Source organism: Bradyrhizobium sp. HKCCYLRH3073 (assembly GCF_051167995.1).
In the GTDB taxonomy this organism is placed as follows: Bacteria; Pseudomonadota; Alphaproteobacteria; order Rhizobiales; family Xanthobacteraceae; genus Bradyrhizobium.
The window spans coordinates 1-47,202 of sequence record NZ_JBNPUD010000024.1; the positions used below are offsets into that span (position 1 = coordinate 1).

The 47,202-nt window shown below is 66.1% G+C and carries 46 protein-coding genes; 9 read left to right on the top strand and 37 right to left on the bottom strand.

Going from position 1 to position 47,202, the window contains the following annotated elements; all coding sequences use genetic code 11:
• Positions 1-325 precede the first annotated feature (325 nt).
• The 9 genes from ACQR1X_RS31265 to ACQR1X_RS31305 all read right to left on the bottom strand — a co-directional run bounded on the left by ACQR1X_RS31265 (position 326) and on the right by ACQR1X_RS31305 (position 9,315).
• Complete coding sequence (locus tag ACQR1X_RS31265; protein WP_434900262.1) at positions 326-670, bottom strand: Lin0512 family protein; 345 nt, start codon at positions 668-670, stop codon at positions 326-328.
• Positions 671-929: 259 nt separating this feature from the next.
• Complete coding sequence (locus ACQR1X_RS31270; RefSeq protein WP_315800369.1) at positions 930-1,649, bottom strand: ABC transporter ATP-binding protein; 720 nt, start codon at positions 1,647-1,649, stop codon at positions 930-932.
• A complete protein-coding gene (locus ACQR1X_RS31275) occupies positions 1,642-2,397 on the bottom strand; it encodes an ABC transporter ATP-binding protein (protein WP_434848240.1) in 756 nt (251 codons plus the stop codon). Before ACQR1X_RS31275 ends, ACQR1X_RS31270 begins: the two co-directional genes overlap by 8 nt.
• Positions 2,394-3,395, bottom strand: a complete 1,002-nt coding sequence (locus ACQR1X_RS31280) for a branched-chain amino acid ABC transporter permease (protein WP_434900263.1) — start codon at positions 3,393-3,395, stop codon at positions 2,394-2,396. The genes ACQR1X_RS31275 and ACQR1X_RS31280 overlap by 4 nt, the downstream gene beginning before the upstream one ends.
• Complete coding sequence (locus ACQR1X_RS31285; RefSeq protein ID WP_434900264.1) at positions 3,395-4,267, bottom strand: branched-chain amino acid ABC transporter permease; 873 nt, start codon at positions 4,265-4,267, stop codon at positions 3,395-3,397. Before ACQR1X_RS31285 ends, ACQR1X_RS31280 begins: the two co-directional genes overlap by 1 nt.
• A gap of 10 nt (positions 4,268-4,277) precedes the next feature.
• Positions 4,278-5,528 carry an ABC transporter substrate-binding protein gene (locus tag ACQR1X_RS31290; RefSeq protein WP_434900265.1) on the bottom strand — a complete coding sequence of 417 codons (1,251 nt, stop codon included), beginning with the start codon at positions 5,526-5,528 and terminating at the stop codon, positions 4,278-4,280.
• A gap of 24 nt (positions 5,529-5,552) precedes the next feature.
• Entirely contained in the window at positions 5,553-7,928 is a 2,376-nt protein-coding gene (locus ACQR1X_RS31295; RefSeq protein ID WP_434900266.1) for a xanthine dehydrogenase family protein molybdopterin-binding subunit, read from the bottom strand.
• On the bottom strand, positions 7,925-8,458 hold the full coding sequence (locus tag ACQR1X_RS31300) for a (2Fe-2S)-binding protein (RefSeq protein ID WP_434880832.1): 534 nt from the start codon (positions 8,456-8,458) through the stop codon (positions 7,925-7,927). The genes ACQR1X_RS31295 and ACQR1X_RS31300 overlap by 4 nt, the downstream gene beginning before the upstream one ends.
• Entirely contained in the window at positions 8,455-9,315 is an 861-nt protein-coding gene (locus tag ACQR1X_RS31305) for an FAD binding domain-containing protein (RefSeq protein ID WP_316236721.1), read from the bottom strand. The genes ACQR1X_RS31300 and ACQR1X_RS31305 overlap by 4 nt, the downstream gene beginning before the upstream one ends.
• 265 nt (positions 9,316-9,580) lie before the next feature.
• On the opposite strand from ACQR1X_RS31305, the gene ACQR1X_RS31310 reads away from it, so the two are divergent.
• Positions 9,581-10,219: a TetR/AcrR family transcriptional regulator gene (locus ACQR1X_RS31310; protein ID WP_315800376.1), complete on the top strand. Its 639-nt coding sequence runs from the start codon at positions 9,581-9,583 to the stop codon at positions 10,217-10,219.
• A 22-nt stretch (positions 10,220-10,241) separates the two neighbouring features.
• Here the strand turns inward: ACQR1X_RS31310 and ACQR1X_RS31315 are convergent, their stop codons facing one another.
• The 5 genes from ACQR1X_RS31315 to ACQR1X_RS31335 form a co-directional block, all read right to left on the bottom strand.
• Positions 10,242-10,448, bottom strand: a complete 207-nt coding sequence (locus ACQR1X_RS31315; protein ID WP_315712536.1) for a hypothetical protein — start codon at positions 10,446-10,448, stop codon at positions 10,242-10,244.
• Positions 10,449-10,644: 196 nt separating this feature from the next.
• Positions 10,645-12,090, bottom strand: coding sequence for a cytochrome c oxidase accessory protein CcoG (ccoG, locus tag ACQR1X_RS31320; RefSeq protein ID WP_316215595.1), 1,446 nt, complete (start codon positions 12,088-12,090; stop codon positions 10,645-10,647).
• 37 nt (positions 12,091-12,127) lie between these two features.
• A complete protein-coding gene (locus tag ACQR1X_RS31325; protein ID WP_315739305.1) occupies positions 12,128-12,331 on the bottom strand; it encodes a YgaP family membrane protein in 204 nt (67 codons plus the stop codon).
• 61 nt (positions 12,332-12,392) lie between these two features.
• Positions 12,393-12,833, bottom strand: coding sequence for a thioredoxin TrxC (trxC, locus tag ACQR1X_RS31330; RefSeq protein WP_316236679.1), 441 nt, complete (start codon positions 12,831-12,833; stop codon positions 12,393-12,395).
• Positions 12,830-14,116, bottom strand: coding sequence for an NAD(P)/FAD-dependent oxidoreductase (locus ACQR1X_RS31335; protein ID WP_315800380.1), 1,287 nt, complete (start codon positions 14,114-14,116; stop codon positions 12,830-12,832). The genes trxC and ACQR1X_RS31335 overlap by 4 nt, the downstream gene beginning before the upstream one ends.
• 120 nt (positions 14,117-14,236) lie before the next feature.
• On the opposite strand from ACQR1X_RS31335, the gene ACQR1X_RS31340 reads away from it, so the two are divergent.
• The 4 genes from ACQR1X_RS31340 (at position 14,237) to ACQR1X_RS31355 (ending at position 19,234) form a co-directional block, all read left to right on the top strand.
• Positions 14,237-14,536, top strand: coding sequence for an ArsR/SmtB family transcription factor (locus ACQR1X_RS31340; RefSeq protein ID WP_315800450.1), 300 nt, complete (start codon positions 14,237-14,239; stop codon positions 14,534-14,536).
• A gap of 125 nt (positions 14,537-14,661) precedes the next feature.
• On the top strand, positions 14,662-15,651 hold the full coding sequence (locus ACQR1X_RS31345) for an efflux RND transporter periplasmic adaptor subunit (RefSeq protein ID WP_316183486.1): 990 nt from the start codon (positions 14,662-14,664) through the stop codon (positions 15,649-15,651).
• Positions 15,648-18,869 carry an efflux RND transporter permease subunit gene (locus ACQR1X_RS31350; RefSeq protein WP_316183485.1) on the top strand — a complete coding sequence of 1,074 codons (3,222 nt, stop codon included), beginning with the start codon at positions 15,648-15,650 and terminating at the stop codon, positions 18,867-18,869. Before ACQR1X_RS31345 ends, ACQR1X_RS31350 begins: the two co-directional genes overlap by 4 nt.
• Positions 18,870-18,877: 8 nt before the next feature.
• On the top strand, positions 18,878-19,234 hold the full coding sequence (locus ACQR1X_RS31355; protein ID WP_315712545.1) for a carboxymuconolactone decarboxylase family protein: 357 nt from the start codon (positions 18,878-18,880) through the stop codon (positions 19,232-19,234).
• A gap of 8 nt (positions 19,235-19,242) precedes the next feature.
• On the opposite strand, the gene ACQR1X_RS31360 is transcribed toward ACQR1X_RS31355, so the two are convergent.
• The 6 genes from ACQR1X_RS31360 to ACQR1X_RS31385 are packed head-to-tail and all read right to left on the bottom strand — an operon-like array spanning position 19,243 to position 26,701.
• Complete coding sequence (locus tag ACQR1X_RS31360; protein ID WP_316183484.1) at positions 19,243-20,457, bottom strand: M20 family metallopeptidase; 1,215 nt, start codon at positions 20,455-20,457, stop codon at positions 19,243-19,245.
• 17 nt (positions 20,458-20,474) lie between these two features.
• A complete protein-coding gene (nikE, locus tag ACQR1X_RS31365) occupies positions 20,475-22,049 on the bottom strand; it encodes a nickel ABC transporter ATP-binding protein NikE (protein ID WP_434900267.1) in 1,575 nt (524 codons plus the stop codon).
• Entirely contained in the window at positions 22,046-22,876 is an 831-nt protein-coding gene (locus ACQR1X_RS31370; protein WP_434880826.1) for an ABC transporter permease, read from the bottom strand. The genes nikE and ACQR1X_RS31370 overlap by 4 nt, the downstream gene beginning before the upstream one ends.
• A complete protein-coding gene (locus ACQR1X_RS31375; RefSeq protein ID WP_315800387.1) occupies positions 22,869-23,816 on the bottom strand; it encodes an ABC transporter permease in 948 nt (315 codons plus the stop codon). The genes ACQR1X_RS31370 and ACQR1X_RS31375 overlap by 8 nt, the downstream gene beginning before the upstream one ends.
• A 15-nt stretch (positions 23,817-23,831) precedes the next feature.
• Entirely contained in the window at positions 23,832-25,382 is a 1,551-nt protein-coding gene (locus ACQR1X_RS31380) for an ABC transporter substrate-binding protein (protein WP_316183480.1), read from the bottom strand.
• Positions 25,382-26,701, bottom strand: a complete 1,320-nt coding sequence (locus tag ACQR1X_RS31385) for a M20 family metallopeptidase (protein WP_434900268.1) — start codon at positions 26,699-26,701, stop codon at positions 25,382-25,384. The genes ACQR1X_RS31380 and ACQR1X_RS31385 overlap by 1 nt, the downstream gene beginning before the upstream one ends.
• Before the next feature lie 66 nt (positions 26,702-26,767).
• Here ACQR1X_RS31385 and ACQR1X_RS31390 point away from each other — a divergent pair, with 66 nt between their 5' ends.
• The gene (locus ACQR1X_RS31390; protein ID WP_434900269.1) at positions 26,768-27,544 is read left to right on the top strand and encodes a GntR family transcriptional regulator; all 777 of its coding nucleotides are present in this window, start codon (positions 26,768-26,770) and stop codon (positions 27,542-27,544) included.
• A gap of 12 nt (positions 27,545-27,556) precedes the next feature.
• Here ACQR1X_RS31390 and dhaK read toward each other — a convergent pair whose 3' ends face one another.
• From dhaK to ACQR1X_RS31475, 17 genes are all read right to left on the bottom strand, one after another.
• Positions 27,557-28,546 (bottom strand): dihydroxyacetone kinase subunit DhaK, encoded by a 990-nt coding sequence (dhaK, locus tag ACQR1X_RS31395; RefSeq protein ID WP_434900270.1) that lies wholly within the window; start codon positions 28,544-28,546, stop codon positions 27,557-27,559.
• Positions 28,543-28,995, bottom strand: a complete 453-nt coding sequence (locus tag ACQR1X_RS31400; protein WP_315800392.1) for a hypothetical protein — start codon at positions 28,993-28,995, stop codon at positions 28,543-28,545. The genes dhaK and ACQR1X_RS31400 overlap by 4 nt, the downstream gene beginning before the upstream one ends.
• Positions 28,992-30,596, bottom strand: coding sequence for a phosphoenolpyruvate--protein phosphotransferase (ptsP, locus tag ACQR1X_RS31405; RefSeq protein ID WP_434900271.1), 1,605 nt, complete (start codon positions 30,594-30,596; stop codon positions 28,992-28,994). The genes ACQR1X_RS31400 and ptsP overlap by 4 nt, the downstream gene beginning before the upstream one ends.
• A 2-nt stretch (positions 30,597-30,598) precedes the next feature.
• Complete coding sequence (locus ACQR1X_RS31410) at positions 30,599-30,901, bottom strand: HPr family phosphocarrier protein (protein WP_315712559.1); 303 nt, start codon at positions 30,899-30,901, stop codon at positions 30,599-30,601.
• Between the two features lie 12 nt (positions 30,902-30,913).
• Positions 30,914-31,312, bottom strand: coding sequence for a dihydroxyacetone kinase phosphoryl donor subunit DhaM (dhaM, locus tag ACQR1X_RS31415; protein WP_316183475.1), 399 nt, complete (start codon positions 31,310-31,312; stop codon positions 30,914-30,916).
• On the bottom strand, positions 31,309-31,920 hold the full coding sequence (gene dhaL, locus ACQR1X_RS31420) for a dihydroxyacetone kinase subunit DhaL (RefSeq protein WP_316183474.1): 612 nt from the start codon (positions 31,918-31,920) through the stop codon (positions 31,309-31,311). The genes dhaM and dhaL overlap by 4 nt, the downstream gene beginning before the upstream one ends.
• A 3-nt stretch (positions 31,921-31,923) precedes the next feature.
• Positions 31,924-32,934 carry an ABC transporter ATP-binding protein gene (locus ACQR1X_RS31425; protein WP_434900272.1) on the bottom strand — a complete coding sequence of 337 codons (1,011 nt, stop codon included), beginning with the start codon at positions 32,932-32,934 and terminating at the stop codon, positions 31,924-31,926.
• Positions 32,927-34,039 (bottom strand): ABC transporter ATP-binding protein, encoded by a 1,113-nt coding sequence (locus ACQR1X_RS31430; RefSeq protein ID WP_316215584.1) that lies wholly within the window; start codon positions 34,037-34,039, stop codon positions 32,927-32,929. The genes ACQR1X_RS31425 and ACQR1X_RS31430 overlap by 8 nt, the downstream gene beginning before the upstream one ends.
• 4 nt (positions 34,040-34,043) lie before the next feature.
• Positions 34,044-34,262, bottom strand: a complete 219-nt coding sequence (locus tag ACQR1X_RS31435; RefSeq protein ID WP_316215583.1) for a hypothetical protein — start codon at positions 34,260-34,262, stop codon at positions 34,044-34,046.
• Entirely contained in the window at positions 34,259-35,212 is a 954-nt protein-coding gene (locus tag ACQR1X_RS31440) for a carbohydrate ABC transporter permease (RefSeq protein WP_434880819.1), read from the bottom strand. The genes ACQR1X_RS31435 and ACQR1X_RS31440 overlap by 4 nt, the downstream gene beginning before the upstream one ends.
• Positions 35,209-36,171 carry a carbohydrate ABC transporter permease gene (locus ACQR1X_RS31445; RefSeq protein ID WP_434900273.1) on the bottom strand — a complete coding sequence of 321 codons (963 nt, stop codon included), beginning with the start codon at positions 36,169-36,171 and terminating at the stop codon, positions 35,209-35,211. Before ACQR1X_RS31445 ends, ACQR1X_RS31440 begins: the two co-directional genes overlap by 4 nt.
• Positions 36,172-36,295: 124 nt before the next feature.
• Entirely contained in the window at positions 36,296-37,627 is a 1,332-nt protein-coding gene (locus tag ACQR1X_RS31450) for an ABC transporter substrate-binding protein (protein WP_434891234.1), read from the bottom strand.
• Between the two features lie 331 nt (positions 37,628-37,958).
• Positions 37,959-38,612 (bottom strand): 4'-phosphopantetheinyl transferase family protein, encoded by a 654-nt coding sequence (locus ACQR1X_RS31455; protein ID WP_434900274.1) that lies wholly within the window; start codon positions 38,610-38,612, stop codon positions 37,959-37,961.
• A 694-nt stretch (positions 38,613-39,306) separates the two neighbouring features.
• Positions 39,307-39,477: a hypothetical protein gene (locus ACQR1X_RS31460; RefSeq protein WP_315800403.1), complete on the bottom strand. Its 171-nt coding sequence runs from the start codon at positions 39,475-39,477 to the stop codon at positions 39,307-39,309.
• A 45-nt stretch (positions 39,478-39,522) separates the two neighbouring features.
• Positions 39,523-40,629, bottom strand: a complete 1,107-nt coding sequence (locus ACQR1X_RS31465; protein WP_315800404.1) for a prohibitin family protein — start codon at positions 40,627-40,629, stop codon at positions 39,523-39,525.
• Positions 40,626-42,251, bottom strand: coding sequence for a cyclic peptide export ABC transporter (locus ACQR1X_RS31470; RefSeq protein WP_315800405.1), 1,626 nt, complete (start codon positions 42,249-42,251; stop codon positions 40,626-40,628). The genes ACQR1X_RS31465 and ACQR1X_RS31470 overlap by 4 nt, the downstream gene beginning before the upstream one ends.
• 244 nt (positions 42,252-42,495) lie before the next feature.
• Positions 42,496-43,272 (bottom strand): thioesterase II family protein, encoded by a 777-nt coding sequence (locus ACQR1X_RS31475; RefSeq protein ID WP_434900275.1) that lies wholly within the window; start codon positions 43,270-43,272, stop codon positions 42,496-42,498.
• Positions 43,273-43,552: 280 nt separating this feature from the next.
• Between ACQR1X_RS31475 and ACQR1X_RS31480 the strand changes: the two genes are divergently transcribed.
• The 3 genes from ACQR1X_RS31480 to ACQR1X_RS31490 all read left to right on the top strand — a co-directional run.
• Positions 43,553-44,104, top strand: coding sequence for a YcjF family protein (locus tag ACQR1X_RS31480; protein WP_315800407.1), 552 nt, complete (start codon positions 43,553-43,555; stop codon positions 44,102-44,104).
• Between the two features lie 93 nt (positions 44,105-44,197).
• On the top strand, positions 44,198-44,425 hold the full coding sequence (locus ACQR1X_RS31485; RefSeq protein WP_315800408.1) for an MbtH family protein: 228 nt from the start codon (positions 44,198-44,200) through the stop codon (positions 44,423-44,425).
• A gap of 6 nt (positions 44,426-44,431) precedes the next feature.
• Positions 44,432-47,202: non-ribosomal peptide synthetase (locus ACQR1X_RS31490; protein ID WP_434900276.1), on the top strand; the 2,771-nt coding region annotated here is incomplete at its 3' end.

Sequence of the window (47,202 nt, forward strand, 5' to 3'; positions counted from 1 at the left end):
CCAGCGACGGGCGGTTGGTCAGAACCGCCCGTTCGCACATTCTGGCAGGTTTCGAACACACAAGAGCACGTATAAGCCGTCAAACCGTTGCGCAGGGAAGGCCGGAATGTCCGGCTGAGCCTGTGGTTCCTGCCCCGTGCACTTCTTCACGCACGGGGGCCGCGGGTATCAGCGGATACCCGGTCTTCCCTGCGCCCTCTCCTCTCGAGAGGGACATCGTTCTGATATCACCCGGGCGCGCAACGCGCCGCGGGATCGCGATCGCATATCCGGCTGTTTGACATTCACATCAGAACAATCCGTTCAGCGAGATGGGCGCGAGCTCTCACTTGCCATCGTCGAGATGGACCAGCACCGCCGCATTGGCGATGATGATGGCGTCGCTGCCGGCCTCGGCCGGAGTCTCCAGCCCGCCCTTCACGGCGGTGACGGTGACCGTGCCATAGGGCAGCTCCTTGGCGACGGCCGCGGTGTCCACCGCCTCGGGGTTCGGCACGCCGATGGTGACGTCGACGAACATGTCCTGCGGCGTCTTGCCGACCATGCGGAAGAAGCCCAGGCTGGAATGACGGATCGCATCGGACACCGCCCGCCTGGCCGCCTTGGTGGCGTCGCGGCCGTGGACGTCGACGCCCATTCCCATCTCGGTGATACAGCGGATGCGCGCCATGACGTGTTCCCTCGTCTCGCTTTGCCGGCTTGGCACGACCATAGCCAACGACGCAGCCGGCGCAAGCCGGTGCAGATCGACGACGATCTCCGCATCAAAACGGTCATCCATTGCGGGCGTATATCGTACATGATGACGCTCAGAACTGACGCTGAGAAAGCCCGTGAGATGGTCTCGGGCCGCGGGAATCGGGCTTGCGCGCCTGCCGCAACTGCCGCCGCCGAGATGACCCGTCATGATGCCGGCGAACCGCGCAACGTCACACCGCGCAGTAGCGATCCTGGATGTCCTTGTCGGCCAGCAGCGCCGCGGCGCTGCTCTCATGCACGACCTCGCCCTGGTCAATGATGACGGCGCGATCGGCGAGCCGCAGCGCCCATTCGACATTCTGCTCCACCAGCAGCAAGGTCTTGCCCTGGTCGCGCAGCCGGCGAAACAGCACGCCCATCTCCTCGACGAGCACCGGCATGATGCCTTCGGAGGGCTCGTCGAGCAGCACCATGCGCGGCCGCGCGATCAAGGCGCGCGCGATCGCCAGCATCTGCTGCTCGCCGCCCGACAGCGTGACGCCCTCCTGGTCCAGCCGCTCGTTCAATCGCGGAAAGGTCTCGGCGATCTCGGCGAATGCCACGCGCTCGTCGATGTCGGCCTTGGCGGCGACCAGCCCAAGCCGCAGATTCTCGCGCACGGACAGGCCCGGCACGATGCGACGCTCCTCCGGCACATAGGCGAGGCCGAGATGGAAGCGCTTGTGCGCGGCCAGCGGCAGCAGGCCCTGGCCGGCGAAGCGCACGCTGCCCGAGGCCTTCGGCATCAGTCCCATGACGGTACGCAAGGTCGTGGTCTTGCCGGCGCCGTTGCGGCCGACCAGCGCCACCACCTCACCCTCGTTCACGCGCAGCGAGATGCCGTGCAGCACGTGGCTGGCGCCGTACCAGGCCTGGACATTGTCGAGCTCGAGCAACGCGGTCTCAGCCATAGCCCTCACTCTGTCCCAGATAGACCCGGCGCACGTCCGGATTGGATCGGATGTCCTCAGGACGACCATCGGCGAGCAGCCGGCCGTGATGCAGCACCAGCACCCGCTGGCTCAAGCCGAGCACCATCTTCATCTTGTGCTCGACCAGCAGCACCGTGCGCTTCTCCGCGAGCCGCTCCAGCAGCGCCACCATCTCCTTGGTCTCTTCCGGCCCCATGCCCGCGGTCGGCTCGTCGAGCAGCAGAAGCTCCGGCTCGGAGACCAGCGCAATCGCGATCTCCAGCGCGCGCTGCTGGCCATGGGCGAGATACTTGGCGAGCTCGCAGCGCCGGCCGATCAGGCCGACCGCCATCAAGGCTGCATCGGCGCGTTCGCCGAGCTCGGCAAGATCGGCGCGCTTGCGCCAGATGTCGTAGCTCACGCGCATGGCCTGCGCGGCGACCCGGACATTCTCGTGGACCGACAAATCGGGAAAGATGTTGGTGATCTGGTACGAGCGCGAGATGCCCTGATGCACGAAGCGATGCTGCGGCAGGCCGTTCAGCTCGCGGCCCTTGAACCGCAACGTGCCGCTGCTCGGCGACAGCGTGCCGGAGAGAATGTTGAAGAAGGTGCTCTTGCCGGCCCCGTTCGGGCCGATGATCGAGGTCAGCTCGCCGGCCGCGAACGCGACCGAGATGCCTTCCAGCGCGACGAAGGCGCCGAAACGACGGCCGATCCCGTCGGCGCGCAGCAGCTCGGTGCTCATCGGCGTTGCCTCGCGATCGGCAGCACATCGAGGAACGTGCCCCAGATGCCCTTGGGCAGGAACAGCACGAACACGACGAAGATGGCGCCGACGACGATCTGCCAATGCGGCGTCCACAGCGAGACGACGTCCTCCAGGATCAGGAAGGTGGCGGCGCCGACGAACGGCCCGAAGAAGCTGCGTGCGCCACCGAGCAGCACCATCATCACGATCATGCCGGAGGTCTGGTAGTGCAGGATGTCGAGCGGAACGATGGACAGATGCAGCGCCGACATGCAGCCGCCGACGGCGGAGATCGCGCCCGACAGCATGAACACGATCAGCTTGCAGCGCTCGACGTCGTAGCCGCAGGCCCGCGCACGCTGCTCGTTCTCCCTGATCGCTTCGATCACGGCGCCGAACGGCGAGTTGAGGATCCGCGACTGCACCCAGATCGCGATCGCCGCGAGCACCATCAGCACGTAATATTTGTTCACGGGGTCGAGGAAATTGATCTGCGCGCCGAACAGACCGATGTGCTCGATCGTGAAGCCGCGCAGCCCGTTCTCGCCGCCGGTGAAGGAGGAGGCCTGCAGCGCGACGTAGTAGACGAGTTGCGCCAGCGCGAGCGTGACCATGGAGAAATAGATGCCGCGGGTGCGCGTCGAGATCGTGCCGATCAACGCGGCGAGCAAGGTGCTCGCGGCGATCGCCAGCGGCACCGCGACGAACCAGGGCAGGCCCCAGCGGCCGATGGCGATGCCGGTCAGATACGCGCCGGTGCCGAAGAAGGCGGCGTGGCCGAACGACAGCAGCCCGGTGTAGCCGAACAGCAGATTGTAGCCCATCACCACGACGCCGTAGATCAGGACGTTCACGGCGAGCGCCTTCGACGGCAGCAGCCAGGGCAGCAGCGCCAGCGCAATGAGCGAAACCAGCACGCGGTGATCCGCGAGAACCGCGACGAGACGCTGCGCCTGAGGAAGCGGCGGTGCTTCGCCGGTCGACTGCACCGTCATCACGCTCTCCCCTTGAGGCCGAACAGACCCTGCGGCCGCACCAGCAGCACGGCCGCCATCAGCGCGAACATCACGATCGTCGCCATCTCGGGCGCGAACAGCGCGACCATGCTGATGCAGATCCCCACCATCAGCCCGGCGACGACAGCACCGACGATCGAGCCAAGGCCGCCGATCACGGTGACGACGAAGGCTTCCGCCAGCACCAGCGTTCCCATCTCCGGATTGACGCTGCGCATGGGTCCCGCCAGCACGCCGCCGAGCGCGGCGAGACCGACGCCAAGGCCGAAGATCGCGAGCCACACCTTGCCGATGTCGACCCCGAGCACCCGCATGATCAGCGGATCACGCGCGCCGGCCCGGACGATCAGACCGACCCGGGTCTTCTCCAGCATCAGCCAGAGCACCAGCAGCACGACGGCCACCAGCGCGATCACGAACAGACGATATTTGGGAAAGAAGCCGACACCGAGATCGACGACGCCGACCAACTGCGACGGGGTCGGGAACGGAATGCCATCGCTGCCGAATACGATGCGCACGCCCTCGACCAGGATGTAGCTGAGACCGAAAGTGAGCAGCAGGGGATCATCGATCGAGCGGCCATACAGGCGACGGACCAGGACGTATTCGATCAGCATGCCGAATGCGCCGACCAGAATTGGCGCGAGCAGCAAGCCCCACCAGAAGCTGCCGGTCAGCGACGCCACATACAGGCCGGCATAGGCCCCGATCATGAACAACGCGCCGTGGGCGAAATTGACGACACCCAGCATGCCGAACACGATGGTGAGACCGAGCGCAGTGATAACCAGCACCGCCCCAAGGGCGATGCCGGAAAACAGCTGCATGATGATCAGCGAGAGGTTCATGCGATCGGGATCAGGTGGGATGACCCAGTTCGCTGCAGCTTCGCAGCATCTCGTCCGCCCCGGGATCGCTGGCTACGATCGCGAACAGGTCGTTCTCGTTGGCCATCGCCGACTTCTTCTTGGACTCCAGCACCAGCACCGACTGCACCGACTGGTGGTCGCATTTGCGGTAGTGCTGCGGGCCCTTGGTCAGGTCGTATCGCAGTCCTTCCAGTGCCGCGACGACCTTGTCGGTGTCGGTGCCGCCGGCGGCCTGCATCGCCTGCAGCAGCGAGCCGACGCCCGAGTAGCCATAGGCGCCGTAATCGGTCGGGATCGCGCCGCCATTGGCGGCCCGGAACGCCTTGTTGAACTCGGCCGCGGTCTTGTTCTGGGTCTCGAGACCCCAATAATAGTTGGCGCCTCCGACGACGCCCTCGAACACGTCGGGCCCGACGGCGAGGCGCTGGTTGTGCAGGATCACCGGCACCACGATCTTCATCTGCTGCTTGATGCCGAAGTCGACCGCCTGCTTGATCGCGTTGGCCTGGTCGCGGCCGAAATTGCTGATGCACAGCACGTTCGGGCGCAGCGACATCAGCCGCGGCATGAAGGTCGAATAGTCGGCCGCACCGAACGGATGCAGGATCTCGCCGACGCTCTCGGCGCCAACAGCGGCCTGCGCCCGCTTGAAGCCGCGCAGCATCTCATGGCCGTAGGCATAGTCGGCCACGAGATGCGCGACCTTCATGCCCTTCTTGATGGTCTGGCGGGCCACGGCCGCCGTGGTCATGTGCGGGTTCAGCGCCTCATGGAAGGTGTACTTGCTGAAATCCTTGGCCTCGTTGATGGTGTCGGACTGGCTGATCGACACGTAGATCACGCCGCGGGCGCGCGTCACCTCGTTGACGGCGAGCTGGACGGCGCTGGAGAGCGCGCCGACGACGGCGTGCACCTTGTCCTTCTCGATCAGCTCCAGCGTCCGCGTCGCGGCCTCGCCGGCGTTGAGCTTGTCATCGCGCACCAGGAGCTCGACCTTGCGGCCGGCGATGCCCCCCTTGTCGTTGACCAGCTTCACGGCGAGCTCGGCGCACTTGACCTGGTCACGGGCCTCGGCGGCGAACGGGCCGGTCAGCGGCGTCGGAAAGCCGATGCGGATGGTGTCATCGGCGGCGCGTCCCAGGCGCGGCATCGCGAGCGTGGCGACACCGGCCGACATTCCCATCAACGCCGTCCGGCGGGACATTCCCGGGCGTCGCAGCCTCGTCTGGTAGCTTGGCATGATCTCCTCCCTCATTCGTTTTTCTTAGAATCGGTTGAGCGCCTTGAGCACGCGCGCAGGCGTGATCGGGATGGTGTCGATGGAAGCGCCGAAGGGCATCAGCGCATCATTGACCGCATTCAGCACGCAGGCCGAGGCAGCCGCGGTGCCGGCCTCGCCGCAGCCCTTTGCGCCGAGAATGGTGTCCGCCGTCGGCGTCTCGACGTGATCGATGGCAATGTCTGGCATCTCCATCGCCATCGGCACCAGATAGTCGGCCAGCGATCCGTTGAGCAACTGGCCGGTCTCACCGTAACGGCACTCCTCGAACAGCGCGGCGCCAAGACCCTGCACGACACCGCCGCGCAACTGCTCGTCGACCAGCATCGGGTTGATGATGCGGCCGCAATCCTCGACGACATAGTGCTTCAGCAGCCTGATGAAGCCGGTCTCGACATCGATTTCGAGGTAGCTGCCCTGGATGCCATTGGTGAAGGCGAAGGGGTAGCCCTGCGGAGCGAAATGATGGCTGACGGTCAGTTGCGCCTGAGTGCCGGGCGGCAAGGTGTCGGAGCGGAAATAGGCGATGCGCGCGAGCTCGGCGACCGCCAGACGCGGCTGCGCCGTTGCGACATTGACGATCTGGCCGTCGACGACGTCGAGCGCGGCGGGCTGCTCCTGCAGCACCAGCGCGGCAATCTCCAGAATGTTCGCCTTGAGCTTCCGCGCGGCCTGCAGCGCCGTCTCGCCACCGATGCCCGCACCGCGGCAGGCCCAGGTCGCGCCGCCATGCGGCGTTGTTTCGGTATCGCCGGTGATGATCTTGACGTGCTCCTGGGCAAGGCCGAGCTGCTCGGCGACGATCTGGCTGATGATCGCCTCGGTGCCCTGCCCCTGCTCCGTCACGGAGATCGCGCAGCGCACCTCGCCCGACGGCGTCAGGCTGACGGTCGCGCCATCCTGCGACGAGATGCGCGCGCCGCCGACGCCGTAGAAGGCCGGACTGGGGTTCGTAATCTCGACGAAGGTCGCGATGCCGATGCCGCGATGGATACCGCGCCGGCGCAGCTCGGCCTGCTCGGCCCGTAGCGCGTCATAGTCCATGATCTCGCGCAGCCGCCGCAGGCAGACTTCGTGCGACAGCGCCTCGAACTTGTAGCCGGTCGGCGAAGCCGTTGGATAGGCATTGTCGGCAATCACGTTCCTGGCGCGCATCGCGAATGGATCGAGCCCGACGCGGGCAGCGGCGAGATCCACCATGCGCTCGGTGACCGCGCAGGCGATGGGATGTCCGACCGCGCGATACTGGCTGGTCTGCACCTTGTTCTGGAATACGACCTCGAGCGCGGCGCGATAGGACTTGAAATCATAGGGCGCACCGATCAGGCGGATGACCTGGTTGCCTTCGACGACGCTGGTGCGCGGATAGGTCGAGAACGCGCCGATCGCCGTGGCATCGTGGACATCCATGGCGAGGATCTTGCCGTCGGTACCAACGGCCATGCGCGCGTGGACATGGTGATCGCGGGCATGAATATCCGAGACGAAGGACTCGATGCGATCGGCGACGTATTTGACCGGGCGCCCGAGCAGGATCGACAATCCGACGACCGCCATGTCCTCGTGATAGACATGCAGCTTCATGCCGAACGAGCCGCCGATATCCGGCGCGATCACGCGCACGCTGGCTTCCGGGATGCCGTAATGGCGGGAGTACAGATCCTGGAACTGATAAGGCGTCTGCGTCGCATGGTGCACCGTCAGCGCACCGCCCTCGGGATCATAATCCGCGACGATGGCGCGCGGCTCGAGCGTCACCGGCGTATGACGGCCGAAGCTGAATTCCTGCTCGATCACGTGCGCGGCTGCCGCGAAGGCCTCGTCGACGCCGCCGCTGTCGAGCTGCGTGCGGAAGCAGACGTTGGACGCGGAAGCCGGATTGACCCGCGGTGTCCCCGGCTGGCGCGCGGCGTCGAGATCGACCACCGCCGGCAGCTCCTCGTAACCGACCGAGATCAGCTCCAGCGCATCCTCCGCGATCGCCCTGCTCTCGGCAACCACGGCAATCACGGCCTGGCCGGCCCAGACGACGCGATCGAGCGGCAACGGCAGCTGCGGCTCGGACGTCATGCCCTTGAAATGATCGAGTGTTCCGGTCCATGGCGTACAGATCTTCGCCAGATCAGCGCCGGTCGCGACCAGATGAACGCCCGCAAGCGCCCGCGCCGCATCGACCTCGATGCCGGTGATGCGTGCATGAGCATAAGGGCTGCGCAGGAAGGCAGCGTACAGCATGCGCGGCAGGCGAATGTCGGTGACATAGTGCCCGCGTCCGGCGAGCAGCCGCTTCGCATTCGGACGCGGCACGGAGCGGCCGATATAGGAATTCGGACGGTCGAGCGAGGTCAGCGGCGCGGTCATGGCGACGAGCCCTCCGCGCCCTGCGATGCCGTTGCCGCCCGTGCCTCGGCGACCGCGGCAATGGCGTCAACGATCGCTTCATATCCGGTGCAGCGGCAGAAATTGCCCGAAAGCGCGTCGCGGATGCTCTCGCGACTCGGCTGTGCCGAATGGGTCAACAGCTCATGAGCGGTGATCAGCATGCCCGGCGTGCAGAACCCGCATTGCAGCGCATTGCGCCGATGAAACTCGGCTTGCAGGTCGGCGATCACGCCGCTCTCCGAGAGCCCCTCGATGGTCTCGATGCGCGCACCATCGGCCTGCACGGCAAACATCAGGCAACCATGCACGGCAGCGCCGTCGAGCTGAACCAGACAGGCGCCGCAGGCGCCCATCTCGCAACCGGCATGCGTGCCGGTCAATTCGAGCTGCTGGCGAAGACAATCCACCAGCGTGTCGCGGGGCGCGACGTCACACGCGACCTTGCGCCCGTTGACGATGAGGCGAATGCGGACCTGCTCCTCGGTCTCGACGTCGACCGGCGCGCTCATGCGGCTTCTCCGATCCGTCCCAGCAGACGGCCGAGCAGAACGCGCGCCAGATGCAGGCGCATCGCCGCCGGAACATCGTCGCTGTCAGCAGGCGCGAGATCGTCGTCGAGCGCGGCCTGCGCGGCCGCAATCCGTGCCGCATCGATCCGGCTGCCCGTGAGGACTGCCTCCGCTCGTCTCGCACGGGTCGGGATATTGCCGACCGAGAAGAACGCGATGCGGAGGCGCTCGATCAGATCGCCCTGGCAGGTCGCGAGCAAACCGCAACCGACCAGTGCATAGTCGCCGCGCCGGCGGGCCAGCTCATCGAACGCGATGCGCTGACCGGCTTTGAAGAGAGGAACATGAACCGCAACGAGGAGCTCGCCGGGCGCGATCGCAGTCTCAAAAAGGTCGGTGAAGAAGTCGTCGGCCTTGACGCGGCGCAGGCCGGACGCGCCGGCAATCTCGATCTCGGCGTCGAGCGCCAGCACCATCGCCGGAAATTCGGAGGCCGGGTCGGCCAGCGCGACGCTGCCGCCAAAGGTCCCGCGATTGCGGATGGCAGGATGCGCGACGAACGGCGCCGCGGCACGCAACAGCGGGGCAAACTCGGCAATCAAGGGATCGGTCAGCATCTCGCAGTGCCGGGTCAAGGCGCCGATCCGCAACCATTCGCCGTCCCGCGTGATGCCGCGCAGCTCTGCAATGTGGTTGATATCGATCAGAGTTCGCGGGGCCTGGAGACGCAACGCCAGCGCCGGAACCAGGCTCTGGCCACCGGCAATGAATCGCGCATCGTCGCCGGCGCTCGCATGAGCTTCGAGCGCCTCGCCGATCGTGTGTGCACGAAAATAGCTGAAAGCCCTCGCTTTCATCCGTTTCCTCGCCGCCAGGGCTCGCCAGCCCGAAATTCCAGATTTGTAACCATCTGGTCTCAAAAGAATTGCACGCGGCGGCAGTGCGGTCAACCAGAAACGAACGATTGGTCACAAATCTGCTTTCGGGTATCAGACAGGCTTGTCGCCACAATCGATTGAGACCATGGCCAGGACTCCGAAGACAGCGAGCGTTGAGACGAAGGGCCGCATTGGTGGACGCCCGCGCAAAACCGACGGCCGCCCACAGGCGAGGCGCCGCAACATGCGCGCTGCCGACCGCGAGCGCCTGATCGTGGATGAAGCGATCCGCTTTTTCGCCGAGCGCGGCTTCGAAGGCCAGACGCGGGAGCTCGCCAAGCGCATGGGCATCGCGCATTCGGTGATCTACCGGCACTTCCCCAGCAAGGAAGCCCTCATCGAACGCGTCTATCAGGAGGTCTATCTGAGCCGCTGGTCGCAGGACTGGGGCCCGCTGATCCGCGATCGCAGCCATCCGCTCAAGGCGCGACTGACCGGCTTCTATCTCGACTACGTGGCGCGCGTGTTCGAATACAACTGGGTGCGGATCTTCGTGTTCTCCGGCATGAAGTCGTTCGGCATCACCGGCCGCTATCTCGACCTCGTCCGGCGCGAGATCATCGAGCCTGCCGCGATCGAGCTGCGGCATGAACTGCAGCTTCCGGACACCGCGACCCACCCCCTCGGCAGCCGCGAGGCGGAGATGTTCTGGGGACTGCACGGACGCATCTTCTATCTCGCGATCCGAAAGTTCATCTACGAAACACCCGTTCCATCCGATCTCGAGCAGACCGTCCGTGATGCGATCGACCTCTTCATGGACGGCGCCAGACTGGCACTCCCGCGACTGCTGCACGACGATCAGGCCGGACCATTACGATGATCCGGCCCGTCGTCGATGACCGTCACGCCGTCCGGCCGCGCCCGCCCTTGATCTTCGCGGCGACGAGATACGATAGCGGCATGGCGACGACGAATCCGACCAGCGCCGCCAACGGCAGGTCTTTCATCGGACTCGCGACCAGCCCCTGCACCGTCAACAATGCCGTCACCGCGCTGCCTGCCAGCACCGTGCCCAGCATGACCCAGATGAGAATTGCGACCTTGAACATCTGTCCTTCTCCGCCAGTAGGAAAGCTTTCGATCCCTTGACGCGAGAATGCTCTGCCTGCGGCCTCCAGGCGGCATTGATTTGGAACAACCGGACTCAGCAATCGAGGGAGGAGCGACCGCTCCTCCCTCGATCAGTCCCGATGAGCCGACGGACTGTCGGCGATGCCTCGCGGTCGGCGATCGAACGACACTGCTCTATCGTGTCGCTGGAACGAAGTGATCGCGTTTGCTGACCGACGTCCCGGTCGCCGGATCCGTGATCTTGATCTCGATGTCCACCGGCGCGGAGGGAAGGTCGGCCCCCTTGGCCTCGATCGACATGCGGATCTCGCGGGTCTGATCCTGGCCCACATCGATCACCATGCGACCGTCCTGCTCGCGCGTCTCGCCGGCCACCGTCACCTTGGCGTTCGGAAGCCCCACGACGTCCAGCACGAAGTCGCGCGGCCCGCGCTTGTTGAGCAGGCGGACCGTGTAGTCGTTACGGACGCCGCCATCCGACAACTGCACGAACAGCGGGTTACGTTCATGCAGCACGTTGATGCCCATCGTGCCGCGCGTCGCCAGCGAGTACAGCATGATTCCGCCGACGATCGCGATGAAGCTCGCATAGATGATCGTGCGCGGCCGGATGATCCGGTAGATCTCGGGCTTGCCTTCCTTGCGGCGCTGGACGTTGATGTCGGTGTCGTAGCCGATCAGGCCGGTCGGACGGCCGATCTGGGTCATCACGCTGTCGCAGGCATCGATGCACAGGCTGCACTGGATGCAGCCGAGCTGGATGCCGTGGCGGATGTCGACGCCGGTCGGGCAGACATTGACGCATTGGTGGCAGTCGATGCAGTCCCCGGCGGGTGCGCCCTGCAGCCGAGCGGCTTCCGCCTTCTTGACCGACATGCGCGGTTCGCCGCGGTCGCCCTTGTAGGTGACGTTGAGCGCCCATTCGTCGGTCAGCGCCGCCTGGATGCGCGGCCACGGGCACATATAGATGCAGACCTGCTCGCGGGCGTGACCGGCGAACACATAGGTCGTCGCCGTCAGGATGCCGATCCAGAGATAGGCGGTGAACGGCGCCTGGAAGGTGGCAAGGTCCTTCACCAGGGTCGGCGCATCGTCGAAATACAGCACCCAGGCGCCGCCGGTCCACCAGCCGATCATGATCCAGAGGAAGTGCTTGAGCGCGGCCTGGCGGATATGGGTGAAGGTCCAGCCGCGCTTGTCGCTGAGCATGCGCTCACGGCGGTCGCCCTCGGCCCAGCGCTCGACGGCGTAGAACAGGTCGGTCCACACCGTCTGCGGACAGAGATAGCCGCACCACAGCCGGCCGGCGACCGCGTTCATCAGGAACAGGGCGACCGCCGCAATGATGAGCAGGCCGGTGAAGTAGTAGACCTCCTGCGGCCACAGCTCGATGAAGAAGAAGTAGAACCGGCGATGCGGAAAATCGACCAGCACCGCCTGGTTCGGCATGCCGGGTCCGCGATCCCAGCGGACGAAGGGCAGCAGGTAGTAGATGCCGAGCGTGATGCACAGGATCGTCCACTTGATGCGCCGGAAGCGGCCGTGCACGGCCGCCGGATAGACCTTGTCGCGCGCCTTGTAGAGCGGCCCGACGATATAGGTGTCGTCCGAGTCAGCCATGATATCCCCGCTTCATCTTGCCGTCCTTCCGACCGATTCAGGAGAACGCGTTGCCGCTCTTGAGCCCCAGCTTCTTGAAGACGATCGCTGCCGGGCAGAAGCCCGTGAACGAGGCCTGGATCATGTTCACGCCAGCAAAGGCCGCCAGCAAGAACCAGTAGGGACTGACGTACCAACCCAGCGCCAGACTGAGCAGGACGACGATCCCTGCGAAGGTGAGAACCGCTTTGTCGACGTTCATGACATATTCCTTCATGGTTGCATTTGAGCGTAATCAAGCAAGTGACTGCCCGGCGGTACGGCTATTGCCGCAGGCCGGACAGCGCCCAGGCGACGATTCGTTGCGAGTCCATCGCACCCGAGATCCGCGCCAGCTCCCGCCCCTGCTGCAACAGCAGCATGGTCGGAATTCCGGAGATGCCGAACCGTGCCGACACCTCCGGCGCCTCGTCCGAGTTCAGCTTCAAGAGTTGCACACGCGGCTCCAGCTCCTGGGCCGCGCGCGCGAACATCGGCGCCATCGCACGGCATGGACCGCACCACGGCGCCCAGACGTCGACGAGCAGCGGCAAACTGCTATGCGCGACATGACGTTCGAACGCGGCCTGGTCGACCTCGATCGGATGGCCGCCGAACAGCGGCGTATGACACTTGCCGCATTTCCCCTGCGTCGGCGCCCGGTCCGCGGGCAGACGGTTGATCTGCCCGCAATGACCGCACACGATCTGCAAACCGTTGCTCATGTCCCGGTCCTGACCTCCTTGATCTTGGCGATGTTGAGCCGGTCGAGCAGGAACTTCTCGTAGAACGGCTCGGGCGTCCCGCGCCTCATCTTGCGCAGGAAGTACTTCTCGAAGGCGACCTTGGCGTAATGCACCCACTCTCCCTTCGACGACCAGTTGACGTTGCGCGGCGGGATCTGCGGCTGGGCCAGAAAGGCGACGCCGGAATCACCGAAATCGGCAAGACAGATCGCGTTCCAGGTCGGCTCGGCTTTTGGCTCCTGGCCGCGCAGCAGCGCCCCGATGTTCAAGGCCGTCGCCGTCACCATCGATTCGATCATGAAGCCGGTCTTGGGCACGCCGACCGGCACCGGCGTCGGCCCGATCGGCGGGATCGCAACGCAGACGCCGATGGCAAACACGTTGGGGAAGGTCGGATTACGCTGATGCTTGTCGACGACGACGAAGCCGCGGGGATTGGTGAGCTTGTCGATGCCGCGGACGGCTCCCACGCCGCGAAAGGCGGGCAGCATCATCGAATAGGCAAACGGCAGCTCGTGCGTCTTACGGACGGTGCCGTCGTCGGCGACCTCCTCCACGAACATGCGGCCATCCTCGACCTTGGTGACGCGCGCGCTGGTAATCCACTTGATGTGCTTTTCGCGCATCTCGCTTTCCAGCAGGCCCTTGGTGTCGCCGACGCCGTCGAGGCCGAGATGGCCGATATAGGGCTCGGAGGTCACGAAGGTCATCGGCACCTGGTCGCGCATCTTGCGCCGGCGCAGCTCGGTTTCCAGGATGAAGAGGAATTCGTAAGCGGGGCCGAAGCAGGAGGCGCCCTGTACCGCACCGACAATCACCGGCCCGGGCTTCTCGGCGAGCCTGTCGAAGGCGGCCTTGGCATGAGCGGCGTGGTCGACATGGCACACGGATTGCGTATGCCCATCGGGTCCAAGTCCCGGGATTTCGTCGAAGGCGAGTTCGGGACCGGTGGCGACGACGAGATAATCGTATGCCACCATGCCGCCATCCGTCAGCTCGACCTGGTTCTCGGCTGGATGCACGCGCTTGGCGCCCTGCGTCAGCAGCCGGATGCCCTTGCGCTGCATGACGTCGACCAGATCGATCTCGATCTCGTCGCGCTTGCGCCAGCCCACGGCCACCCATGGGTTGGATGGCACGAAATGATAGGAAGACCCCTGCGAGACAACGGTCACGCGATCCTCCCTCCTCAGTTGCGGCAACATTTCATAAGCCATCAGCGAGCCGCTCAGCCCCGCCCCGATCACCACGATTTCCGCCATTGGGATCCTCCATCCGCACTTGATTCATTCTTGCTTCATGTCACCGCGGCGCCGCCGCCGGCCTTGACTATATATTCGAATATCTGTATATACGCAACTATGAAAATTGATGCTGACATCATGGAAGCGGCGGCGGACCAGGCCAGCGACCTCCTGAAGGCGCTGTCGAACCGCCATCGCCTCCTGATCATCTGCCAGCTGGTCGACGACGAGCGGTCGGTTGGAGAACTGGCCGAGTTCCTCGGCCTGCGCGATTCGACCGTGTCGCAGCACCTGGCGCTCCTGCGCAAGGACGGCCTGGTCACCGCCAGGCGCGAGGGGCAGACGATCTACTATTCGATCACAAGCGATCCGGCCCGCGAGGTCCTCAAGACGCTCTATCAGGTGTACTGCGGGCCGAGACCGCGACCGAGACTATGAGGATGCCGGACCGGCATCTTGACCAATATCAAACGGGAACCCCCATCCAGGTGAGATGTCTGCAGCCGACCGCGGACGGCTCGCCCAATCTCACAATTCGAATCAAACCAGACAGGAATAGGCTGATGCGCAGATTATCGGTCCTGAGCTTGATCGCCGCGATGGCGTGGCAGGCAGCGCCGGCCCTTGCGGAGACGCTGACGGTGGCGCCGCGGCAGGTCGCCGACGAGAAGGCGGTGTTCGCGACGGTGGAGAGCATCAGCGTGGTCCCTGCCCGCGGCCGCATCGGCGGCACCATCGTGCAGCTTTCGGTGCGCGAAGGCGACCCGGTCAAGCGCGGCCAGCCCATCGCCTTGATCGGCGACGACAAACTGGCCCTGCAGATCAAATCGCTCGACGCCCAGATCGAAGCGCTGCAGGCCCAGGCCAATCAGGCGCAGATCGACTTCACCCGCACCGAGGGGCTCGTCGAGCGCGGCACCCTGCCCCGGGTCAAGCTCGACGAGACGCGCACCGCGCTGAACGTCGCCGAGAATTCGCTGCGGGCCAAGACCGCCGAGCGCGCGGTGGTCAATCAGCAGATGAGCGAAGGCCAGGTGCTGGCGCCCGATGACGGCCGCGTTTTGAAGAAGCTGGTTGCCGTCGGATCGGTGGTGCTGCCCGGCGATCCAGTGGTCACGGTGGCGCAGCAGAACTTCAAGCTGCGACTGCGCGTGCCCGAGCGCCACGCTCTCTTTCTCAAGGCCGGCGACAAGGTCCGGGTCGACGGCGCCGAGTTCGGCGACAGCTCCGACAAATGGGGCGTGATCGACCTCGTCTATCCGCAGATCGAGGAAGGCCGGGTCGTGGCGGACGCGATCGTCTCGGGTCTCGGCCAGTATTTCGTCGGCGACCGGCTGCGGGTCTGGATCTCCGGCGGCCAGCGCGACGCCTTCGTGATTCCGTCCCGCTACGTCACGACCCGGTTCGGCATCGACTATGTCCAGCTGCAGCAAGGGACGCAGAAGGTGAGCGTTCCGGTGCAGCGCGGACGCGCTCTGCCGAGCGCCGATCTCCCCGATGGACTTGAAATCCTGTCCGGCCTGCGCGCCGGCGACCAGTTGGTGCAGCCGTGAAACTCGGACTCTCAGGCAAGCTTACCCAGGCGACCATCGCCTCGCCGCTGACGCCGCTGTTTCTGCTCGCGGCGCTCGTGGTCGGCCTCATCGCCGTCGTCGTGATTCCGCGCGAGGAAGAGCCGCAGATCAGCGTGCCGATGGTCGACATCCGTGTCAACGCCGACGGCCTGCGTGCGCCCGACGGCGTCGAGCTCGTGACCAAGCCGCTGGAGACCATCGTCAAGGCGATCGACGGCGTCGAACACGTCTACAGCCAGACCGAGGACGACCGTGTCATGGTCACCGCGCGGTTCCTGGTGGGGACCAAGTTCGAGGACGCGATCCTGCGCGTCCACGAGAAGCTGCGCGCCAACCTCGACCGCATCCCCGTCGGCATTCCCGAGCCGCTGATCGTCGGCCGCGGCATCAACGACGTCGCCGTCACCGTGCTGACGCTGTCGCCGAAGCCGGAGGCCGCCGGGCGCTGGTCCGACAAGGACCTCTACGAGCTCGCCGACAAGCTGCGGGCGGAGCTGACCAAGGTCGACAATATCGGCCTGACCTATATCTCCGGCGGCGGCGCCCAGCAGATCCGGGTCGAGCCCGATCCGGAAAAGCTGTCGCTGTTCGGCGTGACCCTGCAGCAGCTCGTCGCCAAGGTGAAGGACGCGAACCGCTCGTTCCTGGCCGGAGACGTTCGCGACGGCGGCATCGTGCGCAATGTCGCCGCGGGCCAGACGCTCACGGGCATCCCGGATATCGGCCTGCTGCTGATCTCGACGCGCGACGGTCGTCCCGTCTATGTGCGCGACGTCGCCACCGTGGTCATCGGCCCCAATCTCGCCGAGCACCGCGTCTGGGACGACGCCCGCAACGACAAGGGCGACTGGCACCGGGTGCCGGCGGTAAGTCTTGCGCTCGCCAAGCGCGCCGGCGCCAATGCCGTGGTGGTGTCGCACGACATCGCGCAGCGCCTCGAAGGGCTGAAGGCCAGTCTCATTCCGAGCGACGTCGCCGTCACGGTGACGCGCGACTACGGCGAGACCGCCAATGAGAAGGCCAACGAGCTGCTGTTCCATCTTGGCCTCGCCACGATCTCGATCGTCGTGCTGATTGCGGTCGCCATCGGCTGGCGCGAGGCCCTCGTCACTTTCGTGGTGATTCCGACCACGATCCTGCTGACGATGTTCGCCGCCAATCTGATGGGCTACACGATCAACCGGGTCAGCCTGTTTGCGCTGATCTTCTCGATCGGCATCCTGGTCGACGACGCCATCGTCGTGGTCGAGAACATCGCCCGCCATTGGGGCATGCATGACGGCCGGCCGCGCCTGCAGGCCACCATCGAGGCCGTCGCCGAAGTCGGCAATCCGACCGTTGTCGCGACCCTGACCGTGGTCGCCGCCCTGCTGCCGATGCTGTTCGTGTCGGGACTGATGGGTCCCTACATGGCGCCGATCCCGGCCAACGCCTCGGCGGCGATGCTGTTCTCGTTCTTCGTCGCCATGGTGGTGGCGCCGTGGCTGATGCTGCGGCTGGCGCCGAGGTCGACCAGCGCCTCTGCGGACTCTCATGACGCGCATGGCGAAGGCCGTCTCGGACGCATCTATCGCAGCGTCGCGCGCCCGATCGTCGCCAGCAAGCGCTCCGCCTGGATCTTCCTGCTCGGCGTCGGCATCGCCACCCTGCTGTCGATGACCCTGTTCGCGACCAAGTCCGTCACCGTCAAGCTGCTGCCGTTCGACAACAAGTCGGAGATCGCGGTGATGGTCGATCTGCCCGAAGGCGCGAGCCTGGAGGATACCGAGCGCACGCTGTTCGCGGCCGCCGACATCGCGCATGGGCTGCCGGAGATCACGACCGTGCAGAGCTATGCCGGCACGGCAGCGCCGTTCAACTTCAACGGTCTCGTGAGGCACTACTATCTGCGGGAGCGGCCCGAGCTCGGCGAGCTACAGGTCAATCTCGCCGCGCGCGGCGACCGCAAGCGCGCGAGCCACGACATCGCGCTCGAGTTGCGGCAGCGGCTGAAGAGCATCCCTGTGCCTGCCGGCACCAGCATCAAGGTGGTCGAAGTGCCGCCCGGGCCGCCGGTGCTCGCGACCCTGCTCGCCGAGATCTACGGTCCGGACGCGGCGACCCGGCGCGCCGTCACCACCGAACTCAAGAAGGTCTTCGCCGACGTTCCCTTCATCGTCGATATCGACGATTCCATCGGCCAGCGCCGGCCGCGGCTGCGGCTGTCGATCGACCAGGACAGTCTCGAGTTCTTCGGTGTCGAGCAGCGAGACGTCTACGACACGATCCAGACGCTGTTCGGCGGCGTCTCGGTCGGCTACTCGCATCGCGGCGAAGACCGCAATCCGATCGAGATCGCCGTGCGTCTGCCGAAGCACGACAAGAGCTGGAGTCAGGCCCTGGCATCGACGCCGGTGCCCGCCAACACGTTGCCCGGCAGCAAGACTGTCGTCGAACTCGGCCAGGTGGTGAAGGCCACCATGGAAGAGGGGTCGCCGATGATCTTCCGCCGCGACGGCCGCTTTGCCGACATGGTGATGGCAGAACTCGCCGGCCGCTTCGAGGCGCCGCTCTACGGAATGCTCGCGGTCGCCGACCGGATCGACGCCCATGACTGGGGCAAGCTGCCGAAGCCGGTGATCGGCTTCCACGGCCAGCCGGCGGACGAGTCCCGTCCGACGCTGCTGTGGGATGGCGAATGGGAGATCACCTACGTGACCTTCCGCGACATGGGCGCCGCATTCGGCGCGGCCATCCTCGGCATCTACGTTCTGGTCGTGGCGCAGTTCAAGAGCTTCCGGCTCCCGCTGGTGATCCTGACGCCGATCCCGCTGACACTGATCGGCATCCTGCTCGGCCACTGGTTGCTGGGCGCGCCGTTCACCGCGACGTCGATGATCGGCTTCATTGCGCTGGCCGGCATCATCGTCCGCAACTCGATCCTGCTGGTCGACTTCATCCGCCACAGCGGCGGCGAGGGCAAGACCCTGCGCGACGTCGTGTTGGAGGCCGGCGCCGTGCGCTTCAAGCCGATCCTGCTGACGGCGCTGGCGGCGATGATCGGTGCTGCGACGATCCTGCTCGATCCGATCTTCCAGGGTCTGGCGATCTCGCTGCTGTTCGGTCTGGCCTCCTCCACCCTGCTCACCGTGCTCGTGATCCCCGCGATCTACATCGCGCTGCGCGAGCCCGGCAAACCCACCACGAAGATGTCGTAGGAGCTATCATGACCAAACTGTACAGCGAGATCTGCAAGGACATCTCGGGTAACCTGAAGACGCTGCGCAAGGACATTCCGGACGTGATGCAGGGCTTCTCTGCATTGGCGAGGGCCGCCGCCGCTGATGGCGCGCTCGACAAGAAGACCAAGGAGCTGATCGCGCTGGCGATCGGGGTCGCCGTCCGGTGCGACGGCTGCATCGGCTTCCACGCGGAGGCGCTCGTCCGTCTCGGTGCAAGCCGGCAGGAGGTCGAGGAGACGCTCGGCATGGCGATCTACATGGGCGGCGGACCGTCGTTGATGTATGCCGCCGATGCGATTGCGGCGTTCGAGCAATTCCAGCAACAGGCAGCCGCCGCCTGAGCGCAGGTTCAGTCGCAGATATCGAGAATGGCCAGCATGTAGATGCGGATCATGTCGAGATAGTCGGGAATGTCGACGCGCTCGTCCGGCATCGTGTTGTAGCGGCCGCCCGGCCCGCAGACGATGCCCTCCATGCCGCCATACGTATAGAGATGGCCGGCATCGGTGCCGTAGAAGCAGCTCGGCGCCACCGGGCCGGTCGGCTGGGAGGCGCCACGCACGACGCGATAGGCATTGTTGACGGCACGGACGATCGGGCTGTCCGGCGCGACCTCGAACGGCGGCATGGTCGGCACGCCGGCGCGGTCCTCCGACATCAGATGGGCCTTCAGGCCGGGAAAACGCCCCTCCAGCGCATCGAGCTCGCGCCGCATGTCCGCGAGCGCGCCCTGCTCGGTCTGCCCTGGAGCGTAACGGCCGGAGCCCTTGATGCGGACGAAATCCGCGACCTGCGGCGTGCGCCATTCGTGCAACTCACGACCGAGCGCGCCGTGCACGACGCCGACATGGACGCGGTTGATGGCCTCATGTGCCGGCGAACGCGCGCCGGAGAACCGCATCGCGTTGAGACGCGGAATGAGATCGCAGGCGGCGGTGATCGCGTCCACCGCCTCCTCGCGCTTCGACAGATGCCGCGTGTTGCCGACGAGCTCGATGATGAACATGAAGGCCGCGGCATGCATCGTCATCGCCTTGAGGTCGGTCGGCTCCGAATTGATGAAATAGTCGGCGCGCAGCCCCTGCTCCAGCAGCGAATAGGTGCCGACTCCACCCTGCAGCTCGCCGACCACATAGGTCAGGATGACATCGCCCCGCAGCTTCACGCCGGCCTCGATCAGCGTCTTGACCGCGCAGAAATAGGCGGCATCGCCGGCCTTCATATTTGACACGCCGATGCCGTAGATGAAGTCGTCGTCGACCTTCCCCGCCCAGGGATCGACGGTCCAGCCCTCGGTCACCGGATTTGTATCGACATGGCCGTTGAAGAGCAGGCTCTTGCCGCCGCCGGTGCCGTGCCAGCGGCCGACCGCGTTGACCCGGCCCTCGGCCCCGAACGGAGCGAGGCCGGCATCCAGGCCGATCGCGCTCATCTGTTCGGCCATGAAGGCCGCGAGCTGCTTCTCGCCCTCGGTCTTCGAATAGCTCTTGTGCTGTACCATGCGCGACAGCAGCGCGAGCGAGGCTGGAATGTCGATGCGGGCGAGCAGGTCGTTGCGGTCCATCGGGTCAATCCTTGCGGTCAGCCAACCGGCGCTGGCGAGGCCGCCATCAGCTCGCGGGTGTAAGGGTGAACGTCTTCGGCGCCGAAGGCATCAACGGCGCGGCTGTCGACGAGCTGGCCATGACGCATCACGACGATGCGGTGCGCGATCTGCCGGATCAGATTGAGGTCGTGGGTAATGAACAGATAGGCCGCGCCGGTCTCGGCGCGCAACGCCAGCAGCAGCTCGATGATCCGGGCCTGGACGGAGACGTCGAGCGGCGCCGTGATCTCGTCGCAGATCACGAGCCGCGGCCGTGCCGCAAACGCGCGCGCGATCGCGACGCGCTGCTTCTCGCCACCGGAGAGCTGGTGCGGCCAGCGCATCGCATAGGAGGCCGGTAGTCGCACCTGCTCCAGGAGCCGCGGCACGGCGGCGACGTCGCCGCCATAGAGTTTCAGGGGACGCGACAGGATCTCACCGATCCGATGGCGCGGATTGAGCGAGGAATCCGGGTGCTGGAACACGATCTGAACATCGCGACGATAGGCCCGGTTCATGTCGCCAGCCCCGCGCAGCGTCCGGCCGTCGAAGCTGATCGTGCCGTCGAAGCGGGCGAGCCCGGTGAGGGCGCGAGCGACTGACGACTTTCCCGAACCGGATTCACCGACGAGGCCGACGATTTCGCCGGCGCGGACGCGGACGTCGACGGCCTTGGTCGCCGGCGGCGGCGCCGCACGGAACAGCCCGCCTCGGCCGTAGTGAACCTCAATGCCGCGTGCGTCGAGCACCAGGGCCGCGCCCGGCTGATCGTTCACGAGCCGCCGTTCCGGACGCGGCACCGCGGCGATGAGCGCCTTGGTGTAGTCGTGCCGCGGCGTGCGGAAGATATCGGACGCGGGCGCCTGCTCGACGATGCGGCCGTGTTGGATGACTGCGACGCGATCGGCGACGCGGGTCATCATCGCGAGATCGTGCGAGATGTAGAGCGCAGCGACACCGGTCTCCGCCCGCAACCGCGCAAACAGCTCGATGATGCGGGCGCCGGTGATGACGTCGAGCGCCGTCGTGGGCTCATCGAACAGGATGACATCGGGCCGGCAGCCGAAGGCCGTCGCGATGATCACACGCTGCTTCTCTCCGCCCGAGATCTCGTGCGGATAGCGCCGCAGCACCGCCGCGGGATTGCGGAGCTCGACATGGCCGAGCAGATCGATCGCGAGATCCCTGGCGGCCCGCGCATTCAAATCGCGATGACGCATCAGCGCCTCGGTGATCTGACGGCCGATGGTCAAGGTCGGATTGAGCGCTGTCGACGGGTCTTGGAACACCATGCCGATGCGGCGGCCACGGACCGCGGTCAGTCGCTTCGGGCTGAGGGACCGCAGGTCGAGGTCGCCCAGACGCAGCGAACCCGAGACTTCCAGGGCATTGGCCGGCAGATGCCGCATCAACGCCCAGGCCAGCGAGCTCTTGCCGGAGCCGGATTCGCCGACGAGGCCGAGCACCTCGCCGGGCGCGATCTCGAGTGACACGTCGCGCAGCACCTCGACGGCGCCCGCCGAGGTGACATAGTCCAGCCCGTAATTGGTGATGGCGAGCGCCGGCTTCATCGATCGTCCCGCGGATTCAGCGCGTCGCGCAGGGCATCGCCGACGAGATTGAAGGCGATCGCCGACAGCGCGATCGCGGCCGAGGGCGCGATCAGGAGCCATGGCGCCCGGTGCATGTATTGGCGCGCATCGGCGACCATGAGCCCCCATTCCGACGCCGGCGGCTGCGCACCCAGGCCAAGGAAGCTGAGCGTCGCGAACAGCATCACCGCGAATGACACGCGGATGGTGGCCTCGATGATGATCGGGCCCATCACGTTCGGAAGCATCTCGCGGAAGATGATCTGCGAGGCCGCCTCGCCGCGCGCGATGGCAGCCTTGACGTAGTCCTGATTGCGTACCGCAAGCGCCACGGAGCGCGTGACCCGCGCCATGCCCGGCGCAAACGCAAAGGCAATCGCGATCACCGCGTTGATAGCCCCATTGCCCAGCGTGCTGACCAGCAGCAGCGCCATCAGAAGACCCGGAATGGCCATCACCGCATCGTTGGTGCGCATGATGAATTCGTCGGCCTTGCCGCCGAGATAGGCCGATGCGACGCCGATCACGGCGCCCATCGCGCTGCCGGCGAGCGTCGCCGCCAGCGCCATCGGAACGGTGGCGCGCGCTCCGGACAACAGGCGGCTCAGCACGTCGCGGCCGAACTGGTCGGCCCCCAGCCAGTTCTGCCATCCGGGGGCGCGGAAGCGGCCGAGAAAATCCATCTTCTCCGCCCCATAGGGCGCGAGCCACGGGCCGAGGATGCAGACGATCGCGAGCGCAACGAGCAGCGTCACGCTGATCGCGCCCTGCGGCTTGCGGATCATGCGGCCGAGCAGCTCAATCATAGCTGATCCGCCTGTCGAGCAGCGCGTAGACGACGTCCGCCAGCGTGTTGGTGATGGCATAGGTGACCGCCATGATCATCGCGCCGGCCTGGATCGACGGCAGATCGCGGGTGGTGATGGCGATCATCAATGCGCGGCCGATGCCGGGAATGGCGAAGATCTCCTCGATGACGATGATGCCGCCTAGGAGATAGCCGACGTCGAGCGCGACGATGGTGATGACCGGCAGCAGCGCGTTGCGCATCACGTGCCGCACCAGCACCGTCCGCTCGGGCAGGCCTTTCAGCCGCGCCGCGCGGACGTAGTCGGACTGCAGCACGTCCAGCGTCTCCGACCGCATCATGCGCATCACATGCGCGACGAGAATGACCGACACCGTCAGGACCGGAAGGATCAGGTGGCGGAGCGCCAGCCCGGTATCCTCCAGCGGCGACACGTAGCCGGTCGCCGGCAGCCATGGCAGGATGTCGGTCAGCAGCAGCGCGAGCACGGTTGCGGTGACGAACTCCGGCAGGGAGACCCCGAGATAGGCGACCACGCTGGCGGCCGTATCCGCCGGCCGCCCCCTGCGGAGCGCCGCGAAGATTCCGAGCGGGACCGCGATCAGAAGGGTGACGACGAGTGCGCCGGCTGCCAGCAGCAGCGAGCGAGACAGCGCCGTCAGCATCTCCGGCGCGACCGGCAGGCCGGTGCGCATGGAGACGCCGAAATTGCCGATGGCCGCGTGCGCGACCCAATGCGCGAATTGCAGCCAGACCGGGTCGTCGAGCCCGAGCCGGCCGCGAACGGCGGCCAGCGCCTCCGGCGAGGCGTTCTCGCCAAGCAGCGTCTGCGCGGCATCAGCCGGCAGCGCCTGCGTGATGGCGAACACCAGCACGCTGACGATGACGACCGTGTAGGCCATCAGGAGCAGCCGCCGCAGCAGCCAGGCGAATGACACCGCTCGGATCCCGCCTCAGCTGCGCTTGGGCGCGCCTGCGCCGAGCGAGACGAGATCGAGCCGGAACACCGACCCGCGCGGATGCAGCTGGTATCCTTCCACATAGGCGCGCTGCGCCGCCAGGATGTCGAAGAAGACCGGAATCACCGACGGCACCTCCTCGCTCATCATCGTCTGGGCCCGCGCATAGAGCGCGGCGCGATTGGCATCGTCGGTCTCGCTGCGCGCCGCGTTGACGATCTCGTCGAAGCGCGCATTGTTCCAGCGCGTCTCATTCCAGGCCGCATCCGAAGTGTAGAGCAGCTTGAAGATCGCGTCGGCGGTCGACTGCATGTTGTAGAAGCCGACGTAGAAATTGCCCTTCTTCCAGACCTGGTCGAGATAAGTTGCGTGCGGCATCGTCTGAACGTTGATACGGAAGCCCGCGGGCGCCGCCATCTCACGGATCGCAACACCGAGCTGCGTGCGCGTGTCCGGCTTGTCGGACGCCACCATCGTCAGGTCGATCCCGGAGGGATAGCCGGCATCGGCGAGCAGTTGCTTGGCCTTGGCGATATCGGGCTTCTTCAGTTTGCTGTCCTGATAGAAGCGGTAGGCGGGGCTCAGCGGCGTATCGTTGCCGGGCGTGCCATAGCCGCCGGCCACGAAGCCGGCCATGGCCTCGCGATCGATGGTCAGCGCCAGCGCCTGGCGCACGCGAACGTCGTTGAACGGCTTCTGATCGCAGCCCATGTTGACGTTCAGAAACTGCCCCGAGGGGATCCGCACCGCCTTGATGCCACTGGCCTTGCCGAGCCGGTCATATTCGCCGGGCGTGGTCGACAACATGAGATCGATGTCGCCCGAAATCAGAGCCGATGCCTCGGCCGTGCGGTCGGGATAGACGAGGATCTCGACGCGATCGAGTAAAGGCCGCGCGGGATCGTAATAGGCCGGGTTGCGCTCGACGACGATCTTGCGGTCCGGCTCGTAGGACACGAGCTTGAACGGCCCCGACCCATTCGGCTTGGTGGCAAGGCTGGCAAGATCAGCGGCAACGACCTTCGCAGGCACGATGCGCGCATTGTTGTAGGCGAGCGCGACCGGAAAATCGGCGAAGGCCACCGACAACGTGAACCGCACGGTCGACGGATCGACGGCGACGACGTCCTTGATCGGGCCGACATTGGTGCGCGCCGGTGACGCGGTCTTCGGATCGAGGATTGCCTTGAAGGTCGAAACGACATCCTCCGCCGTCAGCGGCGAGCCGTCGTGGAAGCTGAGATTGGGCCGCAGCTTGAACGTCCACTCGGTGAGCCCCGCGCCGGCCTGCCAGGACAAGGCGAGGTCCGGCTCGACCGACATGTCCGGCTTCAACCGGGTCAGGTTGGAATAGAGCAGCTCGGTGATGAGGTATTCCGGATTGACACGCGCGAGCAGCGGATGAATGACCGCCGCGCCCTGATCGACCGAGATCCGCAACACGCCGCCGCGCTTCGGCGCCTCGGCGGAGAGAGAGACTTGCGGCAGAGCACCAAGCACGAGCGCGGAGCCGGCAAGAAAATGGCGACGGGTCACGGACGGCATCAGGCGAAGTCCTTTTCAGGCGTGATGGCTTCGGGAGAGAGCTCGGGACGGAACTCGGCTGCAAGATAGGCGAGCACCGACTTTGCCAATGCGACGATGTCGGCGAGCGTCGTGGATTCGCCCGGCGCATGAATGCGGCTATCGGGCTTTCCCAGGCCCGTGAGCAGCACCTCCTGCACGCCCGTGGCCTGCTGCACCCAGCCGAAATCGGAGCAACCGGACGCCCCCCAGCGCGCGAAGTCTTCCGCCGCGTAGCCGAAGCCGGCCGACAGCGCCTGCTGCCAGCGCGGCCAATGCGGCCCGCCGGGATCGGATGTCGGCATCAGATGGCCGGTGAGGATGATCTCGACGTCGAGGACATCGGCGGCCCGCCGGATCGCCGCCTCGATCTCGCGGCGTGCGGTGGCGAAGTCCTCCTCGGGCGCATAGCGGCGGCATACGAGAATCTCGAGCAGCGAAGGGATCTGTCCACCGCATTGGCCACCATGAATGGCCGAGATGTCCAGGCTCCCCGCGAGAGGTCCGGCTGCCTGCGGCGGTGGCGGCAATGCCGACGTCCGCTGCGCGATGACCGGTTTGAGGGCCGCGAGCGCATTGAGGATCGGCAGCGCCGCCTCGATCGCGTTGGCGCCGGCGCGGCGCTGCTCGCCGGCATGCGCCGGCTTGCCGTGAACCCGCACCGTGAGCGTGAACAGGCCGAAGCAGCCGGCCCAGATCCGCGGCATCGCGCTGCCGTTGAAGTTGAGGATGTGACCTTCGAGACGGCCCTGCTCGGCAAGGTAACGCACGCCGGGATAAAGCCCTGCCTCCTCGTCGGTGCACAGCAACAACATCGGATCATAGGCCAGCGGCAATCCGGTCTGCTGCGCGCCGCGGAGCGCGAGCAGCGCCGCCGCGATCGATCCCTTCATGTCGGCTGCGCCGAGTCCGATCAGACGATCACCGTCACGGCCCAGTTGCAGCGGATCGGTGGCCCAGCCCGGCGCAGGCGGCACCGTATCGACGTGGAAATAGAGCCCGAGCACCGGTTTGCTGGAGCCTCGCCGTGCGATCAGGTTGGTGCGCAATCCGTGCGCACCCGGCGCGCGCCACAGCTCCTCTGGAACGATCACCCGCTCGCAATCCAGCGCCAGCGGGACGACAAGCTGCTCCATCACATCGGCGAAGGCATCGTAGCCGGCCCCCGGCGGAAAGCTGGTGTCGACCGCCACCATCCTCCGCAGGTCCTCGACCGCCGTCTCGGCCATGGCGTCGATCGCGGCGAAAGCGCTGGCCAGACTGCACGCGCCCCGGTCCGCTGGAATGCCCTCAGAAATCATTTGCGGTCGGCCTAATCCTATATTCTATATAGAAATAGAATTCACGACGCGGCATTTGTCAATTCCATGAAGAAGGCAGCTGTGGCCAGCAAAGCGGCAGACGGGGTCGGCGCCGGTCCGGGCGCGCTGCCGGTGCCGCTCTATGAGCATGTCAAGCGGCAGATCGCCGAGGCGATCCTGATCGGCGACATGCCGCCCGGCACGGTGCTGCCCGGCGAGGTCGCGCTCGCTGATCAATATGGCGTCGCCGTCGGCACCATCCGCCGCGCGCTGGCCGATCTCACCGCGGGCGGCATGCTGATGCGCCGGCGCAAGACCGGCACGGTGGTGACGGGCCGCGCGTCGCAGCATGGGCTCAGCTTCTTCTTCCAGTACTTCCGCCTGCTCGGCGCGGACGGCAGCCTGCTGCACTCGGAGGCCGAGGTGCTGTCGGTGACGACGGGCGCCGCCGAAGGGGGCGATGCGGCGCTGTTCGCGGTGGCCAATGGCGAGCCGCTGCTGCATCTTCATCGCATCCGCCGCGTCGCCGGCGCACCGGTGCTGCATTCGCGGATCTCGATGGTCGGGAGCCGCGTGCCGGGATTTGCGCGCGAGCCGAAGAAGGTCCCTGCCCTGATCTACCGCCATCTGCTCGAGGCCTATGGCATCCGGATCGCCGCGGTGCGCGAGAAGGTGACGGCCGAGGTCGCCACCAAGGAGGACCGCAAGCTGCTCGGCCTACCCTCTCCGAGCGCCGTGCTCGTGATCGACGAGGAAGCCTACGACCAGACCGGCGCGCTGGCGATCCTCAGTCAGCACCGCGCCACGACGGCGCAGCACTACTACTCGAACGAGATCCGCTGAGCACGCATCGCGTCAGCAGCCCCAGCGCAGCGCCGCGGTGTGCACCGGCGCGTCCCACAGCGCCAGCGACGCATCATCGAGCGCGGTCACGGTGAGCGAGCAGCCGGCCATGTCGAGCGACGTGACGTAGGAACCGACCAGCCCGCGCGCGATGGCGAGCCCGCGCCCTTCCAGGATGCGCCGCGCCGCATGGGCCATCACGTACAACTCCATCGCCGGCGTGGCCCCGAAGCCGTTGACCAGCAGCAGGCACGGCGTTCCCGGCTTCGCTGCGAGATCGGTTAGGATCGCGCCCATCATCTCCTCGGCGATGGCGTCCGCGGAGGCCAGCTTGACCCGGCGGCGGCCGGGCTCGCCATGGATGCCGACGCCCATCTCCATCTCGTCCTCGCCGAGCGTGAAGGTCGGCCTGCCGGCGGCCGGCACCGTGCAGGACGTCAGCGCCACGCCCATCGATCGGGTGCGCCTGTTGACGTCGTCACCGAGCGCCTTCAGCGCGTCGAGATGGCGGCCCTGCTCGGCCGCGGCGCCGAGCATCTTCTCCACGACCAGCGTACCGGCAACGCCGCGGCGGCCGGTCGAATAGGTCGAGGTCTCGACCGCGACGTCGTCGTCGGTGATCACGGTCGCGACCTTGCCCTCCATCATCTCCGCGGCCATCGCGAAATTCATCACGTCGCCTTCGTAGTTCTTGACGATGAACAGCGCGCCCGCGCCGGTGTCCACGGCCTGCGCGGCCGCGAGCATCTGGTCCGGTGTCGGCGAGGTGAAGACCTGGCCTGGACAGGCGGCATCGAGCATGCCCGGCCCGACGAAGCCGGCATGCAGCGGCTCGTGGCCGGAGCCGCCGCCGGAGATCAATGCAACCTTGCCCGGCTTGAGGCTCTTGCGGCGTACGAACTTGTTTTCCTCACCAAGCGTGACGATGTCGCCATGCACCGCGGCAAATCCCTGCAGGCTCTCGGTCAGCACGTCGTCGACGGCGTTGATCAGCTTCTTCATGGCTTCCCTCCCGGCTCGGATTCGTCCTGGTTTTCGTTGGCTGAGATCAGCGCGGTGATGCCGCGCGCGACGCCGGTGATGATGCGGTCGGCATGGGCGTTGAGCGCGGGGTCGCCAAAGTCCGGCAGCTCGACCACCAGACGCCGCATCGGCCGCTGCGCCTCGGCCTCGTCCAGCCGGCCCGGATGCGCGGCGCGGTAGGCGGTCAGAAACGCCTGCTGCTCATGCGGCGAGAAGTGACAGATGTGGAAGATGGTCTCGAGATGCTGCAGCGGGATCGGCGTCGCATAGGCCGGATTGACGATCTGCGAGATGAAGCTGCGGTTCTTGCCGATTGCCTCCGCCAGCCGCTGCCGCGTGCCGGAGGGACGGCTGTCGATGACCGCGCGCAGGATCGCCTTGTACTCGGCAAGCGGGCTTGCGGCCCCCGATGCATCCGGCTCGCTCATGCGCCCTCTACTGACTTGGCGAGATCGAGTTCGCGGATCGCGGCCTTCACCAGCGGCAGCAGGCCAGGCGATACCGACAGCGCGCGGATACCGACCTCGAGCAAGGCGGGAATCGCTCTGACATCACCGGCGGCGTCGCCGCAGATCGAGACGTCCACGCCCCGTGCGCGACCAGCGCGCGCGACATGGGCGATCATCGCCAGCACCCCGGGATGCAGCACGTCGGCATAGTCGGCGACCTCGGCGCCGTCGCGCGAGGCAGCGGTCGCATATTGGGTCAGGTCATTGGTGCCGATCGAGAAGAAGTCCGCAGCGAAGTCGTGCGCTGCCAGCGCAGCGGCCGGGACCTCGACCATCATTCCGAAGGCCGGCGCGGCGAACGCAACGTTGCCGCCGGCCAATTCGGCGAGCACGGCGCGGAGATGGTCACGGGCCACGTCCAGTTCCGCTGCATTGGTCACCATCGGCAACATCACCTTGAGCGGTCCGAGCGCAGCGGCGCGGGCCAGCGCGCGCAATTGGACGCGGAAGATCTCGGGACGACGCAAGGACAGGCGGAGGCCACGCAGACCAAGAAACGGGTTGCTTTCGCCATCGATCGTGTAGCCCGGAATCGGCTTGTCGCCGCCGGCATCGAGCGTGCGGATCGTGACCGGCCGGCCTTCGGCCCAGCGCACGAGCTCGGCATAGGCGTGATATTGCGCCTCCTCGTCGTGAAGCAGGTTGCCGGTGAGAAACTCGGTGCGTGCCAGACCGATGCCGTCGCAGGCTGCCGCCGGAAGCAGCGTCATGTCGGCGGGGCCGGAGATGTTGACGAGGACGGAGACGCGGGTGCCGTCGCGCGTCAGTGCCGGTTCGTGCTGCCGCGCCCTTGCCTCCGCCCTGCGGCGCGAGACCGTCTCGTCCTCCGCCCGCGCGGCGGCGACAATGTGCGCGCCGGGATCGACGATGACGACACCGCGACCGCCATCGACCAGCAGATCCCCTGCCAGCGTCTCCCAATCGCCGCCGAGCCCGACCACCATCGGCACGCCGCGGCCGCGCGCCAGCATCGCGACGTGACTGGTCGGGCTGCCATCGCCGAGCGCGACGCCGCCGCCCCCGGTCCAGTCGATGGCGAGAAACGCCGATGGCGCCAGATCATGCGCGACGACGATCGCTCCTTTCGGCACTTCGCCGTTCTGCGGCAGGCCAAACAAGTGCCGCAGCACGCGGTCCCGGATGTCGCCGAGGTCGCTGGCGCGAGCACGAAAATACTCGTCGTCAGCGGACTCGTAGCCCGCGATCTCCTCCGCCATCGCCGCGCGCCAGGCCTCATCCGCAGCGACACCGCCCTCGATCTGAACGTAAGCCGCCTCCGTCAGCGCATCGTCTTCGAGCAGCGCGAGCTGAAAGCCGATTAGCTCGGCCGCGTCTCCCTCGAGCCTGCCGATCAGCTCGGCCACGGCCTCGCGTGCATGCGCGACCGCTGTGGCGAGCGCTGCATGCTCCTCGGCGATCGCCCCTTTCCTCCGGCTCGCACCCTCCAGCGCACGCAGGATCGCGGCCGGCCCAATGGCCAACCCGTCCGATGCCCCACGCCCGAAAACGCGCCGCTCCATCATCACTCCTCGTCGAACTTGCGGTCGACCAGATCAACGAGCGCCGCGATGGCCGCCTCGGCATCGGTTCCGTTGGCGCGAAGGAACAGCGTCTCACCCTTGGCCGCCTTGACGCGCATGATCTTCACCGGGCTCTTGGCATCGGTCCAGGGCCCGTCGGCGGCGATCGCGACCTCGATGCTCGACGCAAAGCGCTTCGCGAGCTGGGTCAGTTTGACCGAGGGCCGCGCATGCAGCCCGACCTCGTTGGTCAGCAGCGCATGCGCCTTCGCTTCCTGCATGCCGATCTCTCCACCGTCAGCCATCGTCGTTCCTGCTCATCCGCCCATCAGCTCTTCGGCGGTCGCGCGCACCGCATCGAGCGGCGAGCCGCCGGAGGCCTCCGTCGCCGCCATCACGGCGCCTTCGACCAGCGGCGCATTGCAGATCACGATGCGCTCGCGCCGCTCCTCCGGCATCATCTCCACCGCCATCTCGCTGTTGGTCTCGGCGCCGCCAAGATCGACCAGGATCGCAACGCCCGACTCCGACCACGCCCTGTCGATCGCGCCCATGATGGCGCCGACATCGGTGCCGAGCCCGCCATCGGCATTGCCGCCGACCGCTGCGAGCGGCACGCTGTCGCCGACCATCTGCCGGACCATGTCGGCCGCGCCCTCCGCCACCTTGGCGGAATGCGACACGATGACGATGCCGACATTCTTCTGCTCATTCATGCTCGGGCCTCATTGAAGACGCTGCAGATCGCCTGCACCAGCAGGCTGGACGAGCGCGCGCCGGGATCCATGTGCCCGATCGAACGCTCGCCGAGAAACGAGGCGCGGCCGCGGATCGCCAGCATCGGCACCGTCGCATCGGCAGCTTCAGCGGCGATCGCGGGCAGCCGGGAACCGAGATCGTCGCCACCGGCCGCAAAAGCCGCCTGCACGGGGATCAAGACGTCGAGCATGGTCTTCTGACCTGCTTCCGACTTGCCCCGTGCCTTGACGTCCGCGATGGCGCGACCGAGCGCCGCCGCCGCGTCGGCGGCAGAGGGCTCTGATGGCAGCGCCTTGCCAAGTCCCATCGCCAGCGTGCCGTAGAGCGGACCGGACGCGCCGCCGACCTTCATCACCAGCGCCATGCCGACCGCCTTCAGGGCCTCCGGAAGGGGCTTGGCGGAAATGTTGTCCGCATCGGCGAGCACGGCCTCGAAGCCACGCTTCATATTGAGGCCGTGATCGCCGTCGCCGATCGCCGAATCCAGCGCGGTCAGCTCCTCGGCATGGGCGATCATGGCATCCGCCATCGCCACGATCAGCTTACGCTTGAACGCCTGGTCCATTGTCTATCTCACCCGCTGGCCCGCCCGGTCGAACAGCAGCGGCCGGGTGAACTCGATAGCGACGGAGTCGCCGACTTTCAATTCCGTATCGGGCTCCACCAGGCTGACGATGGTCTGGTCCTGCAGCGTGATATGCAGATGATTCTGATCGCCGAGATGCTCGATCCATTTCACCCGCGCGTCTGCACGGGTCTCGGCGCGCCGGACCGTCATGTGCTCGGTGCGCGCGCCGATCGTCGCGACGTCGCCCGGCATTGCGAGATCCGGGAACAGCCGACGCGGCAGAAGATTGATGCCGGGGCTGCCGAGCCGGGTCGCCACATAGGTATTGTCCGGATCCTCATAGACCTCCCGCGGGCTGCCGACCTGCACCAGACGGCCCTGGTCGATCACGCCGATGCGGTTGGCGAGCGTCATCGCCTCGATCTGGTCGTGGGTGACGTAGAGCATGGTGGCGCCGAGATCCTGCTGGATGCGCTTGAGCTCGATACGCAGCTCCGAACGCAGCTTGGCGTCGAGCGAGGACAGCGGCTCGTCGAGCAATGCAATCGCAGGCCGGCGCACCAGGGCACGGCCGATCGCCACGCGCTGCATCTGGCCGCCCGAGAGCTGAGTGGCGCGATTGCCGAACTTGTCCTCGATCCGCAGCATCCCCGCGACGTCACGGACGATGCGCTTGATCTCGGCCTCCGCAATCTTGCGCACCGGCGAGCGCAGTGGAAAAGCCAGATTGTCGTACACCGACAGATGCGGATAGAGCGAATATTGCTGGAACACGAAGGTGACGTCGCGCGCGGCCGGCGTCGCCTTGGTCTGGTCGACGCCACCGATGGTGATGCTGCCGCGATCCGGCTGCTCGAGGCCCGCTACCAGGCGCAGCGTCGTGGTCTTGCCGGCACCGGTCGGCCCGAGCAGCACCACGAGCTCGCCATCACGGATGGTCAGCGACAAATCCCGCACCGCCGGCTTTGGGCCGAACGACTTGCTGACGACGTTGAGCCGCGTCTCAGCCATGATGTCGTCCTCCTCTCACCGGCTGTTCATACAGCGCCGTGCGGACCGCACGGCCCGTGGCGGCGTCGAACAGCGACAGCCGGTCGGCGCGGAAGCTGAGCCCGACCGGCTCCGCACGCGCCACGCGGAGCGCCGCGGGCGCGCGTGCCTTGACGGTGCCGTGCGCCGTCGTGACGGTGATGATCTGGGTGGTGCCGAGATATTCGGTGCCAAACACCTCGCCGCGCAGCCCGCCTTCGGCGCTGAGCGTCACCTGCTCCGGCCGCACGCCGAGAACCAGCTCGTCGCTCCCGGCATCCTCGCGCAGCTCGGGCACGCCGATCTCGGCACCGTCGATGCGCACGCAGTTCGTGCCGGCGCCAAGTCGGCCCGCGAAGCGGATGAAGTTCATCGCCGGCGAGCCGATAAAGTCCGCAACGAACATGGTGGCGGGACGGTCATAGATCTCCTGCGGCGTTCCGAGCTGCTCCACGACGCCGCGATTCATCACGGCGATCTTGTCGGCCATCGACATCGCCTCGAGCTGGTCGTGCGTGACGAACACGGTGGTGGCCTTGAGCCGGTCGTGCAAGGCGCGCAGCTCGCCGCACATGATGTGCCGGAACTCCGCATCGAGCGCGCCGAGCGGCTCGTCCATCAGGAACGCCTTGGGCTCGCGGACGATGGCGCGGCCGAGCGCGACGCGCTGGCGATCGCCGCTCGACAACCCGCTGACCGGACGGTCGATCAGATGGTCGATGCGCAGGATGCGCGCGGCTTCCTCGACCCGCCGCCGGATCTCCGCCTTGGGCACGCCCATCGAGACCAAGGGAAAGGCGATGTTGCTGCGCACGTTCATATGCGGGTAGAGCGCGAACAGCTGGAACACCATGGCGATGTCGCGTTCACGCGCACGGCGGAAGGTGACGTCCTCGCCGCCAAGCCTGATCGTGCCCGAGGTCGGCAGCTCCAGGCCTGCGATCATGCGCAAGGTGGTGGTCTTGCCGCAGCCAGACGGACCGAGCAGGCAGAAGAACTCACCATCGGCGATCGTGAAGCTGGTGCCACGCACGGCGGCGAAGCCGCCGAACTCCTTGAACAGATTCTCGATCCGGATCTCGGCCATGGCGTCAGTCCGGAAACTTGGAGACGATGGTGAACATCACAACACCGGCGAGCGTGGTGATGAAGGAATAGGTGTAGAGCACCAACGCGAACGGCTGCAGCAGCATCAACACGCCGGCGGCAATCAGGATCGTTGCCAACGTCTCCATCGGGCCGCGCCGCAGCGCCCGTGGCCAGCGCGTAGCCGCGACATCGGCAGGCCTATTTCGTATCGACCGGCTCATTTGCGCACCGCTCCGAAGGTGATGCCGCGCAACAGGTGCTTCCTCAGCAGCACCGTGAACACGACGATCGGGATCAGGAACAGCGTGGTGCCGGCAGCGACCGCCGGCCAGTCCTGGCCGCCCTCGCCGATGATGATCGGAATGAAGGGCGGCGCGGTCTGCGCCGTGCCCGAGGTCAGAAGCACCGCGAAGGCATATTCGTTCCAGGCGAAGATCAGGCAGAAGATCGCGGTGGCGACGATGCCGGTGGTGGCCTGCGGCAGCACGACCTTGAAGAAGGCCTGCAGGCGGGTGTAGCCGTCGACCATCGCCGCCTCCTCGTATTCGCGCGGGATCTCGTCCATGAATCCCTTGAGCAGCCAGACCGCGAGCGAGATGTTGACGGACGTATAGAGCAGGATCATGCCGAGCCGCGTGTCGGACAGGCCGAGCTCGCGATACATCAGGTAGATCGGGATCGCGACCGCGATCGGCGGCATCATCCGGGTCGACAGGATGAAGAACAGGAGATCATCCTTCAGCGGCACCTTGAAGCGCGAGAACGCATAGGCCGCGAGCGTGCCGAGCACGACCGACAGCGCGGTCGAGCCGAATGCGATCACCAGCGAGTTCACGTAGCGCGGGATGTAGTTCGATGGACCCGCGACCACCATGTTGCGGCCGCGCGAGATGCGGTCGCACAGATTGGCGGCCGGCGGCAGCTTGGCCATGTATTCCGGGGTCTGCCGCGTCCGGGTCGTGAACAGGTTGCAATAGCCCTCCAGGCTCGGCTCGGCGACGAGCTTCGGCGGATAGGCGATCGCATCGGACGGCGACTTGAATCCGGTCATGAAGATCCACAGCAGCGGCACCAGGGTGATCAGCGCATAGGCGATCACCACGGTCGCCGCGATCCGCTTGGTCAGCGGCGAGGGATCGACAACGGAATGGGCGGTTGCGAGACCGGTCATCGGCTTTTCACCCGGTTGAGCGCCTTGACGTAGATGTTGGCGAGGCCGAACACGGTGACGAACAGGATGATCGCGAAGGCCGAGGAATAGCCGGTGCGCCACTTCTCGAAGGCCTCCCGCTTGAGCGTGATCGAGGCGACCTCGGTGGTCGAGCCGGGTCCGCCGCCGGTCAGGAGGTTGACCATGTCGAACATCTTGAAGTTCTCGATGCCGCGGAACAGCACCGCCAGCATGATGAAGGGCAGCGCCATCGGCAGGGTGATCGACCAGAACTGCCGCCACGGCGAGGCGCGGTCGACCTCGGCTGCTTCGTAGATGTAGTCGGGAATCGAGCGCAGACCGGCAAGGCAGATCAGCATCACGTAGGGCGTCCACATCCAGGTGTCGACGATGACGATGGCCCACGGCGTGAGCGGCACTTGCGCCAGCATCTGGAAAGACGATGCCGGCGCGCCGGTCGCGGCAGCGATGACGTAGTTGAAGAGCCCGATCTGCGGCTGGTACAGGAACGTCCAGAAATTGCCGACCACGGCCGGCGACAGCATCATCGGCAGCAGAATCAAGGTGGTCCACAGGCCGTGGCCACGGAACTTCTTGTCGATCAGCCAAGCCAGCGTGAAACCGAGCACGGTCTGGATCAGGATGGTCCAGAACACGAAGCGCGCGGTCACCGTCATCGCCGCCCAGACGTCCGGATCGGTCAGGATCGACTGGTAGTTGGCGAGCCCGACATCGAGCACCGTCGCATTGGGCCGGTTGGCGCGATAGTTGGTGAACGACAGCCGGACGGTCCAGATCAGCGGGAAGATGTTGATCGCGAGCAGCAGCAGCATGGTCGGCGTGATGAACAGCCAGGCGATGGCACGCTCGGAGAGGCCACGCACGCGCCCCGCCACGGCGGGCGGCGTCACCAGGGCGGCGCGGTCGACGAGGCTGCTCAGTCCGGTCTGGTCGGTCATGCGAGGGGCTGCTTCACTGGCTGCTTCTGGCTGGCGGTGAGACTGGCTGGTCCGCCCGGCAAGCCGAAGCTCGCCGGAGGGATCGTCGTGACGCGTCCCGCTTGCACGCGAGATGCTGCTTCCATCAGAGCTTGCCGTCCTCCTTGAACACCTTGGTCCAGTCGGCGATCAGCCCGTCGAGCGCGCCCTTGGCGGTGCCCTGGTCGGCGACGACATAGTCATGGACGCGCTTCTGCATCGCGAGCAGGAGCTGGGCGTAGGACGGCTCGGCCCAGAAATCGACCACCTGGTCCATCGCCACCAGGAAGTCGGCGGCGAACGGCGCGGTGTTCTTGAAGTTGGGATCGTTGAGCACGCCCTTGTGGCAGCTGTAGCCGCCGAGCGCCCACCACTTCTTCTGGGTGTCGAGCGAGGCGAACCACTTGATGTAGGCCAACGCCTCGGCGCGGTTCGGCGAATAGGCCACCACCGAGATGCCCTGCCCGCCGAGCTGCGAGCCCTTCTCCTTCTGCGCGGGGTTGACGAAGAAACCGATCTTGTCGCCGCCGACATTGGGGTCCTTGTAGAGGCCCGGGAAGAAGGCAAACCAGTTCATCTGCAGCGCGACCTGGCCGGACTTGAAGGCATCCAGGCCCTCCTGCATGTAGCCGTTGGAATAGCCGGGCGGCGTGCAGCACTTGTACAGCGCCTTGTAGAATTCGAGGCCCTTCACCGCGTCGTCGGAATTGACGAAGCCCTGCATGTCATAGGGCTTCTTCGGGTTCTGATACTTGAAGCCGAACGGATAGAGCGCGTTGGTGACGCCCATGGTGATGCCTTCCGAGCCGCGCTCGGTGAAGATCGCCGCGCCGTAGACGGTCTTGCCGTCGATCACCCGCTTCTGGAAGAACTCGGCGATGTCCTTCAGCTCTTCCTGCGTCTTCGGCACATCGAGCTCGCGACCGAACTTCTTCTTGAACTCCTCGCGGATCTCCGGCCGTGCGAACCAGTCCTTGCGGTAGGTCCAGCCGTTGGCGTCGCCCATCGCCGGCAGCGCCCAGTAGTTCGGCGAGCCCTTCGGCCATTCGGCGTAGCCGGCGACGGTGGCGGGCATGAAGTCGGAGATCTTGATGCCTTCCTTGTCGAAGAACTCGTTGAGCTTGACGTATTGGCCGTTCTCGGCGGCGCCGCCGATCCACTGGGAATCGCCGATCATCAGATCGCACAGCTTGCCCTTGGAATTGAGCTCGTTGAGCATGCGGTCGGCGAAGTTCGGCCACGGCACGAACTCGAACTTCATGTTGACGCCGGTCTTGGCGGTAAAGTCCTTGGACAGTTCGACCAGCGCGTTGGCCGGATCCCAGGCGGCCCAGCACAAGGTGATCGTCTTTCCCTCGGCGCGTGCCGGCGCGGACGCGCCGAGCACTGTCGCGGCGGCGACCGTCGCCGTCAGTGCAAATGTCTGCAGCAACTTCATCTGGCACTCCCTCCCTGTTGGCGCCGCCCTGCCTCTGCGCTGATGACGGCGGTGTGTGGCCCGCGGCGAGAGGCGCCGTCACAACGACAGCGCGAGCCGCAAGCGTTTCCTCATGGTCCCGGATCGATTGTCCGAGTTAAGTATTTTGTTTAGTAGATTGCGAACGACTAAACATGTCAAGCGCATTTCCTCGCAATTCGCAGCGCATCATGTTTAGCGACTGCGGTAAGCAGCTCATCCGATGAAGATTTCCTGAGATCGCGCCCCCACAGCTTTCCGGCGCGGCGGCAACGACAACGGCCCACCCCAACCCCAGGCTGCGTTCGCGCCATCAGGCCTGCGCGAGCGTCACGCCGCAGCTCACCCGGCCGTCAGCGATAAAGAAGCGTCCGGCGAGACGAGCAACGGCGGCCGGCCAGTCCTCTTTCATGACACGCGCCTCGAACGTGCCCGCCGGCCATGCGATCGCGAGCTCGACCTCCTGGAAATCCAGGAAGCCGCGCGTGAGCGGGTACTGGCATTTGTAGTAGGCTTCCTTGGCGCTGAAGATCACGATCGGCAGCATCGGCTGCAGCGCATCGGGCTGGGCGCGAAGCCATCGCCGCTCGGCCGGCGTGAGCACAAGATCGCGCATCGACGGATCGAGCTCGCGCAGGTCCTCGACATCCAGTCCAAGCGACGGGACATCCCTGCTTCGGGCCACGGCAACAGCGCAGTAGTCGGCGCAATGCGAGATGCTTCCCGCATAGCCCGGCGGCCACACGGGCGCGCGATCCGGCGTCGGAACGAGCGCGACCGGCGAAGCTCCGAGCGACGCCAGCGCCCTGCGCGCCAGGATCCGCGCGGTCGCGAACTCGGCGCGCCGCTTGGCGACCGCGGCCTGGATATGCGCGCGCTCTTCGGGAAACAGCTCATCCTCCGCCAGCAAGAGGCTCGATGCCGCAACCACGACCGGACCGTCAAACAGCTCTGCAATCGCCTTCATCGCCAACTCTGCACGCGCGCTGCCTCTCTTGCGGACCGGCCCTGACCAACACGGATCGGCTGGCCGCCACTCTACACGACGCGGCTGCTCCGAAACCGATCTCGAACGATTCCACATGACATCGCGATCTCGCGGCGTGTTTCGCCCGAGCTTTGCTTCCGTTCGTCCTCCTCTCCAGCGAGAAGAGGCGCAAGGAAGGCCGGGAGCCTGCCGCCCCCATGGCCCCCGTGCGGAAAGAATGCACGGGGCAGGAACCACAGGTTCGGCTGGGACATCCCGGCCTTCCCTGCGCGATGGTTTGACGGCTTATACGTGATCTCCCCGGGGACCGGCTTGATTGCCCCCGTCGCCGACGGATCATCATGACCGCCGACTTGGCGCCAGCTTCGGGGCGCCAGGACCACACGATTTCGCCGTCGCATCGTTCCGTTCGTCCGCGCAATCGAGATCACGCTGCGGACCGACACGCCCATCGCATCCCCGGCTCGACGTTCGTGACGATCGCGAAACGTCCCTCTTCAGCGAGCCGGGATGCGCGGAAATGTGGAGGTGATTTGCCCGACGGTGCAAGTGATAAGTGCGCGACAAACTGGCACGACGGGCAGTTTGGACATGACACGCATGCGGCAACTGCCCGTCGGGTGCAGGACCTTGATCGCCGAGGCAGCGGCGCGCCGCGCGGGCCCAACTCGGATCAGGCCGGCCGCCGGCCGCCGCCCAGCAGGAACAGCGCCGGCAGCATCAGCACGGGGCTGAGAATGGCCGACAGAAACACGCAGCCCCAGAAGCCCATGCGGGAGTCGCGGCCGAAATAGCCACTCAACAGGCACAGCAGCACATAGATGATGATGACGAAGGCAGACATCAGGCGATGCTCCTCATGCTGGCGAAAACGGGGGGCGGCGCGGAGCTAGCGGGCATTCTGCACCGGAGCCGCCGGAATGGGGGATCCCTGCCGTACCGGCGCCGGCGGCGACCCGAGGGGAGTCATGCGGGCCTGTCCTGGCAGATCGACGCCGCTCGGATTCTCCAGGACGTCCCGCGGCGGCTGCTGGATCTTGGGGAAGCTGAGCTTGGTGCTGTCGAAGTCCATGATCGAGGGGTTCGGCGCTGTGGCGCTGCCTGACGAGATATCCGAGCCCAGGATGAGCGGCATCTGATTGGCGCCGCCGCCGACCACGACGACCTTGCTGTTGTTGGAGCGGGCGAGGTCCAGCGTTGCCTGGATACCGGTCCAGGTCAGCACATCCTTCGACAGCGACCGCGACACCGTCGCATAGTAGTTCTCCAGGCCGATGGCCTCGATGCGCTGGCGCTCGGCCTCCGAGCGGGCGCGCGCGAGGATGAACTCATAGGACGCGGCGTATTGCTCCTGCGTCAGCTTGTCCTCGATCGCCTTTCGCATCCCGTCGGGAAGCATCACCCGGGTCACGACCATGTCGTCATAGAGCAGGATCGTGCTCTTGGGCTCGCCGCGCAGGGCATCCAGCATCTGGCCGGTCAGGAGCTCGCTGTCGAGCGTGTAGAGGCGATGGCTGTCGAACTTGCCGATCACGCGCCTGATGACGCCGAGTGCCACCGGCATGACCAGGCGATTGACGTAGTCGGTGCCGACCTCCTTCAGGAGCCGCGGCGCGGAGTTGGCATCGACGTGGAAGATGAGGTTGGCCTTGACGTCGACGCGCAGGCCTTCGAGGCTGAGCGCCTCGACGTCCAGCGCCAGCGACTGGACGCGCGTCTCGAACAGATACATCCTGTTCCAGGGCAGCTTGAGCGCCAGCCCCTCGCGATAGACGTCGTTGATGACGGTGCCGCCGCCGAGCAGGCTGTAGAGCACACCGACATGGCCTGCGGGAACCACGACGATCACGGTCCGCCACAGCAACAGGACCAGCAGGCCGGCGAAGGCGATGGTGCCGACGACATAGGCTTCGATGCGATCGCGCAGTCTGCCGCGCGTCGGCCTGAGCGGAGACGGCGAGTTGCGAAGGCTGCGATCGGGATAGGCCACGCTCATGTCAAAGCCTCGGCTTGCTCGAGCCGGCCGTCCCGCATCGTGAGAACGCGATCGCCCATCGAGAAATAGCGATCATCGTGGCTGATGACGATAACGGCCTTGCCGCGAGCCCGCAAGTCGGGAAGGATTTCGGTATAGAAGCGGTGCCGGAACGACGGATCCTGATCGGCGCCGACCTCGTCCAGGAGGTAGATCGGCCGGTCCTCGAGCAAGGCAACGATCAGCGCCAGCCGCTTGCGCTGTCCGGTCGACAGATCGAGCTGGGTGAAGCCGCCGTCGCGAAACGCCGTCTTCTCGGCCAGTCCGAAGTCGGCCACCATGGCATTCACCTTGGCCGGATCGATCGTGCGCGCGCCGTAGAAGCGATCGAACAAATGGAAGTCGGCGAAGACACAGGAGAACAACTGGCGATATTTGCCGCGCAGGGCATGGTCCACCGGCTCGCCGTCCCACAGGATGACACCGCCCGCGGGGTCATAGAGGCCGGTGAGCAGGCGCATCAGGGTCGACTTGCCGCTGCCATTGCCGCCGATCAGGTAGGTGATCTGCCCGGGTCGAACGACGAGGTCGCACGGCCCGAGCGTGAAGCTGGGCTTGCCGTCGCGGCCGGTGTGCGAATAGGTGATCGCGCGCAGCTCGACCCGCTCGAACACCTGATGCGCCGCATCGGGTGACGGCTCGGGCTCGCGCGCGGCGGCCAGCAGCCGCTTCTCCATGTCGAGCAGATGCTCCATCGACAGGTTGGCGCGTGCCAGCACCGCGGCCGAGCGCAGGACGTTGTCGAGCGACGACAGCATGAACAGCACGGTATAGAGCACCTGGAGCACCGTGCGGTGCTCCTTGATGTAGCCCGGCAGGATGAAGACCACCGCGGCGAGCAGGCTGTAGAAGCCGATATAGGAGATGCTCATGCCGGAGGCGATGTGGTCCATCGCGACCGTGTTCTTGACGTCGATCTGCTCCGAGGCCGGCAGCAGATGATCCTGCTCCAGGTCGTAACCGCGCGCGGCGTTCTGACGCACCTCTTTGAAGCCGTGCAGCAGATGGCCCATCAGGTCGAGGAACCGCGTCTCCTGCGCGCTCGCGGCGACCAGGGCCGCCCGCGAGCCACGCTGGCTGTAGCGGTAGAAATACACGGTCACGACGAAGGCGAACACCAGCAGCGTGATCGCGAACAGCGACAGGTAGGCGATGTAGGCGCCGAGCAGCAGGAACGTCATCGCCGAGATGATCCCGGTGACGATCTGCGGCGCGGCGTCGGAGATCAGGATGGTCTCGCGCGCGACCACGTCATAGATCCGGTCGACGCCGGTGTGCTCCAGCGCCTCGAGCTCGATCCGCCGGACCAGCAGCACGTAGTTGTCACGGATCTGGCGCAGGATGGCCTCGCTGAGGGCCGTGACCATGCGCATGGAGTAGCGGTGCGAGCCGATCACGAGCGCCGCCAGGACCAGGAACAGCAGCACCATCTCCAGCGCCGGCCCGTCGCTCGACTCCGGCGCGGTGGCCGTGTTGGTGACGACCATCAGCGCGCCCATGGCGAAGCTGGTCAGCACCATGCCTGCGATCAGGCGAAAGCGGATGGGACCCGCGGATGCGAGGACGAAGCGTATCAGGTCCAAGGTTCAAACCGCCTTCTGTCCACGCTGAAATCCCTCAAGGCCCCGATGCCGACGGCGGGCGCAGCACTCCGCCACAAAACAGCGCCGGCGATCACGACGAAGCTCGTCCGGCACATCGGGCAACATCGAATCCTGCTGCAACGTGTTTGATCACAACCAGCGTCCAGGGCAAAGAGGGCACGGCAAGGCTGACAAATAAACCAATCGGACAATACGCAACCTGACAGAATGGTACGTCGGCGCCTCAGGACGGCGCGGCGACGAAGCGGTCGGCCAGCAGCTCCGACAGCACCGCCTCAGGACGATCGGACAAATAGAAGTGCCCGCCCGGAAAATCGCAGCGGCGAACCGGCCGGAGTGAGACACGATCCCATCCTGCGATCCGCTCATCCGCCGTCTGCGGGTCATCGCGTCCGCGCATGACGGTGAGATCGATGTCGAGCGGATCGGGCGATGGAATGCGATAGCCGAGCACGGACGCGAAATCGGCGCGCAGCGCCGGCGCGATCAGCTCGCGCAATTCCGCGACCTCCATCACGGCCGGCGGAATGCCGCCGTAGCGGCGATCGACGGCGATCAGAAACTCATCATCGGCCAGCGTCATGAAACCGGTATCTTGCATTGCAAGATCGGGGGATTCCCGGCCGGAGACCGCCAGACGGAGCTCGGGCGCATATTCCGCACGGCGAAGTCCCCGAGCCGCTTCGAGCGCCAGCAGCGCGCCCATGCTGTGGCCGAACAGCACGGTCGGCAGATCCGGCCTGGCGAGCAGCGCGCGGACGACTTCCTCGGCGGACTCCACGATGTCGCGACGCGGCTCCTCGCCAAGGCGCGTCTCCCGACCTGGAAGCTGGACCGCCAGCACCTCGACATCGGGCGGCGCCAGATCGGGCCAACGCCGATAGAATGACGCGCCGCCTCCTGCCGGCCCGAAGCAGACCAGCCGGCGGCGGGCCGCAGGTCTCGGCTTGAAACAAAGAAGCCACTCATCAGCAAACGAATGCTGCCAGCGATCAGGCATCGATCAACCCACTTCAAATTTGTCGCATATTATCATGACAGGCCGATGCTGCCGCACCTCCAGATGCGGCCGCGCCGACGATGCTCACAGGACAATCGAGGGGATTCCCATGAATCCGCACCTCATTGTGCATTGCCCGCACCTCTCAGCCCCCTGCGGCGTTGCTACGTCCTGATAAGTCTAAGCTTCTTTTGATCGGTCTCTCGACATCCGTATCAATCACCTGGGCATTATCTGGTGACAGTCCGCGAGAAGCGAGCGGACGGCCCTTCCAAGGGAGGTGGAAGGATGGTACCTTTCAACTAATAATTGGGAATCAATCATCATGACAAATTTGGCTGCTAGCGACCAAGCTGTTTCCCCCGCCCCCGTGTCCCCCGAGCATCACAAGCAGGCGCTGGCGATCGTCAAGCGCAACGCCGGTTTTGGTGCCATCACCGGACTCATCCCTTTGCCTTTGCTCGATGTTTTCGCGCTGACAGGTATTCAGATCAAGATGATCAGCGAGCTCGCCGAGGTCTATGAAATTCCGTTCAACGAGAACGCCGTGAAGTCGTACGTGGCCGCCTTGATTGGCGGCATCGTGCCGGTCAGCCCGCTGTCCGGCGTCGCGATCCGCGCGGCCCGCTACGTTCCGTTCATCGGTCCACTGCTCGGCATCGCCGTCGTGCCGGCATTCGCCTCGGCGCTCACCTGGGCCATCGGCCGGGTCTTCGTCAATCATTTCGAAAAGGGCGGAGATCTGTTGTCGGTCGATCTCGAGACGATGAAGGAGCAGGTCAAGCGCGGATTGACCCGCAAGGGTACGACCGCCGAGACGGCGACCGCTTAAGCCGCTTGCACACGGCCGCCTGCTGCGGCCGCTGATCTGCATCACCCGTACCGCGCGGTTCAGGGAACGCCGTTCTATGCCCTTGGTGTCGACATGGTGAATGTATTCGACGACGAGAACACCGTCTTCGTCGTGCTGGTCAACGACGAGGAGCAGTATTCGCTCTGGCCGCAATTCAAGGACATCCCGACTGGATGGCGGCAGACCGGACCGACGGGCGGCAAAGCGGAATGCCTCGCGTTCATCGAGGGTGCCTGGACCGACATGCGGCCGCTCAGTCTCCGCCGCCAGCGAGATGCCGCCGACCCGTCTGCAGCGTGACGCATCGTGAACGATCGATGGGATCCATCCCGCGCAGAATCGGAGCGCCTGCCGGCTGAGGACAGCCCGATCGAGACTCCGGTCGCCGGCAACGGCGACGAACTCCAGCGCAAGCGGCAACTCGCGGCCGAGCTGTTGCGCCGACGCGGGACCGAGGCGGCTCATCATCCCCTGTCGTATGGGCAGCAGGCGCTGTGGTTCCTGCATCAGCTGGATGCCACCAGCACCGCCTATCACGTCGCATTTCCCATCCGGCTTCGCGGTGCGGTCGATGTCGCAGCGCTGCGGCAGGCCATGCAGGATGTGATCGAGCGCCACCCTGCCCTGCGCGCCACCTTCGCCTGGCGTGGCGGGACGCCGATCCAGACCGTCTCGCCGCGCGCGGCCGAGCTGCGCCACGTGCAGGTCGCAGACGCGGCCGCCCTCGATCGGGCGGTGCAGGACGCCTACGAAGAACCGTTCGACTTCGAGCGCGGCCCGCTGTTCCGGGCGGTGCTCATCAGCCGCGGACACGAGGATCACGTCCTGCTGCCGCTGGCTCATCACATCGTCATCGATGGCCAGTCGATCGTCATCCTGCTCGACGAAATCGGACGCAGCTATCAGGCACGGGCCCGCGGCGAGGTCCCTCAGCTCCCTCGCGTGGAGCGCAGCTATGCGGATTTCGTGCGCTGGCAGCGCACGATGCTCAGCGGGGCGCGCGGCGAGCAGCTGTGGTCTTACTGGCAGTGGCTGCTGTCCGGCGAGCTTCCCGTGCTCGACCTGCCGCTCGATCATCCGCGGCCGGCGCAGCGCCGCCAGCGCGGCGAGCAGATCGACCTCGCCATCGCGCCGGAGCTGCTTGTACGGCTCAAGGCGCTGGCGCGACGCCACGAGACCACGCTGTCCGTCGTGCTGCTCGCCGCCTACAGCCTGCTGCTGCACCGGTTGAGCGGGCAGGACGACATTCTGCTGGGCTCGGTGGTGGCCGGGCGCACCCAGCCGGCCTTCGATCCGACGGTGGGCTATTTCGTCAACACGGTCGTGCATCGCACCCGCCTGGTGAACGGCCAGAGCCTCGCCGCCTTTCTCGACGCCACGCGGCGGGCGGCCGCCGAAGCGGCGGAGCATCAGGACTACCCATTCGCGGTGCTCGCTCAGCGGCTGCAGACGCAGCGCGATCCGGCGCGGACCCCTGTCTACGAGGCTTGCTTCAACTTCCTGCAGTTGCGCGGACAGCATGCCGTCCAAGGGCTCATCGCGCCGCTGGCGGATGACGGCTGGAGCACGTGGGGCGGGCTGGCAGCGCGCGTCTACCAGTTTCCGCAGCAGCTCGGGCAGTTCGATTTCGTGCTCGAGCTGTATGAGGCGAACGAGGCGCTGTTCGGCAATTTCAAGTTCAATCCGGATCTGTTTGCCCGGACGACGGTTGCGCATTGGGCCGGCGCGTTCGAGATGCTGCTGCGCGGGCTCGCCGATGACCCCGCAATCCCGGCGGCACGGCTGGCGCTGGCCGCCCCCGATCTGGCGCGGGCCGATGGTCCCGGCGCGCCCCCCTGTCTCACGGCGGTCGCGCCGCGCGAAACGCTTGCCACGCGGTTCGCGGCCGAGGTCCGCCGCGTCCCCGACGCGATTGCCATTCGCACCGACGACCATACGCTCACCTATCGCGATCTCGACCGCCGCGCCAACGCGCTCGCGCACGACCTGATCGCGGCCGGGGTCCGGCCGCAGGACCCGATCGCGCTGCTGTTCGCCTGCTCATCCGAATTCGTCATTGTCGTGCTGGCGGTGCTGAAGGCCGGCGCGACCTATGTTCCGCTGGAGCCGGGCCAGCCGAGGGATCGGCGCGATTTCATCCTGCGCGAGACCGGCGCCCGCTTTGCCCTGGCCGCGCCCGCGCTCGTGGCCGAGCTTGCCGGCCATGGCGGCCTCGGCATTCTTTCACCTCGTCCCGACGCCTTCGATGATCGGGATCCCGGCGTCGCCGGCGCGGCCGATGATCTTGCCTATGTCATGTTCACGTCGGGCTCGACCGGCCATCCCAAAGGCGTCGGCATCAGCCATCGCAACATCCTCTCGCTCGCGGACGACCCGGTCTGGCACGACGACGGACCGCAGACGATCCTGCTGCATTCCAATCCCGCCTTCGATGCCAGCACCTTCGAGCTGTTCGTGCCGCTGCTCCACGGCCACACGATCGCGATCGGACCAACCGGCGCATTCGACGCGCGCCGGCTGGCCACGGCCATCCGTCAGCATGGCGTCACGCGCCTGTTCCTGACCTATCAACTGTTCGCAGCGATCGCGGAGGAGCATCCCGACTGCTTCGACGGGGCGAGTGAGGTGCTGACGGGTGGCGAGACCGTGTCGCCGGATGTGGTGCGCCGCGTGCTCGAATACAGCCGCACGGTGGTCTCCAACGCGTATGGTCCGACGGAGACCACGACCTTCGTCACGCGGCATGCTCTGTCTGACGTGGCCGCGATCACGTCACCCCTTCCGCTCGGGCGCACTCTTGCCAATCGCTCCGTCGTCATTCTCGATGACGCCCTCAATCCGCTGCCGCCGGGCGTCGTGGGCGAAGTCTATGTCGCGGGCGCGGGCTTGGCACGGGGCTACATCAATCGTCCCGGATTGACGGCGGAGCGCTTCATCGCCGGTCCATTCGGACCGCCGGGCACCCGGCTGTACCGCACCGGCGATCGCGCCCGCTGGCGCGCCGACGGCACGCTGGAGTTCCTGGGACGCGCCGACCATCAGGTCAAGATCCGCGGCTTCCGCATCGAGCCCGGCGA

Coding starts and splice junctions, on each gene's coding strand:
- ACQR1X_RS31445 (WP_434900273.1), bottom strand. CDS start 36,171: ATGACCGACCAGACCGGACTGAGCAGCCTCGTCGACCGCGCCGCCCTG.
- ACQR1X_RS31450 (WP_434891234.1), bottom strand. CDS start 37,627: ATGAAGTTGCTGCAGACATTTGCACTGACGGCGACGGTCGCCGCCGCG.
- ACQR1X_RS31335 (WP_315800380.1), bottom strand. CDS start 14,116: ATGGCGGAAATCGTGGTGATCGGGGCGGGGCTGAGCGGCTCGCTGATG.
- ptsP (WP_434900271.1), bottom strand. CDS start 30,596: ATGGAGCGGCGCGTTTTCGGGCGTGGGGCATCGGACGGGTTGGCCATT.
- ACQR1X_RS31270 (WP_315800369.1), bottom strand. CDS start 1,649: ATGGCTGAGACCGCGTTGCTCGAGCTCGACAATGTCCAGGCCTGGTAC.
- ACQR1X_RS31280 (WP_434900263.1), bottom strand. CDS start 3,395: ATGACGGTGCAGTCGACCGGCGAAGCACCGCCGCTTCCTCAGGCGCAG.
- ACQR1X_RS31485 (WP_315800408.1), top strand. CDS start 44,198: ATGGTGAATGTATTCGACGACGAGAACACCGTCTTCGTCGTGCTGGTC.
- dhaK (WP_434900270.1), bottom strand. CDS start 28,546: ATGAAGAAGCTGATCAACGCCGTCGACGACGTGCTGACCGAGAGCCTG.
- ACQR1X_RS31370 (WP_434880826.1), bottom strand. CDS start 22,876: ATGATTGAGCTGCTCGGCCGCATGATCCGCAAGCCGCAGGGCGCGATC.
- ACQR1X_RS31345 (WP_316183486.1), top strand. CDS start 14,662: ATGCGCAGATTATCGGTCCTGAGCTTGATCGCCGCGATGGCGTGGCAG.
- ACQR1X_RS31315 (WP_315712536.1), bottom strand. CDS start 10,448: ATGTTCAAGGTCGCAATTCTCATCTGGGTCATGCTGGGCACGGTGCTG.
- ACQR1X_RS31465 (WP_315800404.1), bottom strand. CDS start 40,629: ATGAGCGTGGCCTATCCCGATCGCAGCCTTCGCAACTCGCCGTCTCCG.
- ACQR1X_RS31440 (WP_434880819.1), bottom strand. CDS start 35,212: ATGACCGGTCTCGCAACCGCCCATTCCGTTGTCGATCCCTCGCCGCTG.
- ACQR1X_RS31300 (WP_434880832.1), bottom strand. CDS start 8,458: ATGAGCGCGCCGGTCGACGTCGAGACCGAGGAGCAGGTCCGCATTCGC.
- ACQR1X_RS31430 (WP_316215584.1), bottom strand. CDS start 34,039: ATGGCCGAGATCCGGATCGAGAATCTGTTCAAGGAGTTCGGCGGCTTC.
- ACQR1X_RS31390 (WP_434900269.1), top strand. CDS start 26,768: ATGAAGAAGGCAGCTGTGGCCAGCAAAGCGGCAGACGGGGTCGGCGCC.
- ACQR1X_RS31435 (WP_316215583.1), bottom strand. CDS start 34,262: ATGAGCCGGTCGATACGAAATAGGCCTGCCGATGTCGCGGCTACGCGC.
- ACQR1X_RS31340 (WP_315800450.1), top strand. CDS start 14,237: ATGGAAGCGGCGGCGGACCAGGCCAGCGACCTCCTGAAGGCGCTGTCG.
- ccoG (WP_316215595.1), bottom strand. CDS start 12,090: ATGGCTGACTCGGACGACACCTATATCGTCGGGCCGCTCTACAAGGCG.
- ACQR1X_RS31295 (WP_434900266.1), bottom strand. CDS start 7,928: ATGACCGCGCCGCTGACCTCGCTCGACCGTCCGAATTCCTATATCGGC.
- nikE (WP_434900267.1), bottom strand. CDS start 22,049: ATGAAGCCGGCGCTCGCCATCACCAATTACGGGCTGGACTATGTCACC.
- trxC (WP_316236679.1), bottom strand. CDS start 12,833: ATGAGCAACGGTTTGCAGATCGTGTGCGGTCATTGCGGGCAGATCAAC.
- ACQR1X_RS31360 (WP_316183484.1), bottom strand. CDS start 20,457: ATGGACCGCAACGACCTGCTCGCCCGCATCGACATTCCAGCCTCGCTC.
- ACQR1X_RS31475 (WP_434900275.1), bottom strand. CDS start 43,272: ATGCCTGATCGCTGGCAGCATTCGTTTGCTGATGAGTGGCTTCTTTGT.
- ACQR1X_RS31425 (WP_434900272.1), bottom strand. CDS start 32,934: ATGGCTGAGACGCGGCTCAACGTCGTCAGCAAGTCGTTCGGCCCAAAG.
- ACQR1X_RS31400 (WP_315800392.1), bottom strand. CDS start 28,995: ATGAGCGAGCCGGATGCATCGGGGGCCGCAAGCCCGCTTGCCGAGTAC.
- ACQR1X_RS31275 (WP_434848240.1), bottom strand. CDS start 2,397: ATGAGCACCGAGCTGCTGCGCGCCGACGGGATCGGCCGTCGTTTCGGC.
- ACQR1X_RS31305 (WP_316236721.1), bottom strand. CDS start 9,315: ATGAAAGCGAGGGCTTTCAGCTATTTTCGTGCACACACGATCGGCGAG.
- ACQR1X_RS31285 (WP_434900264.1), bottom strand. CDS start 4,267: ATGAACCTCTCGCTGATCATCATGCAGCTGTTTTCCGGCATCGCCCTT.
- ACQR1X_RS31265 (WP_434900262.1), bottom strand. CDS start 670: ATGGCGCGCATCCGCTGTATCACCGAGATGGGAATGGGCGTCGACGTC.
- dhaM (WP_316183475.1), bottom strand. CDS start 31,312: ATGAATGAGCAGAAGAATGTCGGCATCGTCATCGTGTCGCATTCCGCC.
- dhaL (WP_316183474.1), bottom strand. CDS start 31,920: ATGGACCAGGCGTTCAAGCGTAAGCTGATCGTGGCGATGGCGGATGCC.
- ACQR1X_RS31385 (WP_434900268.1), bottom strand. CDS start 26,701: ATGATTTCTGAGGGCATTCCAGCGGACCGGGGCGCGTGCAGTCTGGCC.
- ACQR1X_RS31460 (WP_315800403.1), bottom strand. CDS start 39,477: ATGTCTGCCTTCGTCATCATCATCTATGTGCTGCTGTGCCTGTTGAGT.
- ACQR1X_RS31310 (WP_315800376.1), top strand. CDS start 9,581: ATGCGCGCTGCCGACCGCGAGCGCCTGATCGTGGATGAAGCGATCCGC.
- ACQR1X_RS31455 (WP_434900274.1), bottom strand. CDS start 38,612: ATGAAGGCGATTGCAGAGCTGTTTGACGGTCCGGTCGTGGTTGCGGCA.
- ACQR1X_RS31410 (WP_315712559.1), bottom strand. CDS start 30,901: ATGGCTGACGGTGGAGAGATCGGCATGCAGGAAGCGAAGGCGCATGCG.
- ACQR1X_RS31355 (WP_315712545.1), top strand. CDS start 18,878: ATGACCAAACTGTACAGCGAGATCTGCAAGGACATCTCGGGTAACCTG.
- ACQR1X_RS31380 (WP_316183480.1), bottom strand. CDS start 25,382: ATGCCGTCCGTGACCCGTCGCCATTTTCTTGCCGGCTCCGCGCTCGTG.
- ACQR1X_RS31290 (WP_434900265.1), bottom strand. CDS start 5,528: ATGCCAAGCTACCAGACGAGGCTGCGACGCCCGGGAATGTCCCGCCGG.
- ACQR1X_RS31325 (WP_315739305.1), bottom strand. CDS start 12,331: ATGAACGTCGACAAAGCGGTTCTCACCTTCGCAGGGATCGTCGTCCTG.